Source organism: Arthrobacter sp. P4_F10, assembly GCF_056401435.1.
In genome coordinates, this window is record NZ_JBFUJJ010000007.1 from 1 (window position 1) to 57,671 (window position 57,671).

General features: G+C 66.9%; 41 protein-coding genes (1 of these 41 running past the window's edge). 27 read left to right on the top strand and 14 right to left on the bottom strand.

Going from position 1 to position 57,671, the window contains the following annotated elements; all coding sequences use genetic code 11:
- Window positions 1-74 precede the first annotated feature (74 nt).
- The gene (locus AC1DR1_RS09980) at window positions 75-890 is read right to left on the bottom strand and encodes a COG1470 family protein (RefSeq protein ID WP_229992152.1); all 816 of its coding nucleotides are present in this window, start codon (window positions 888-890) and stop codon (window positions 75-77) included.
- Window positions 891-1,139: 249 nt separating this feature from the next.
- Between AC1DR1_RS09980 and AC1DR1_RS09985 the strand changes: the two genes are divergently transcribed.
- The 17 genes from AC1DR1_RS09985 to AC1DR1_RS10065 all read left to right on the top strand — a co-directional run bounded on the left by AC1DR1_RS09985 (window position 1,140) and on the right by AC1DR1_RS10065 (window position 23,209).
- Complete coding sequence (locus AC1DR1_RS09985; protein ID WP_229992151.1) at window positions 1,140-1,763, top strand: response regulator transcription factor; 624 nt, start codon at window positions 1,140-1,142, stop codon at window positions 1,761-1,763.
- A gap of 178 nt (window positions 1,764-1,941) precedes the next feature.
- The gene (locus AC1DR1_RS09990; RefSeq protein ID WP_229992150.1) at window positions 1,942-2,595 is read left to right on the top strand and encodes a Pvc16 family protein; all 654 of its coding nucleotides are present in this window, start codon (window positions 1,942-1,944) and stop codon (window positions 2,593-2,595) included.
- Between the two features lie 19 nt (window positions 2,596-2,614).
- On the top strand, window positions 2,615-4,702 hold the full coding sequence (locus AC1DR1_RS09995; RefSeq protein ID WP_229992149.1) for an ATP-binding protein: 2,088 nt from the start codon (window positions 2,615-2,617) through the stop codon (window positions 4,700-4,702).
- A gap of 117 nt (window positions 4,703-4,819) precedes the next feature.
- Window positions 4,820-5,617 (top strand): eCIS core domain-containing protein, encoded by a 798-nt coding sequence (locus tag AC1DR1_RS10000; protein ID WP_229992148.1) that lies wholly within the window; start codon window positions 4,820-4,822, stop codon window positions 5,615-5,617.
- 18 nt (window positions 5,618-5,635) lie between these two features.
- Window positions 5,636-9,898 (top strand): phage tail protein, encoded by a 4,263-nt coding sequence (locus AC1DR1_RS10005; RefSeq protein ID WP_476992543.1) that lies wholly within the window; start codon window positions 5,636-5,638, stop codon window positions 9,896-9,898.
- 578 nt (window positions 9,899-10,476) lie between these two features.
- On the top strand, window positions 10,477-11,898 hold the full coding sequence (locus AC1DR1_RS10010) for a phage tail sheath family protein (RefSeq protein ID WP_229992146.1): 1,422 nt from the start codon (window positions 10,477-10,479) through the stop codon (window positions 11,896-11,898).
- A gap of 24 nt (window positions 11,899-11,922) precedes the next feature.
- Window positions 11,923-12,366, top strand: a complete 444-nt coding sequence (locus AC1DR1_RS10015) for a phage tail protein (protein ID WP_223986860.1) — start codon at window positions 11,923-11,925, stop codon at window positions 12,364-12,366.
- A complete protein-coding gene (locus AC1DR1_RS10020; protein WP_229992145.1) occupies window positions 12,366-12,830 on the top strand; it encodes a hypothetical protein in 465 nt (154 codons plus the stop codon). Before AC1DR1_RS10015 ends, AC1DR1_RS10020 begins: the two co-directional genes overlap by 1 nt.
- The gene (locus tag AC1DR1_RS10025; protein ID WP_229992144.1) at window positions 12,827-12,985 is read left to right on the top strand and encodes a DUF6760 family protein; all 159 of its coding nucleotides are present in this window, start codon (window positions 12,827-12,829) and stop codon (window positions 12,983-12,985) included. Before AC1DR1_RS10020 ends, AC1DR1_RS10025 begins: the two co-directional genes overlap by 4 nt.
- 2,778 nt (window positions 12,986-15,763) lie before the next feature.
- The gene (locus AC1DR1_RS10030) at window positions 15,764-15,919 is read left to right on the top strand and encodes a hypothetical protein (RefSeq protein WP_229992143.1); all 156 of its coding nucleotides are present in this window, start codon (window positions 15,764-15,766) and stop codon (window positions 15,917-15,919) included.
- Between the two features lie 8 nt (window positions 15,920-15,927).
- On the top strand, window positions 15,928-16,362 hold the full coding sequence (locus AC1DR1_RS10035; RefSeq protein WP_223986869.1) for a phage tail protein: 435 nt from the start codon (window positions 15,928-15,930) through the stop codon (window positions 16,360-16,362).
- A 15-nt stretch (window positions 16,363-16,377) separates the two neighbouring features.
- Window positions 16,378-17,223: a CIS tube protein gene (locus AC1DR1_RS10040; RefSeq protein WP_476992544.1), complete on the top strand. Its 846-nt coding sequence runs from the start codon at window positions 16,378-16,380 to the stop codon at window positions 17,221-17,223.
- Complete coding sequence (locus tag AC1DR1_RS10045) at window positions 17,210-19,030, top strand: VgrG-related protein (RefSeq protein WP_229992141.1); 1,821 nt, start codon at window positions 17,210-17,212, stop codon at window positions 19,028-19,030. Before AC1DR1_RS10040 ends, AC1DR1_RS10045 begins: the two co-directional genes overlap by 14 nt.
- A 47-nt stretch (window positions 19,031-19,077) precedes the next feature.
- A complete protein-coding gene (locus tag AC1DR1_RS10050) occupies window positions 19,078-19,491 on the top strand; it encodes a GPW/gp25 family protein (protein WP_229992140.1) in 414 nt (137 codons plus the stop codon).
- The gene (locus tag AC1DR1_RS10055; protein WP_229992139.1) at window positions 19,491-21,440 is read left to right on the top strand and encodes a putative baseplate assembly protein; all 1,950 of its coding nucleotides are present in this window, start codon (window positions 19,491-19,493) and stop codon (window positions 21,438-21,440) included. Before AC1DR1_RS10050 ends, AC1DR1_RS10055 begins: the two co-directional genes overlap by 1 nt.
- A 1-nt stretch (window position 21,441) precedes the next feature.
- On the top strand, window positions 21,442-22,011 hold the full coding sequence (locus tag AC1DR1_RS10060; protein WP_476992545.1) for a phage tail protein I: 570 nt from the start codon (window positions 21,442-21,444) through the stop codon (window positions 22,009-22,011).
- A 667-nt stretch (window positions 22,012-22,678) separates the two neighbouring features.
- The gene (locus AC1DR1_RS10065) at window positions 22,679-23,209 is read left to right on the top strand and encodes a hypothetical protein (protein ID WP_364743780.1); all 531 of its coding nucleotides are present in this window, start codon (window positions 22,679-22,681) and stop codon (window positions 23,207-23,209) included.
- Here the strand turns inward: AC1DR1_RS10065 and AC1DR1_RS10070 are convergent.
- From AC1DR1_RS10070 to AC1DR1_RS10115, 10 genes are all read right to left on the bottom strand, one after another.
- The gene (locus AC1DR1_RS10070) at window positions 23,133-26,192 is read right to left on the bottom strand and encodes an AfsR/SARP family transcriptional regulator (protein WP_229992136.1); all 3,060 of its coding nucleotides are present in this window, start codon (window positions 26,190-26,192) and stop codon (window positions 23,133-23,135) included. The genes AC1DR1_RS10065 and AC1DR1_RS10070 overlap by 77 nt on opposite strands.
- Before the next feature lie 389 nt (window positions 26,193-26,581).
- Window positions 26,582-27,709, bottom strand: coding sequence for an XdhC family protein (locus AC1DR1_RS10075; protein WP_476992546.1), 1,128 nt, complete (start codon window positions 27,707-27,709; stop codon window positions 26,582-26,584).
- A gap of 9 nt (window positions 27,710-27,718) precedes the next feature.
- Window positions 27,719-28,432, bottom strand: coding sequence for an SRPBCC family protein (locus AC1DR1_RS10080; RefSeq protein WP_229992134.1), 714 nt, complete (start codon window positions 28,430-28,432; stop codon window positions 27,719-27,721).
- Entirely contained in the window at window positions 28,422-29,708 is a 1,287-nt protein-coding gene (locus AC1DR1_RS10085) for a vWA domain-containing protein (protein ID WP_229992133.1), read from the bottom strand. Before AC1DR1_RS10085 ends, AC1DR1_RS10080 begins: the two co-directional genes overlap by 11 nt.
- Entirely contained in the window at window positions 29,701-30,624 is a 924-nt protein-coding gene (locus tag AC1DR1_RS10090; protein ID WP_229992132.1) for an AAA family ATPase, read from the bottom strand. The genes AC1DR1_RS10085 and AC1DR1_RS10090 overlap by 8 nt, the downstream gene beginning before the upstream one ends.
- Window positions 30,621-31,352, bottom strand: coding sequence for a nucleotidyltransferase family protein (locus AC1DR1_RS10095; protein WP_229992131.1), 732 nt, complete (start codon window positions 31,350-31,352; stop codon window positions 30,621-30,623). The genes AC1DR1_RS10090 and AC1DR1_RS10095 overlap by 4 nt, the downstream gene beginning before the upstream one ends.
- Window positions 31,336-32,289 carry an XdhC family protein gene (locus AC1DR1_RS10100; protein ID WP_476966815.1) on the bottom strand — a complete coding sequence of 318 codons (954 nt, stop codon included), beginning with the start codon at window positions 32,287-32,289 and terminating at the stop codon, window positions 31,336-31,338. The genes AC1DR1_RS10095 and AC1DR1_RS10100 overlap by 17 nt, the downstream gene beginning before the upstream one ends.
- A complete protein-coding gene (locus AC1DR1_RS10105) occupies window positions 32,289-34,682 on the bottom strand; it encodes an aerobic carbon-monoxide dehydrogenase large subunit (protein ID WP_229992129.1) in 2,394 nt (797 codons plus the stop codon). The genes AC1DR1_RS10100 and AC1DR1_RS10105 overlap by 1 nt, the downstream gene beginning before the upstream one ends.
- Window positions 34,679-35,251 carry a (2Fe-2S)-binding protein gene (locus tag AC1DR1_RS10110; RefSeq protein WP_229992128.1) on the bottom strand — a complete coding sequence of 191 codons (573 nt, stop codon included), beginning with the start codon at window positions 35,249-35,251 and terminating at the stop codon, window positions 34,679-34,681. Before AC1DR1_RS10110 ends, AC1DR1_RS10105 begins: the two co-directional genes overlap by 4 nt.
- A 5-nt stretch (window positions 35,252-35,256) precedes the next feature.
- Window positions 35,257-36,135: an FAD binding domain-containing protein gene (locus tag AC1DR1_RS10115; RefSeq protein ID WP_229992127.1), complete on the bottom strand. Its 879-nt coding sequence runs from the start codon at window positions 36,133-36,135 to the stop codon at window positions 35,257-35,259.
- A gap of 131 nt (window positions 36,136-36,266) precedes the next feature.
- On the opposite strand from AC1DR1_RS10115, the gene AC1DR1_RS10120 reads away from it, so the two are divergent.
- Window positions 36,267-37,256 carry a LysR family transcriptional regulator gene (locus AC1DR1_RS10120; RefSeq protein ID WP_229992204.1) on the top strand — a complete coding sequence of 330 codons (990 nt, stop codon included), beginning with the start codon at window positions 36,267-36,269 and terminating at the stop codon, window positions 37,254-37,256.
- 94 nt (window positions 37,257-37,350) lie between these two features.
- Window positions 37,351-37,668, top strand: a complete 318-nt coding sequence (locus AC1DR1_RS10125; RefSeq protein WP_229992126.1) for a DUF6457 domain-containing protein — start codon at window positions 37,351-37,353, stop codon at window positions 37,666-37,668.
- 215 nt (window positions 37,669-37,883) lie between these two features.
- Here the strand turns inward: AC1DR1_RS10125 and AC1DR1_RS10130 are convergent, their stop codons facing one another.
- Window positions 37,884-40,232 carry an FdhF/YdeP family oxidoreductase gene (locus tag AC1DR1_RS10130; RefSeq protein ID WP_229992125.1) on the bottom strand — a complete coding sequence of 783 codons (2,349 nt, stop codon included), beginning with the start codon at window positions 40,230-40,232 and terminating at the stop codon, window positions 37,884-37,886.
- A 582-nt stretch (window positions 40,233-40,814) separates the two neighbouring features.
- Between AC1DR1_RS10130 and AC1DR1_RS10135 the strand changes: the two genes are divergently transcribed.
- The 3 genes from AC1DR1_RS10135 (at window position 40,815) to AC1DR1_RS10145 (ending at window position 49,038) form a co-directional block, all read left to right on the top strand.
- Window positions 40,815-46,301 (top strand): peroxidase family protein, encoded by a 5,487-nt coding sequence (locus AC1DR1_RS10135; RefSeq protein ID WP_476992547.1) that lies wholly within the window; start codon window positions 40,815-40,817, stop codon window positions 46,299-46,301.
- 135 nt (window positions 46,302-46,436) lie between these two features.
- The gene (locus tag AC1DR1_RS10140) at window positions 46,437-48,137 is read left to right on the top strand and encodes a multicopper oxidase family protein (RefSeq protein ID WP_229992123.1); all 1,701 of its coding nucleotides are present in this window, start codon (window positions 46,437-46,439) and stop codon (window positions 48,135-48,137) included.
- A gap of 1 nt (window position 48,138) precedes the next feature.
- Window positions 48,139-49,038 carry a hypothetical protein gene (locus tag AC1DR1_RS10145; protein ID WP_229992122.1) on the top strand — a complete coding sequence of 300 codons (900 nt, stop codon included), beginning with the start codon at window positions 48,139-48,141 and terminating at the stop codon, window positions 49,036-49,038.
- Window positions 49,039-49,071: 33 nt separating this feature from the next.
- Here the strand turns inward: AC1DR1_RS10145 and AC1DR1_RS10150 are convergent, their stop codons facing one another.
- Window positions 49,072-50,811, bottom strand: coding sequence for a long-chain-fatty-acid--CoA ligase (locus AC1DR1_RS10150; protein ID WP_476992548.1), 1,740 nt, complete (start codon window positions 50,809-50,811; stop codon window positions 49,072-49,074).
- 269 nt (window positions 50,812-51,080) lie between these two features.
- On the opposite strand from AC1DR1_RS10150, the gene AC1DR1_RS10155 reads away from it, so the two are divergent.
- Together AC1DR1_RS10155 and AC1DR1_RS10160 are read left to right on the top strand one after the other, a co-directional pair.
- Window positions 51,081-52,463 carry an MBL fold metallo-hydrolase RNA specificity domain-containing protein gene (locus AC1DR1_RS10155; RefSeq protein ID WP_229992120.1) on the top strand — a complete coding sequence of 461 codons (1,383 nt, stop codon included), beginning with the start codon at window positions 51,081-51,083 and terminating at the stop codon, window positions 52,461-52,463.
- The gene (locus AC1DR1_RS10160; protein WP_229992119.1) at window positions 52,460-53,776 is read left to right on the top strand and encodes an erythromycin esterase family protein; all 1,317 of its coding nucleotides are present in this window, start codon (window positions 52,460-52,462) and stop codon (window positions 53,774-53,776) included. Before AC1DR1_RS10155 ends, AC1DR1_RS10160 begins: the two co-directional genes overlap by 4 nt.
- Here AC1DR1_RS10160 and AC1DR1_RS10165 read toward each other — a convergent pair.
- On the bottom strand, window positions 53,773-54,573 hold the full coding sequence (locus AC1DR1_RS10165; protein WP_229992118.1) for a hypothetical protein: 801 nt from the start codon (window positions 54,571-54,573) through the stop codon (window positions 53,773-53,775). The two genes, AC1DR1_RS10160 and AC1DR1_RS10165, sit on opposite strands and share 4 nt — an antisense overlap.
- A 179-nt stretch (window positions 54,574-54,752) precedes the next feature.
- On the opposite strand from AC1DR1_RS10165, the gene AC1DR1_RS10170 reads away from it, so the two are divergent.
- The 3 genes from AC1DR1_RS10170 to AC1DR1_RS10180 form a co-directional block, all read left to right on the top strand.
- Window positions 54,753-55,622 (top strand): universal stress protein, encoded by an 870-nt coding sequence (locus AC1DR1_RS10170; RefSeq protein ID WP_229992117.1) that lies wholly within the window; start codon window positions 54,753-54,755, stop codon window positions 55,620-55,622.
- Window positions 55,623-55,727: 105 nt separating this feature from the next.
- The gene (locus AC1DR1_RS10175; protein WP_229992116.1) at window positions 55,728-56,414 is read left to right on the top strand and encodes a hypothetical protein; all 687 of its coding nucleotides are present in this window, start codon (window positions 55,728-55,730) and stop codon (window positions 56,412-56,414) included.
- A 271-nt stretch (window positions 56,415-56,685) separates the two neighbouring features.
- Window positions 56,686-57,671: the 5' portion of an inorganic phosphate transporter gene (locus AC1DR1_RS10180; protein ID WP_290369305.1), read on the top strand. Its footprint extends 241 nt past the window's final position; the window shows 986 of its 1,227 coding nt (coding positions 1-986); it begins with the start codon at window positions 56,686-56,688; its stop codon lies beyond the right edge, outside the window.

A 57,671-nucleotide genomic window follows, 5' to 3' on the forward strand; every position in this document is an offset into this window, starting at 1 on the left:
GTTTGGGGCCGTCGAACAAAGGGCAGAGCGCGGTGTCTCCTGCGCGGAGAGCTGGCCCAGTAGGCATAGGGCGCCTACAGCCGAACCGGCGCAGCGGATGTCTGGCTGGCCGATGCTACGGGGTCGTTCACCCCGGCAGCCCGGGTTACCCCGGGAGGATCGCGGAGCACAAACGACAGGGCCACCAGGATCAAGACGAAAAGCATAAGGATGAGCACGGCTTTGACGATCCACCGCGGCAGGACAGGCTCCTGCAAGTGGGTTCCATCCAGCACAACAGGGGGGCCGTCCGCCGGTTTGGCAGCCACCGTGAAAGAGTGCACGGCAGGCATCCCGCGCCAGATCGTTCTTCGCGCGCGCACTCGAACACGGGGGAATTCGACAGTTCCGGCAGCAATGGTCAGAGTCGGCTCACGCATGGAAATATGTAGCAAATCGCCTGGATCGGAACCGGTGAGGGTGACGGTGATGGGCACATTTCCATAGTTGTCTACGGCGACCCGGTGCCGGGCGCCGAAACACCCCCGGGACTGCCGGGGCAGCAGTTCAGCCGCCGTCTCGTGGAACGGAAGAAGCTGGAAAATGCCCTCAGGAGAAACCGCGTCCTCCGGATGCTCGGTCGGCAGCACCTGCACCGCGTAGGGGAATTCCCCGGCCGGGACTTCGGAGGACCGCGGCGGCCGGAACTCCACGGAGGCGGTGGCGTCTTGGCCCGGGTAGAGGGACACGATTCCGGGCACCACTTCCGTCCAGGAGCCGCTCGGCCCCACAACTTGGAGCCTGTACTCCTCGACGATTTCGCCGTCGTTGCGGATGTGAAGCGGAACAGTCGCCCTGGCACCGGGCTCAAGGCTGACCAGCGGCGAATCCAGTGTTGCAGTGGTGCTCATGGCTCCTCCTTGCGGACCTACTCTGCGTCCAACGGCGAAAGGTCCTCATCCGTACTCTGAGGTTATGGGGGACGCGCGGGGGCACAGCACCACCGTCGGCCGGACTTGCGGGCATTGCTGCTGCCCGTTGAGCCTGTGTTGACTGCACGAAGAGCACCGCCCGCTATGGTCGATCTAGCGGGATGGAACAGGCAAGTACGGCAGACCGTGCCCCACCCAGTCAGCCCCGCATTCTCGATGGGAGGATTCATGGAACCAATAACTGTCCGGGTCCACGCGCGTGACCCGATCTCCGAGGCGGGCGTGGCCAGCGAGCTGCGGGCGCGCCCCGAAGTGCGGGTGGTCAGGGCGAACGACGCTGAGCCGGCGCAGGTGGTCGTCGTCGTAACGGACTCGGTGGACGACGACGCACTGACGCTGCTCCGCATTGTGCAGCGGCGCGGTTTGTCCCGCGCCGTCCTCGTGGCGGGCCACCTCGACGACGGCGACCTCGTCAAGGCAGTTGAAACCGGGGTGGTTGGCCTGGTCCGTCGCAGCGAAGCGACACCGGACCGCCTGGTGGCAGTGATCACGGCCGCCGCTGCCGGTGAAGGCAGCGTACCTCCGGATCTGCTCGGCCGTCTCCTGGACCAGGTCGGCAAACTGCAGCGGCACGTCCTGGGGCCGCGCGGAATCATGTTTACCGGCTTGGCACCCAGAGAAGTAGAAGTATTGCGGCTGCTGGCGGATGGGCTGGACACGTCCGAGATCGCAAACCAGCTGTCCTACTCGGAGCGGACGGTGAAGAACGTCGTTCATGACGTTACGACGCGTCTCCAGCTTCGCAACCGGTCCCATGCCGTCGCATATGCACTGCGGGAGGGCTTGATTTAGGCCCTGCCCCTAGCACCCGGATCTGTTGCCCGTAGGTGTGCCCGGACCCGGGTCCCGGACGGTGGTGTAGGCGGCCACGGTGGACTGTACGGTGCCGTGATGCCTGCCACGGGCTCCATAGGCAGGGAGACCGCTGCAACGTACGGGCTGGGCCGGAGCTCATTGGGAGGGATACACCGTGATTGCGCAGATTGACGATGCCTTGCGCACGTTGGTAAGGAACGAGGCCTTGGGCGGCTCTGAGGTGGACGTGGTGTTCGACGCGCCTACCAAGGACTGGGCCGCCCGGCGCAACGCTCCCACCGTCAACCTGTACCTCTATGACATCCGTGAGGACGTCCGGCGCAGGGAACGCGGCCTGTCCGAGCAGAGAGGAGATGACGGATACGTCCGGACGCGCCGGCCCGCTCCCCGCTATTTCAAGCTGTCCTACTTGGTCACGGCGTGGACACAGCGCCCGGAAGACGAGCACCGCCTGCTTGACCAGTTGCTGCGCTGCTTCCTCAAGTACGACGCGCTCCCCGACGATCTCGTGGTCGGCCCGCTCGCGGAGACCGGGTTGGTGGTGCCCGTAACGGTAGGGCTTCCCCCGCCCGAGGACCGTGCGTTCGCCGATGTGTGGTCCGCCCTGGGGGGAGAGCTCAAGCCGTCCCTCGACATCGTGGTCATCGCCCCGGTGGACACCGGCATTGTCTACCAGGCAGGGCCGCCGGCATCCCAGGGGACTCAGCTGGATATGGCCGACCTGACAGGTGGCGCCGCCGACGTGGGCCGCCGCCAGCACACCCCTCCGCCTGCCGCGATCCGCGGCCCCCGCCGGACGGCCGGGTGATTGATCGGTGACGGCAAAGATGACAGCGAATCCCAGTCTCGCCCACGTGCTCGGCCGCGTCGGAGTGGTGGAGGAACGCATCCGCCTGCTCGTGGCGGCCCGCCGCGCCGAAGACCCGCAGCCGGATGACCCTTTCCGCGGGCTCTATCTCAGCGATGAGGCCGTGGACCGCCTGCTCGGGGAAGTTCCCCGGTCCGTGGACGGGGACGGACCCGAAGAGGGACCAGGCCGTGTCTCATCCCGGCAGCTGCACTGCGAACAACTAGCGGACGAGGCCCAGCAAGCAGGGCACCGGCTGCGGCTCCGGGAGCTCGGCGCCACCTTCGGCCTCTTGCCCCTGGACATCGATTTGCTTCTTGTCGCGCTCGCCGCCGATCTGGATCCGCGCTTCGAGCAGCTATTCGGCTACCTGAACGACGACGTCACCCGCCGCCGCCCCTCCGTGGCCGTCGCTCTGGCGCTCTGCGGCACACCCCTGTCCGCAGCCGACGGCAGGGCCCGGCTGCTTTCCGGCCCGCTCATTAGGGGCGGGCTGCTTGTCGTCGAGGACGCCGAGCGCCCGCTGCCCGGACGGGCACTGCGGGTGCCGGACCGCGTCGTCGGGCATCTGCTGGGTGATGACACCGCCGAACCGGCTCTCGAGGCTGTGCTGACCGAACGTCCGGCCGTGAGCTGGGGTGATGCTTCGCCGCTTTCCCGGGCACTGGGAGCCGGGGTCCTCCTCGCCTATCTTCGGGAGCCTGCCACTGGTTCCGGCCGCGTGCTGGCAGCCGAGGCGCTGCGGTCCAGGGGATGCGACGGCGTGTATGTGGACTTGGTGCGGCTGGCTGCCGAACGGGATCCGCTCCAGCTGGTGGAACTCGCCGTACGGGAAGCGAGGCTCCGGGGCACCGGACTGGTGGCAGGGCCCCTTGCTGCCGTGGCGGACCGACCCGCCGTGTTGGAGGCCCTGCATGCCGAACCGCAGCCTGTGCTGCTCACCGGGGACGGCGCGTGGGACCCGGCGTGGACCAGGCATCCGCCGCTGCTGGTGGAGGTCCCGGTCAGCACGTCGGCCGAGAGATCGGATCTGTGGCGGGCCGCGCTAGGCCCGCTCGATGGGGTGGACGTGGCGGCAGCCACCTCGGCGTTCCGCTTGCGCCCGGAGCAGGTTGCCCGGGCCGCCGGATCCGCTCAGGTGCAGGCCACCCTGACCGCCAACGGCCGCATCACCGCTTCACATCTCAGTGCCGGGGCACGCGCCGAAAACGGATCGGCCCTTGACCGGCTGGCCCGCCGGGTGGAGCCGGTGGTGGGCTGGGATGACCTGGTCCTTCCCGATGCCGTGCTGCTGGCCCTCAAGGAGGTGGCGCTGCGGGCCAAGCACCGGGAAAAGGTCCTCGGTGACTGGGCCATGCGGCCGGGAGCCGGACGCGGGCACGGAGTGGCTGCCCTGTTTGCCGGAGATTCCGGGACCGGGAAGACGATGTCCGCCGAAGTGGTCGCCCGGGCGCTGGGACTGGACTTGTATGTCGTGGACCTGGCCACCGTCGTCGACAAATACGTGGGGGAGACGGAGAAGAACCTCGAGCGGATCTTCACGGCTGCGGCGGGCGTCAATGGGGTGCTGCTCTTCGACGAGGCTGATGCCGTCTTCGGGCGTCGATCCGAGGTCAAGGACGCCCATGACCGCTACGCAAATATCGAAAGCGCCTACCTGCTGCAGCGGATGGAGACGTTCGACGGCCTGGCCATCCTGGCAACGAACCTGCGGGCGAACATCGACGAGGCGTTCACCCGCCGGCTCGACGTCGTCGTGGACTTCCCGCTGCCTGATGCGGCGCACCGCAGCGTGCTCTGGGACCGGTGCCTCGGACGGACGATCGGCCGGGCAGCGGACATTGACCTCGTCTTCCTGGGGCAGGCCTTCGAACTGGCCGGCGGGGCGATCCGGTCCGCGGCCGTCACCGGCGCGTACCTGGCAGCCGACGACGGCGGGACGGTGACCATGGCGCATCTGGTCACCGCCGTGCAACGCGAATACCGCAAGCTGGGGCGGCTAACGCTGGAGAGCGAGTTCGGCCCGTATTGGGGGCTGCTTTCCACTGCGAAGAGATCCGGCGCCTAAGGTCGCACCGCTGCCCTTTCGGGCAGGAGCGCCTGCCCTTTCCGGCGCCGTGGCGGCGCTTGCGGGCCGTCCTTGCCGGGCGCATCGTCGGTGTAGGTCTGATGAAAGGGGTGCGCCATGCACAGCCACGACCATGACCAGTCCGACGTCGACGTCCCGGGGGCCAAGCCGGCGCGGGCGGAAGCAGCGGAGCCTGCGGTGCTGTATCGGGCGGCGGCCGCCGCCCGGACCGACGTCGTCGGGTCCCGCGGCTTACTGGCGCTTCAGCGCGCCGTCGGCAACAGCGGTGTGCGCGGCCTCGCGGAGGAGGAAGGGTCACCTGTGCTCGACGTCGTCTCGTCCGGAGCCGGTCAGCCGTTGGAGGAGCCCGTGCGCGCTGACATGGAGGGCCGCCTGGGCCACAACTTCTCCGACGTCCGCGTCCATACAGGGGAGGCCGCCCACAATTCCGCGGCATCGGTGAACGCCCACGCCTACACGGTGGGTTCCAATATCGTGTTCCAGCGGGACAATTACGATCCCGGCTCCGACGCCGGCCGTACGATGATCGCCCACGAACTGACACATGTGGTCCAGCAGCGGAGCGGCCCGGTGGACGGGACCGCCACGGGAACCGGGGTGCGCGTGAGTGATCCGTCCGACAGGTTTGAACGTGAGGCGACCGCCACCGCCGAGCGGGCTATGTCCGCACCCGTCCCGGCCGCTCCGGCGGCACAGCGCTTCGCGGCGGGCGCCGCCGTCGTCCAGCGCGATGCTGACCAGGACACAGCCCAAGGGAGCTTTGCCGAAGGCGCCGCGCTACAGCGAGAGGAATCATTGCAGCGAGAAGAGGAAGAGGAGGAGACCGCCCAAGGGTCCTTCGTTGACGGGCGGGCCGTGCAGCGCGACGAGGCGGAAGAGGAAGAGCCGGGCTGATCCCGGCGGGAGCGGTCCATGACGACGACCTTTCACGGCGGACCCGGCAAGGTTCCGGCGCAACGCGTTGGGCCCACAGTCGCGCGCCAGGCCACCGGTACGGCGAGAACCGAGGCTACTCAGGCGCTCGCCGACGGCCGCGAAAGGGTCGGCAGGCCAGCAAGCGCCGCCGTCGGGCCATACGCCGTGCTGGCGCTCCAGCGACTGGCCGGCAACGCCGCTGTCGGTGCGCTCATGGCGGCAAAGCTGAAATCCCCCGGGGAGCAGGCAGCCACAGAGATCGACGCAGCCCTGAAGGAGATCCGAAGGGACGAGCCCGCGATCGCCACAGTAGAGAAGGGGCTTAAGGCCGCAAAAGCGGCAGGCGTACCTGTTGAACTTGAGGGCCCCAAGCCTTCGGCTTCAGCGCTCGCGGTAACGAAGACGGGCTTCGGCCCCGGGTCTGTTCCCGCCAAGAAACCGGTGCCGCCACCCAAGCCGATCCCTGCGGTCAGCCCGCTCGGGAAAGCTGCAGCCGCTAAGGTGGGCGGACCGGGGAAGGGCTCGGCCGGAGGAAAGGCGCCCCCTTCAGGGGGAGGGGCCGCACCGGCCATCTTGGCGCCCGTTGCACTGCCTGCCGACAAGCTTTTCCAGCCTCCCGTGGCACCGGTCCCTGTCCGCCCTGAGGAAGATCCGGCCTTCACTCAGGTCACGGGCAGCATCAAGGGCTTCGCGGGGGCTAAGAAGGCCCACCCTCCGGCCGCGTCCAAGGCCAAGGAGGCCCAAGGGGCCGCGCTGCCGCCGACCGACGACGTCGCAGGGCAGGCCAAGGCGGCCAAAGTCGATGCCATGGACGCCCAGCAGCCCGGTACCTTCGACAAACAGGCATTCATCGCAGCGGTCAAGGCGGCGATTGAGGCGAAGTCGCCCAAGACCCTTGAGGAAGCTGACGAATACAAGAAGTCCGGCAAAGCCGGTGAGGCGAAGGGGCAAGTCAAGGGCCTGGTCGGCCAGGGCAAAGCCGGGCAGTCCAAGGACATCGAGGCGGCCACTGCGGCCCCTCCGGATCAGTCCAAGGCTGTTCCGAAGCCTGTCACCCCGATGGCCCAGGAGCAGCCGGGCCAGGCCGTGCCCATCCCGGCCGCGGGGGCGGTGCCCAAGCCGGYACCGGCAGAGCAGCTCAACCTCGCCGCCGGCCCGCACCAGGCAAACCAGGAGATGGCCGACGCCGAGGTCAGCGAGCAGCAACTGGCGCAGTCGAACGAGCCTGAATTCCAGCAAGGCCTCGCCGACAAGAAGGCCGCAGCCGAGCATGCCCAGGCCGCGCCAGCAGAGTTCCGCCAGCAGGAACAGCAGGTCCTCCAACAGGGCAAGGCGGAGGCCGGTGCGCAGACCGCGGCGGGCGTTACTGGAATGCAAACTGCCAAGGCGACGGCCCTGGCGAACCTGATGGCCGATAAAGGCAAGACTAAGTCGAAGGACGAGTCGAAGCGCGCAGAGATCACGGCCAAGATCCAGGGCATCTTCGCGGCCACCGAAGCCGACGTGAAGAAGACCCTCGACGGGATCGATCCCAAGGTGGACGCTGCCTTCGAGAAGGGTGAGGCCGGGGCCCGTTCGGCGTTCGAGGCCTACGTCGAGGCGAAGATGTCTGCGTACAAGAAGGACCGGTACGGCGGCTGGCTCGGCGGGTACCGCTGGCTCCGGGACAAGATCGCCGGCATGCCGCCGAAGGTCAACGAGTTTTACGAGGCCGGCCGGGAGTTGTACCTCACGAAGATGAACGCAGTGATCTCCAACGTGGCGGACATCGTCGGCAACGACCTGACTGCGGCCAAGCAGCGGATCGCCAGGGGCAAGTCTGAGATCGCTGCCTACGTCAAGAGCCTCCCTGCCAACCTGCAGAAGCTCGGGTCCGAGGCGACGAAGGAAATCGGCGACAAGTTCGAGGCGCTTGAGAGCGACGTTAATGCCAAGCAGGAGTCGGTGGTTGATGCATTGGCGACCAAGTACGTCGAGGCGCGAAAGGGGCTTGACGAGCGGATCGAGACCCTGCAAGCAGAGAACAAGGGCTTGGTAGACAAGGCGATCGGCGCGATCAAGGCGATCATCAACACCATCCGTGAGCTCGCCGGGATGCTCAAGAACGTGCTCTCACGCGCGGCCGGCGTCGTCGGGGACATCATCAAGAATCCGGTGGCCTTCCTGGGCAACCTGATCGAGGGCGTGAAGGGCGGCATCCTCAAGTTCAAGGACAACATCCTTGGCCACCTCAAGAAGGGCCTGATGGGCTGGCTGTTCGGCGCACTTGCCGAGGGGGGCGTCGAGCTTCCGGACACCTTCGACATCAAAGGCATCATCAAGCTGCTCGCCTCGATCTTTGGGCTGGCGTGGACCAACATCCGCAACCGAATCGTCAAGCAGATCGGCGAGCCGGCGATGGCCGCCGTGGAGAAGGGCGTGGAGATCTTCCAGGTCATCGCCAGCCAGGGCGTCGCGGGCCTGTGGCAGATGCTCCTGGAGAAACTCGGCAACATCAAGGACATGATCCTGGATCAGGTGAAGGACTTCGTGATCACGAAGATCATCACCGCCGGCATCACGTGGCTGATCGGTCTGCTGAACCCTGCCGCGGCCTTCATCAAGGCCTGCAAACTGATCTACGACGTCGTGATGTTCTTCGTGAGCAACGCCGAACGGATCATGAAGTTCGTCAACACCATCATCGACTCGGTCGCCGACATCGTGCGCGGCAACGTTAGCAGCGTGGTGAACAAGATCGAAGATGTCCTGGGCCAGATGGTCCCGATCCTCATCGGCTTCCTCGCCAGTGTGATCGGCCTCGGCGGCATCGGCCAGAAGATCCGCCAGATCATCGAGACGCTGCAGAAGCCGGTGAACAAGGCCCTCGACTTCGTGATCAAGGCCGGCCTCAAGCTCGCTGGACCGATCATCCGCGGGATCAAGGGCTTCGCCGGGAAGGTGAAGGCTGGGGCGAAGAAGCTCGGCCAGAAGGCGCTCGCGAAGGTCCGCGGAGGTGACGATACGCCGGAGGGTAAGCAGAAACGGCTGGCCAAAGCCATGGCCGCCGGGGAATCCGCGCTCCGTCGATTCGCTGGCCGGAAGGTCGCCGAACGCCTCTTGATGCCTCTCTTGTCCGCAATCAAGCTCAGGTATGGCCTGACTGAGCTCAAGCCGATCAAACAGGGAACGCGGTGGGCCATATCGGGTGCGATTAACCCAACTTCGGTCCGACTCACAGACGTAATTGCCTACATGGACGAGTCGGTTGCGGCCGCAGAATTTGCCCGAACGGCGGCCGAGGTGGAACGTCAGTTCTTCGCGACGGGCTTGGAGGGATCATCGGCGTTGGCAGTGCGGGGGCCGCACGAACAGGCGTATGCGGGTTCAGTTGCGAGGCGCGGGGCCCCTGCCATGGGAGCGACAACTCACGCCCCAGCGCCAGTCGAAGGCGTTTCAAGTGCGGAACAGATCGCGGCGAGACGAGGTGCCTTGGAGGCCCACCGCCAGTCCGGCTCGAGCAATGTCCCTCGATTCGCCATTGCGACGTCCTCCTCGGAGGGCGGGCAGTTGACGGAGATGCTGAATCCGAATCGAAGCCAACCGCACAACGTAAAGCTCAACGAAGTTGGCGCGTACGGAACGCCGTCGGCGACGGCTGCCACGGGCGATGTCATGGGAGTGGTCAGGACCCTCCGGGAGAACGGGATGTCCGACGCTCAGATCAGCCGTGTTATGCAGTTGATTTCCCGAGAAGGTCGCACGCCAACAGCAGCGATGTTGGCAGCACATGGGTTCCGCGGCGATCCGAACGAACCGGTGCGAACAGGTCGGGCTTCTCTGCCACCCGCCGCAGCTCTTCGGGCAGTGACTCAACTAACGCACGTGATCGAGCCCCTTCGATTCTTGGACCGAGGGTTTGGACTGGTGCAGCAACCTGTCGCAACCACAACGGCAATGTCACATACCTTGGTTCAATCCGGCGCCGCGAATCTAGGGGAGGTGATGGCGAGTGGATCGGCGCTGGGGCCGGCAACCCATCTTCCGCTCGGAGAGTCGGGACGGCTGAAGTCAGAGTCGATCGCACGCAGCCAAGTGAGAGTCACAATGCTCGTCGAACAGGTGAGGCAACGTTGGTCCGCCTGGGTCCTCCAGACTCRGACACACATCGTAGGCGAGTTGCGGGCGAAGGGCATCGTGAATGCACATCTTGTTCCCACCAAGGAATCGATGCTCAAGTTGTTGCGCCACTTCTACGGCCAGGCACGCAGAGGCCCTTAGAGTCCGCCTCGACCGTCCTAGTAGTGGAATCATTCCAGTGCGCGGCCCTCGATCCCGCTGTCAGTTGCGTAGAAGGCGGGCGCCACCCTGCGATCAGTAAACACGAGGACGGCACAACCGTCAGTGTCTGATCGGCACGAATAGCTTCCGCACTAGGCATACAGCCGGACGTATCGGCTCCCTCAACTCCGGATCAGGCTGGGACCCAACGTCGGGGTCTTCGAGAATGCAACATGCCGAGTGCTTCGTCGTCCGGATCGGGGCCGAGGGCAAGAGATGAAATCAGAGCACGGCAAGCCATCGTCCTTGCTACCAACCGAGCGGCCCCGATTCTGCCCCTTCGTGCACTCCACCCTTCCCATGAGCGCATCCAGATAGCCGTACCGCCGCACACGCCTCCGCGGGACCCTTGAACCACGTTTTGGGTTCACTGAGGAGACAAAATGCCGAACTATCTTTCGCCAGGTGTGTATGTAAACGAGGTCGGAGCGGGCACTCGTCCAATCGAGGGAGTAGGCACGGCAGTCGCTGCATTCGTCGGGCTTGCCGCCAAGGGTCCGGACAATGAACCAACCCTAGTGTCCAACTGGACCCAGTTCTCCGACACCTTTGGGGACTTCGTCCCAGGCTCGTACCTTGCCCATGCCGTCTACGGCTACTTCCTCAACGGCGGAGGGAATTGCTACGTGGTGCGCATCGGCGCCGACGGAGCGCGGGAGGACAAACCGAAGCAACAGCCAAAGGCAGTGACGGCGTCCCCGACGGCCGAATTCGCCGGATACCGCGTGACCGCCAAGTCCACGGCAGCCAACCCCAAGCCTGTAACGGTCGAAATTGCCGACCCAGGGGGTGAAAATCCGTCCGAGGACCAGTTCAAGATCGTCATAACGGTGGAGGGCAAGCCGCCCGAGGTCTGGGACAACGTCACCACCAAACGTGGCAACAATAACGTCGCCACCAAGATCAGCGCCGAATCGAAGATCGTCACCATTGAGGAGATTGCCACAGGCGGTGCCCTCGTCAAACCGGACAAGGGGACCATCCAGCTGGTCGCACCGGAGCCTGAGCCTGAACCGCCAACAACTGACAAGCTGAACGTGGACGACTACGTCGGCGATGCCGCCGACCGCACCGGATTCAGCGGCCTCGAGGCCGTCGACGAAGTGACCATGGTGGCCGTGCCGGACCTCCTGGCCGCCTACGAGCAAGGCGCCATCGATCTGGAAACCGTCAAAGCCGTGCAGCTCGCCGCCATTGCCCACTGCGAGCTGATGGGGGACCGCATCGCCATCATCGACCCGCCGCCCAACCTCAACGCCCAGCAGATCAAGAACTGGCGCATGGACGGCGGCGGCTATGACTCCAAGTTCGCGGCACTCTACTGGCCGTGGGTGAAGGCGTTCGACCCCAGCACCGGAACGAACCGGTTCATTCCGCCGTCGGGCCACATGGCCGGCGTCTGGGCCCGCAACGATGACACCCGCGGCGTCCACAAGGCGCCCGCGAACGAGGTGATCCGCGGCGTCACCAGCCTGCAGACCCAGATCACCAAGACGGAACAGGAACTGCTGAACCCCATCGGCGTCAACTGCATCCGCACTTTTCCTGGCCGCGGCATCCGCGTCTGGGGAGCACGCACCATGTCCAGCGACGCCGAATGGCGGTACCTGAACGTCCGCCGCCTCTTCAACTACCTGGAGGAGTCCATCCTGCAGGGCACCCAATGGGCAGTCTTCGAGCCGAACGACCCTGCCCTGTGGGCGCGCATCCGCCGCACCATCAGCGCCTTCCTGACCAACGAATGGCGCAAGGGCGCCCTCTTCGGGCTCACACCCGAACAGGCGTTCTTCGTCAAGTGCGACGAAGAGACCAACCCGGCCGAGGGCATCGACGCTGGACAGGTGGTCTGCCAGATAGGCGTGGCCCCGGTCAAGCCGGCCGAGTTCGTCATTTTCCAGCTGTCCCAGTTCTCCGGCGGCACCAGCCTCGTGAGCGAGTAATCCCAGTTCAAAAGGAGCAAGACCATGGCCCTCGGCGATTTTGACAACTCATCAGCGAACGGATTCACCGTCACGATTGACGGCATCGAAGTGCCGAGGGTGATCGAGGTGAGCGGCCTCAAGACCGAGGTCGACAAGATCGAACTGAAGCAGCAGACGAAGGACGGCAAATACGTCGTCCGCCAGCTCATCGGCCGGCCGAAAGCGGGCGAGCTGACGGTCACCAGGGGACTGACCGAAAGCAAAACCGTGACCGACTGGCTCAAGAAAGTCATGGAGGGCGACGTCGCCGGGGCTCGCAAGACTGCCGCCGTCTCACTCCTGGACTACAAAGGGGAGACGCTGAAAACCTATAACTTCGTCAACTGCTGGGTGAAGAGCGTCGAACTGAATTCCCTGAAGGCTGGCGCCACGGAGCAGGCCACAGAGAAGTTCGTCATCTGCTACGACGAATCCACTATCTCGTGATGCAGCGGACACATGGTGCGGTGGTGATGCCGGACCCGGAGGCCGATGCCCCCGGCGTCCCGGCTGACAGGAGGCCGGACAAGGGACGTCAGCCGCTCCGTACCGAGTTCAGCTTCGAGCTTCCCCGCGGCTACGTGGACCAGGACGGGACCGTCCACAAATCCGGCGTCATGCGGCTGGCGACCGCACGGGACGAACTGCTGCCGCTCTATGACGCCCGCGTCCAGGAGAATGCGGCGTATACGACCGTGGTCCTTCTGGGCAGGGTGATCACCTCCCTGGGCACGCTGGGGGCTGTGACCTCTGCCGTCGTGGAAAACATGTTCGCCTCCGACGTCGCATTCCTTCAGGACTTCTATCGGCGGATCAATGCCGAGGGCCATACCCGGATCGCTGTTACGTGCCCGGAATGCTCCCACCGTTTTACCGCCGACCTCGCCGGTGGCCGCCTGGGGGAATCATGACGTACACGCCGGACCGGATCTACGAGGAGGTGTCGTACGTGGCCTATCACTTCCACTGGCCCCTGGATGACATTCTGGATCTGGAACACGGCCAACGGCTTCGCTATGTCCGGGAGATAGCGGCAATCAACACGCGCCTGACCCAGGAACGGTGAACCATGCGGTGGCCTTGGCAACGGGAGCGGCCCGAGCCCCCGCCCGGCCAGGAACCGCGCGAAGCGGCAGCACCCGCGGCTGCTGAGCCCCGGATTGCGCCCGCCGGCTGGGCTTTCCTGCCGCCGCTGCAGCGCAGTGCCGGCAGCATTCAGCTGACGTCGGACCCGGACCATTTCACCGGCTCCCTCGCCTCATGGGGCGATCCGTCCTTCACCGGACCCATGACCCACCTGGTCAGCACACAGGCGCCGGCAGGCGTTATCGACGTCGACGGCGGCGGTCCCGATCCGGGCTCCGGCGGCTACACTGCGCCCTCAGTGGAGATGACACTGTTGCCGCCTCCGGCGCCACACGTCCGGCCGGTGCCGGGCAGGCTTGGCGGCATGCCGACGATCCAGCGCGCCGGGACCGACGGCGGCACACAGGGCGGCAACCAGCTGGGCGGCGATTGGCAGGATGGCGGTTGGCCGGACGGCGACCCCCAGGCCAGTGGAACCCTGGATGGCCTTTCCCTTACCGCGGCGGCACCGGACGCCTTTCCTGTGCTGCATGTCGATGCGGCGCCACTGCAGTCTCCGGGTTCATCCCCGGGCCCATCGGTGTCCGCACCGGTTTCGCGCGGGGAGCCCTCCGGCCCGTCCCGCACCAGGTCCACCGACGGCAGCACCTCTGACGGAAGTGCGACGTACGTTCCACTGCCGTCGGCACCGGCTGTGCAGCGGGCTTCGACCCCGGCGGACTCTTCGCCGTCATTCCGGCAAGCGCCTCACCCGCCAAGGCTGGGGCTCGGCATGCCACTGTCGTTTTCGGAGCTGGCCGCGACACCGGAGTTTTGCCCCGGGACCGCTCCCGATGTCTTCCCCGATTCTCGTCCCGGTTCCTTCCCCTTGCCGGTCCAGCGGACGTCAACCCCCGAAACCGCTGGTGCGCCCGTGGTTCCACCGGCGGCTGACGCCAGCATTCGGGGCGCCAGTGCTCCTGACGCCGTTGACGCGACCCTTCCGGGTAATGGAGGAGGAACGGCCCCCGGACCCGCGACCACGTCCGCAGTACCTTCAGATCCGCCGAGCCTCGATTCCACCGGGGCGCCGGACCCCGGGATTGGCGAGCCAGCCCCGTGGGCTGACGCCGGGACAACAACAGCGACTGTCTCCCCGCCGGCGGACGATGCCCCGGCTCCGGACGACGGGTCCGCGCCGCCGCTCTCGGCCACTGGGTCTGCCGGAGCAATTGACCGGGCAGGGGACAGTCATCCCGGTGCGAATGATCCGGCACCCCGCACCACTGAAGGAAACCCGGCAAGCATGCCGGTCGTCTCCCGTTCCGGGCACGCCGTCGACCTCCTGTCCAATGTCACTGACGCCGGTCACGGTTCGGATTCCCTGGAGACTTTCGGCGCGGTGTCTTTCCCGGCTCTGTCTTCCCCAGCGGTGTCCTCCTCCGCGGTGCGTGAAGCAGCCCGGCCTGTGAACGGGCCTCCCGAGCCCGCCCTGACAATTCATCCCGACATACCGCGGGTCGATGAGCGGCCCGCAGCCGCCCCGCTTCCACTTGTACTTGGTCCTGCCACGGGCCAACAGGCCATGCCAGCCGGCAGCCCCTCAGTTCAACGCAGTCTCTCGGACGATTCCTCAGCCGAAACGGCCCCGCACGCGGAGGAACTGACCGCGGAGGAACTGGCCGCCCCCGCCGCCGCCCTTGCTCCGGTCCAGGGTCAGAGCGCGGAATGGTCCTCCGACGAGCCACGAGCCAGCGGCCAAACCGGAGCCGTGAAACCGACAACTGACCCGTCATCCTCTCCGCATGGCTCCCTCGGGATCCAGCGCACCGCCAAGCCGGCAGCCGAGCTGCAGACCCGGGCAATCCCCACCTCAGTCGGACCGGTTGTCCTACGGATTGTCCCCGCTGCCGGCCCGGGACCGGCCACGGATACCTGGCAACGGCTGACTGCCCTGCCCGTAGCGGCGCCCGCGCCGCGCGCCCAGGCTCGGGCCTTGACGCTGCCAGCGGCAACTAGGCCAGCACACTCACCGGCGAACACTGCCTGGCCCGATGAGGGCCAACAGGGTGTCGCCGCCGCGGCAACGGCATTCGCTCCAACGGCCGACATGCCATCTGAATCCGACAATGGCCTCGGCATCGAGGGGGACTCCGGCCCCCGGACGGAATCTGGCTTTCTGGCCGATGCTGCCCCCGGCGCAGAACCGGACGCCCCACCCGGACTGAGCGCCGCCGTCGGAAGAGTCATTCAGCGGACGATTTCAGTGGAGCGATATTCAGCAGAGGGAACGCGCCCATTGGACGCGGCAGCAACCGGCTTCCCGGCCGGGTCGGCGCCTCCGACGCAAGTGCTCACCGTCCCGCCTACGCCACCACATGGCGGAGAACAGCCGGCCCGCCTGCAACGCTTGAGCGCCTCCGCGGGCCCGGTTCCCGGAACCGTCGGTTCGACGCCGGAACGTACGGCGACATTGGGATATTTTTCGAACACATCGTTCACGGCGATCCCGACGGGCCCGGGAGCCCACGCGGCCTTCGAATCCGGATCGGACAGGCCACAAGATGCAATCCTGAGTCTCGCCTCTCCGTCGCCGCAGCGGGACGAGGGCGGTGAAGCCGTTCAGCGGGAGACCGGGCTCCCGGGGAGTGATTCTGCGGCGGCTGCGCCGGTCGTTCCGGCACGGGCCGCCAGCGGGCCGGGGGAGGCCGATGGCGGCGTAGCGGTCCAGGGCGGCACGGACGCCGGTCCGGCCGGATCGGCGGAGCAAGGACCGGCAGTGAGGGGAGCAACGGCGTCGGGCATCCCGGCCGGGGCGACGCCTGAACAGCTTGAGGATCTCGCCAAGCGGCTTGCCGGACCGCTGATCCGGCGCATCAAGGCCGAAATGCTGCTGGACCGCGAGCGCCGCGGTCTGCGGACAGACACGAACTGAGGAAGATCATGTTGGAGGATGTGGATACGGCGGTCAGCGTCCGCTACACCGTGGCACTGGACAATCTGGATCTCGGAACGTTCACCACGTGCGAAGGACTGGGCTGTGAGGTAGTGATCGAGTCCCGGGAGGAAGGCGGAAACAACTCCTTCATCTGGCAATTGCCCACGCGGCTCAAATATCCCAACATCACATTGAGCCGGCCGCTCGGACGGGACACCGAAAAGATTGCCAAATGGTTCGCGGACATGGCCTCCGGCTACACCCGGTGCACGGGAATCATCGAGGCGATGACCGGCAATGGCCGGAAGATCGCCGGCTGGGAGCTTTACGACGTCGTCCCCGTGCGGTGGAAGGGCCCGTCGCTGAACCCGGACCAGCCGAAGGTCGTCATGGAGACGCTGGAGATCGCCCACCATGGCTTTGTTTCAAAGACGCGCTAGCCGAAGGAGCCAGACATGACCACGAGTGCGGTAGCGGGCAGGGCGCCAAGTACCGCTGCCGCTCCTGCAGCCGTTGCCAGCGCAGGCGGCCCTGCAGGCGCCGGCGGAGAGGCGGCACTAAAGCTCTCCCACGCGTACCTGGAACTGTTCGAACCGTCAAAGGACGGCTCGCTGGACAAGGCCGGACCCCAGCTGGGGAGGATTGAATTTCAGTTCAACCCGAATGAGCTGACGCTGGGCAAGGCGGCCTCCTGGACCCGGCAGACCGCCAAGGGCAACAAGAAAGCGGGGCCGCCGCAGTACAACGGGCCGATGCCCTCCAAGCTCTCCTTGGAGATGTTTTTTGACGCGTCCGCGAAGCAGGACGACGCCGTGGTCAAGCGGGTGGAAAAGTTGTTTTCCTGCTGCACTCCCACCCCGGCGTCCCTGAAGCAGAACAAGGGGTCACCGCCGTGGGTGCTGTTCCGCTGGGGGCAGCTGACGGGGTCGCTGTCCTATATCGCCAGCGTGCAAGTCAAATACACCCTCTTCACGGCTGCAGGGGTTCCCGTGCGCGCCACTTGCACCGTGGCGCTTGAAGAGATAGCGGGTGATCCGCCAAAGCAGAACCCGACGTCCGGCGGCCTGGTGCCGCGACGAGTGCATGTCCTGATTGAGGGTGAGACTCTCGCCGGCATCGCCTACAACGAATACGGAAACGCATCTCTATGGCGGGCGGTTGCGGCAGCCAACCGCATTGATGATCCGATGCGGCTGCGGTCCGGCACCTCTGTGCTGCTGCCCGCCGTGAATGAGCTGCCGTCCGTGGCACTGCGGGATGGCCCGGCCGAGGGACGGGAGGTGATCCGTGGCGCACGGTGAAGAATTCAGCAACATGCTGCTGGTGGAAGTCGCCGGGCAGCCGCTTCCCCCGGATATTGCCGCACGTCTGGTTTCGGGCTACGTCGACGACAGCAGTAACGTTCCGGACCTGTTCCTGCTCCGCTTCAGTGATGAGTACTCCACAGTGCTGGACAAGGCAGGGATCAGCATCGGGGCGCCYGTCAAGCTGCTCGTCCAACAAAGCGGCCCCGGAGGCCCGGTGCCCCTGCTCTCCGGTGAGGTCACTGCCCTCGAAACGGAAATGGACCACGACGGCCTGTACACAATCGTCCGAGGCCTGGACCATTCCCACCGGCTGTTCCGGGGACGCCGCGTTGAGGCCTACCTGCAGAGCACCGCCGCGGACATCGTCCGCAAGGTGGCCCAGCGCGCCGGAATCAAGGCGGGCACGATCGACGCCAAAGGCCCCGTGCTGCAGCATGTGGCACAGGACGGCATCAGCGACTGGGACTTCCTGCACAGGCTGGCCGTCGAGTCTGGTGTGGTCCTTTCCGTGTCCGGCGGCGCGATGCACTTCACCGCGTCGACGGATGCGGCAACAGCCCCGCCGGATGCCGGCGGGGCGAGGAACGAGCCCCTGGTGCTCCAACGGGGAGTGAACCTTGTGTCCCTGCGGGGCACGGTCACCTCCGCCGACCAGGTCCCCGATGTGGAGGTCAGGGGCTGGGACGTTGCTGCGAAACGGGCCATCGTTTCCGTCGCCCCGGCAACGACCCGCAGCGCCAAGCTCCCCGAGGTGACCCCGGTTGCCCTCGCCAAGAAGTTCGATAGCCCGCGGTACGTGGCTCCGGCTACAGCGTTCGAGCAGGCGGCACAGTGCGACGCCACCGCAGCGGCCCTCGCCTCCCGACTGAGCGGCGCGTTCGCTGAACTGGAAGGTGTGGCCCGCGGAAACCCCCAGCTGCGGGCCGGTGCTGCAGTCACCCTGAATGGGGCCGGGAAGCCCTTCGACGGGAGCTACACGCTGAGCTCCTCCCGGCACGATTTCAGCCCCGACACCGGATACCTCACGACGTTCGCCGTGAGCCATGAGTCCGAGCGTTCCCTCTACGGAGTCGCGGCCGGTGGGAACGGCAGGGCTGCAGTTCCCGGCGTCGTCAACGCCGTGGTGACCGCCGCGAAGGACCCGGAGAACCAAGGCCGGGTCAAGGTGAAGTTTCCGGTCCTCTCCGACACCTACGAGAGTTGGTGGGCGCGCACCGTCCAGGCGGGGGCCGGCGCCTCGCGCGGCGCCGTCGTCCTCCCTGAGGTCGGCGACGAGGTCCTTGTTGCCTTCGGCCACGGGAGCTTCCAGCAGCCGTTTGTCCTGGGTGGCCTGTTCAATGGCAAGGACAAGCCGGACAAACCTTGGGCGGACCATGTGGGTTCCACTGACGGCGCCGTCCAACGGCGCGCATTTGTCTCCCGCACGGGGATGCTGGTGGAGTTCCTGGAATCGCCCGACGGCGAACAGCTCACCGTGAGCACCAACGGCGGCAAGCAAAAGGTCTCGCTCGTGCAGAAACCTGACGCTGGGATCCAAATCCTGTCCGAGGGCCCCGTGACCATCACGGCCAGGAAGGATGTCTCGGTCACTACGTCCACGGGAGATGTGGTCATCAAGGGCAAGAACGTGACCGTGGAAGCGACTTCGGGCCTGGACCTGAAGGGAGCGTCGGTGAAGATCACGGGCAGCGGGTCGGCCGAAGTGAAGGCCCCGAGCGTCAAGGTGGCTGGCGACGCGACGGCCGAGCTGTCCGGCGGTGCCACGACCACGGTCAAGGGCGGCCTGGTCCGCATCAACTGAACCCCAACGCAACAGACAAGTCCGCTGGGGGAATAGGAGGCAGCAAGGTGGGACAGGAATTCATTGGTGCCGGCTGGGCCTTCCCGCTGCGCACCGACCGGACCGGCAGCATCGCGCTCGTTCATGACCAGCGCGAGATCGAGGAGAGCATCCACCTCATCCTGGCGACCTCTCCGGGCGAGCGGCCGATGCGCCCGGAATTCGGCTGCGCGATCCATGATTATGTTTTTGCACCGGCAGACGCGGCAACAGCCGGCGACATCGCCTACGCGATCCGGGTGGCGCTGGACCGCTGGGAACCCAGGATCGACGTCGAGAAGGTGCTGGTCCATTTTGACGGGGCCGACGACGGAGTGCTGCTGATCGATGTGCAGTACACCGTCCGGGGAACCAACGACCCCCGGAACCTTGTCTTTCCCTTCTACGTCATTCCGCGCACCGGTCAGGAGGCTGCTTCCTAATGCTCCCGTCACCCAACCTTGATGACCGCCGGTTCCAGGACCTTGTGGATGACGCCAAACGCATGGTCGCGCAGTATTGTCCGGAGTGGACCGACCACAATGTCTCCGATCCCGGCGTCACCCTGATCGAAACATTCGCGTTTATGGTGGATCAACTCTTCTACCGGCTCAACCGCGTACCTGACCGCCTCTACATCGCATTTCTGGAACTGCTCGGTGTCACGCTGCATCCGCCGACCGCCGCCTCCGTTGAGCTCCTGATGTGGTTGTCAGCACCGCAGCCGGACACTGTCGTCATTCCGCAGGGAACAGAGGTGTCGACCCGGCGCACCGAAGAGGACGAGGCGGTGGTCTTCACGACGACAAGGGACCTGACCGTGCCGCCCAGACGGCTGGGCCACGTCATGACGCAGGGCCGCGGGGGAGTTCCTGTGCCCCATTCCGAGGCTTTGCACGGGGACGGGGACTTCGCCTGCTTCGGTACGCCACCGCTGCCGGGGGACGTGCTGCTACTCGGCTTGAACGATCAGGCGCCTTCCTGTGCGGTGGCCCTGCGGTTCGCGTGCGAGGTCCGGGGTGTGGGCGTAAACCCCCGCAACCCGCCGCTTGTCTGGGAGGCCTGGGATGGCGCCGACTGGGCATCATGCGAGCTGGACAGCGACGGGACCGGCGGGCTCAACCGGCCCGGCGACGTGATCATCCATGTGCCACACACGCACACGGCCTCACTGATGGGGGGAGTCCGAGCGGGCTGGCTGCGATGCCGCGTGGTGGACCCGAAGGACGGCTACCCGCCCTACAGCGCTTCCCCCACTGTGCGTTTCGTGAACGCTTTCACTATCGGCGGGTCTGTTCCGGGCGTCCATGCAGAGACGATTGCCGGTGAGGTTATCGGGATGTCCGAAGGTGTTCCGGGACAGTCGTTTGAATTGGGGCGTCACCCCGTAGTTCCCGGCGGCGAGCCGTTCGTGGTGGAGATCGCCTCCGGTTCCGGCTGGGATACCTGGACCGAGGTGGACTCGTTCGCAGGATGCGGTCCTGAGGACCGGGTCGTTGCCTTCGACCGCACGGCCGGCCTCGTCCATTTCCCCCCTGCTGTGCGCGAGCCCGACGGCTCGCTGCGCCATTACGGTGCCGTCCCGCCTGCCGGTAGCCCCGTAAGGGTTCCGCTGTACCGCACGGGCGGGGGACCCACGGGTAACGTTGCTGCCCGGGCACTGTCAGTGCTTCGGTCCAGCATTCCCTTTGTCAACAGCGTCGAGAACCGCCGTGCCGCCCACGGCGGAGTGGCTCCGGAAACCATCGAACAGGCCAAGCTCCGTGGGGCCCTTGCATTGCGGACCCGCGACCGGGCCATCACAGCCGAAGACTACGAGCAACTGGCGAAGCGCGCCGCCCCGGACATTGCCAGGGTCCGGTGCATCCCGGCCAACGGTCCTGACGAGGCTGGCGGAGTCAGGGTGCTGGTGGTTCCGGCGGCTGTCCCGGACAAAGATCAGAGGCTGACATTCGAGGATTTGGTGCCGGACGAAGAGACGCTCTCTGTGGTCGCATCGTATCTGGACGCACGCCGTCCGGTGGGCACAAGGGTCGTGGTAGAACCGCCCTACTACCGTGGGGTGACCGTCGTCGCCCAACTCACAACGCGGCCCAGAGTGTCGCGCGAGGCGCTGAAGCGCAACGCGCTCCGGGCGCTCTACGAGTATTTTGATCCAATCCGGGGCGGTCCGGACGGAGAAGGATGGCCGTTCGGCCGTCCCGTGCAGGCAGGCGAAGTCCATGCGGTGCTTCAACGGCTGGCCGGAACCGAAATCGTCGACGAAGTGCTGGTGTTCGCGGCCGACCCCATCACGGGCCAGCGTGGTGAGCCACAGCAACGCGTTGAACTGGAACGGAATGCGTTGGTGTTCTCCTTTGACCATCGTGTTCGGGTGACGGAAGGGGTCTGAGATGCGGGGCATGGTAGAGGGTCTGCCCAGCGCGGTGCCGCTGGCCGCCGGGCTGCCGGCCGTGCTGCAGGAAGACGCCTTCCTCCAACGGTTCCTGCTCGCCTTCGACGACGCCCTGGCCCCGGTATTCACGACGCTGGACGGCCTCGACTCCTACCTCAATCCCAGCTTGGCCCCTGAAGACTTCCTGAATTGGCTGGCCGACTGGGTGGGCGTACGCCTGGACGAGTCATGGTCCACGGCACGGCGCCGCGACGTTGTGGCGCACGCCGCAGCGATCCACCGCCGCCGAGGCACCGTCCCGGGGGTCGCCGACGCTGTCAGGCTCGCCGTCGGAGGTGTGGTGGACGTCGAAGTTGAAGACAGCGGTGGCACCACCTGGTCCTCGACGCCGGGCACGGAATTGCCGGGCAGGCCCGCCGCGATGCTGCACATACGGGTCTACGCTGCTGCCCGGGAGGACGTGAATATCCGGCGACTGGAGGGCATTGTCAATGCCGTGAAACCGGCGCATGTTCCCCATACCCTGGAGATAGTGCCCRCAGTTGCCCCCTACGCTGACGATTCCTGAGGAGCCCGCGGTGCTGATCTGTGGAGACTGCAGCGCCCGCAACAATGACGGCGAGCGATTCTGCAGCAATTGCGGAGCCTACCTTGTCTGGCAGCGGACGCCCGCCGAGGCGGAGGAACCACGCCCGATGCCGACAGGCTCGAGCACAAACCTGGATCCAGACGTGACGACGGCACAGCTTCCGATAGTTCCCGGACCGTCGGACACCCGGCACGCTGCATCACCGGTTACTGCGTCCAGGGACCTGCGGAACTCCGTCCCGTCCGGCGGAGCGAAGTCGGGGGCGCACGTGGCGGGCAACGCCCGTGTGGGTGCTCCCGAGAGCATCGGCGGCACGGCGACAGGGGATGCCGCGACACATGGCGCCGGACTGCAAGAGCGCCAACCCGGAAAGGAGGGAGACCACGCTCCATACAAGGCCACACCACAGGCACCGCACGACGAACCTCCGCAGTTTCCGGGCGGCCTCATCTGCCGCCGGTGCGGGGCGGGCAACAAGCCGGACGTGCACTTCTGCCGACAATGCGGGGCCGGTCTCGAGGAAACAGCGCCTGCACCGCCCCTTCCGCCGTGGTGGCAGCAGATCCTGGGCCGCACGAAGCCTCCCGCGCTGCCAGCAGGAACCCGGCCCAGATGGCGGATACAGCGCCGCTTCCCCGTGGGTGCCGTGTCCCTCCTCACGGTGTTGGGACTATTTTGCGGCGTCGCCTACCTTGGCCGGGGCGTGATTGCCGCAGCCATGACGCGCGTGGTGGACGAAATCTCGGAGGAAAAAATTACTGTCCAGGATAAAGATGCGTCGAGCTCCAAACCGGGACGCGGTGCGGACCTGGCCTTCGACGGCTCTGAACGCTCGTGGGCGTCGAGGGGCCCCGCGCAGGCCGGCGTCGACTACCTCAAGGCCGGTTTCGGCCCCCCGTTTCGCTTGACGTACGTAGTCATTTTCTGTGCTGCGTCCGGTGTGGATCAGGACCCCGGCAAGGAACAGAAGCCGGTCAAGGCCGAGATCGTCGCCGTTCGCGGCGATGGAGCTCGAGCGTCCCTCACTGTTGACCTCAGCGGCTGCGAGTCAGGTCCCAAGAACTTTTACTTTGGGGCGGACCAGACCTCGACCGTGATGCTTAGGATCCTGGATTCGGCAGGTCCGACGGACGGACCCGTGTCCGTCGAGGAAGTCCAGTTCTTCGGCCGGCGGTGACTTCTGTGCTGGTACGTGCAGATTCCGCCGGCACGCCCAGAGAATTCAAAATGAGGTCGTATCGCCGTTGCGCGCGTTCCGCCGCAGCCGGATCCCCGAGGCGCCGGAAGGTCTCGACCAGGGTCCGCCATGATTCGTCCCGCCACGGATCGATTTCAACACTCCGGGTGGCGGCCGCGGCGGCATCGGCCGGGTTGCCCAGATGGAGCTCCAAGCCCGCCAGCGACGCCGCAGCCTCGGCGGCCCGCAGGCGGTACCGTTCGCGGGTGGCGCTCACCCACTCCGCGGGGCCATCTTCCGGGAGCACCTCACCGGTGTACAGCTGGACGGCACGGCGGAGCCCTTCAGCGGCGGCAGCGTTGTCTCCCGCTGACCGTGCCAGCGATGCATCATGGATTGTCCGGTCGAAGTCCGCGAGGTCGAACACCGATCCTTTACCGAGCACCAAGGCGTAGGCCTCGCCCTGCCGAATGAGGAGGTGCTGGGCCTCGGCTTGTCCCTCAGGCTGGAGTGCACCCCGCAAACTGGACACACTCACCTGTAACGCATGCTGTGCCGCGGCAGTGTCCAAGTCTGCCCACAGGATGCCCGCAAGCCGTTCGCGGTGAACCGGGCGGCCGGCGTTCAGAGAAAGAATCCGGAGCACCGTCCGTGCCTGGGGCCGCACCCTGGACAAGTTCACGCCAACTCCGTCACTGAGGAGCGCAAATCCGCCGAAACAACCTATCTGCAGGGCCGGCAGGGCTGAGCAGTCCGCTACCTCAACTGCAGGAACGCCGACGTCCCGGTCCGCGAGTTCCGCACGGCCGGCCGCCGGCCCCGGATTGGGCAGGGCGAACCGCGCCGCGAGCGCCGGCGGCGCAGGCAACATCCACGTCCACGGGCGGCACACCAATCCGGCCGACCTGCCGGTCTCGCGTGCCACATTCATCAGTTCGTCGTAGTGCTCCGGCCACTGCGCCGCCACGGCCGCGTAAGCGACCGCCAGCGCGCCGGGAACACCCGCCGCCCGGGCAAATGCCTCCGCGGAACGCGACTCCTCGGCGGCTCCCGGCAGATCCATCGTGGCACTAACGAGGGCCTGCGCCGACTGCGCCCAGGCTTCCAGGGCCCCAGCATCGAGACCTCGGAAACGCCCGGCCAGCGCGTCGAACGCCCGGGTATCCGGGCGTCCCGCCCGCCACTGCATCAGGGCTGCAGAAGCGGCCACCAATGCCGCACCCCACTCGTCACCCCTCTGCTCACAGCTGTCAATGATCGACCGGACGGCGTCCTGAGAACTTGAGGATCCCGGCAGACCGGCTTGGACACCCTGCGCGACGCGGGCAAGCCAGGTGAAACCGCGGCGTTGGGCCTGCCGCTGGACGGCGTCCAGCTCGGCGGCAGGGCCGCTAAGGTCCGCATCAGTGGATTCCGGCCCAAAAACTGCCAGCGCAAGCTGGGCAGCAAGTGCGGCCACCGGTTCGTCGTCGAGCAGTCCGGCACACCGCCGCAGCGGTGGAAGGGCAGAGCATTGATCACCGGCCAGAAGGCAGGCCAGCCCCTTGGCAAGAAATTCCTGGGGCCGGCGGGCGTCGCCCATCGATCGGGCCACGCCGCCAGGATTCCCTCGAGTCGCGTCCCGCAAGCCGCGCGCCGGGCCGGGGCCCGTGGTGGGCGCGCCTCCGGCCCACGATGCGGCCATCAGCTGAAGCTTCCGGGCCAGCGCAAGCCACTCGGGAACGCTGGTCAACGCAGGGACCTGCGCGGCGGTTCTGTAGGCGGCCGCCATGCAGCCGTCGTCGACGAGCCGCCGTGACGTGGCCACCGCAAACGCGGCATCATCTCGCACGGCAGGCCGTGGAACCAGGGCTGCCCATTCGCAAGTGCCAGGCTGTACAGCGGTGCTTCGCGCCCTGTGCAGAAGGCTCCCCACCTTGGCCCAGTCCTGGCCTTCTGCCAGCACCCGCAGTGCCGCGCCGACGTCGCCCTCCTGTTCCAGGATTTTCGCTGTGCGCTCACGCGTACTTTGCGGCAAGCTGTGCTCTGACTCGATCAACGCTGCAACGAAGTATTGACGAAGCACCTCGGGGGCCCGCACCTTTGCACCGCCGTCCTCGCTCGAGATGACACCGAGCTGCTCCAGGCGCCGCAGCAGTTGCCGGCTGTCACGGCGTTCAAGGAGCGCGTCGCAGCGGGACGGAGTGAGTACGTCGAACAGGCAAGTCTGGCGAAGCAGCAGTTCCATGTCCTCCGACACCCCGGCAAGGAAATGGTGTGTCAGGTAGCTCGTGACGTACTGCGGCGCCGGGCCGAGGGACTCGGCCGCTCGCCTTCGTTCGACTTCGGAACGGTTCTTGGTTGCCAGGTGAAAGAGGTGCAACGCAGCGGCCCAGCCATCGGTCCTCTGCACCAGGTTCAGCGTCCCCGCCGAACTCAGGGGCTGTTTGTACATATTCCGGAAAAGTTGGTCCACTTCATTGGCGCGAAAGCGCAAGTCATCACCGGAAACCGTCACGGCAGCGGGGAGCTCGGACCTGGCCAGATTGAACGGTGGCGGGCGGCGGCTGCCCACGAGGAAATGAACCTGTGGTGAGTTCAGTGCGAGTAGCCGCTCAAGTTCCGACTCCGCGGAAGTATGCGCCAGCGCATGCAGGTCATCGACGACGAAGACGAGCGGCTTTTCAAGCCGGCCGGCCAAGAGCTCCAACTCGGCGAAGGACCGGGGGGATTCCTCGTCTGCAGCCATGGCGAGCGCGGCGGCGAATCGGGTGAGCATCCGGCCCGGCTTCGCGTCACGCGGACTCGGCCGGAACCATGCCACCGTGGAGGAGCGATGCGCCGCCCATTGCGCCAGGAGAGTCGTTTTGCCCGTTCCGGGAGGAGCGATCACGAGTCCAAGCCGTGCGCTTGTGGCGCCCTCAATGCACGGGATCAGGCGGGGGCGCAGAAGGCCTTTGACGTCCGGGCCCTTCAGGCAATATCCATGCTGTGTGGCTGCCATACCGTCCTGCTTCCCCCGGAAGGATTGCGTCCCAGCGTGTCTTATAGTCTAGGGCTCATGCGTCCATCGAATCGAGCATCCGGCGGCTTTCCCCGACAAATCGACAGTCCATCCGGGCTGCTGACGAGTCCCGGGGGTCGACGTGCATGAGTGAATCTGCGGGTTCTTCTAATTACGCAGCGAGGGCCGCAGCCACTGGAATCCGGGGGGCGAGCATAGCGTCATAGCCGTCATCATCGCGACGTGGAGGCCAAACCCACCCGGGTGGCCGGTGGCGACTGTCGAATGGCACGGAACGCCGTGTACAGCGTTGCCGCCAGCAGCAGCGCAGCCATCGTTCAGCGCAGGGCGTCGTCCGCAATCATGGCCGGCTGTTCATGGCGGCACGCTCACAACTGCTCGTCGTGATGGATCCGTTCGCCGAGTTCCCGCAAAGGCTCCCCGCTGCCGCTCCACTGCCGGGCGATGAACTCTGCAGCGATGGACACGGCCGTTTCCTCCGGCGTGCGGGCGCCGAGATCAAGGCCCACGGGACTGTGGAGCCTGGACAATTCTGCCTCGCTCAGTCCTGTCTCGCGCAGCCGTGCCATCCTGTCCTCGTGCGTGCGCCTGGATCCCATAGCGCCGATAAACGCGACGGGGCTGCCGCGCAGGGCCACCACCAGGACAGGGATATCGAACTTCGGATCGTGGGTCAGGACGCACAGCACGGCCCGGGAATCCAGCAGTCCTTGGGCGAACTGGTCGCTCAAATACCGGTGTGGCCACGCGTTGACCACCTCGGCGGCGTCGGGGAACCTCGCTGGCGTGGCGAAAACGGACCGCGCATCACAGACGGTTACCCGGTACCCCAGGAAAGCGCCCAGCCGGGCCAGCGCCGCGGCGAAGTCAATGGCGCCGAAGACGACCATGCGTGGCGGCGGCGCGTAGCTGGCGAAGAAGACGCGCATGCCGGTGTCGAGCCGCTCGCCGTCAACGCCGTAGTTCAAGATACCCGTCCGGCCGGCGGCGAGAAGGCCCTGGGTGTCGTCGCCGACGGCGCGGTTGGTCCGGTCAGAGCCCAAGTCGCCTTCCCATCCCCCCGGCCTGACGATGAGGTGCCGCCCCACGCGGTCGGCATCCGGGTGTTCGATGACCGTGGCGACCCCCACGCGGCGCCCGGCGGTAATGTCCTGCGCGAYGGCGTCGAGCTCGGCAAAGCGGCGCTGGGAGACAGGTTCAACAAAAATGTCGATGATGCCACCGCAGGTCAGGCCCACGGCGTAGGCGTCGTCGTCGCTGATCCCGTAGCGCACCAGGGCCGGCTCGCCGTCGTCCTTGACCTGGGTGGCCAGTTCGTACACGGCACCCTCCACGCAGCCGCCGGAGACGGAGCCCACGGCCTGGCCGTCGGCCGTCACCAGCATGGCGGCCCCGGGGAGCCGTGGCGCCGATTTGAAAGTGCTCACGACGGTGGCCAAGCCTGCTGTGGCACCCCTTCGCCAGTCGGGCAACATGGCCGCCAGGACATCGCGCATCGCCGCTCCTCAGAGCCTGCCGCAGAGCCGGAGCAGCCGGAACGCTGAACGCCGGCCGGCCCAGTAGGCGACGCACGCCACGACCGCGACAACGCCGAGGACTTTCACCGGGCTGGACAGCTGCTCCGCCGCCATTCCCCTGGCCAGGCTCAGCGCATCCAGGCTGCCGCCCGGCGCGGCCGACGCCGGGACTGGTACCGGGACAGCGGCCGGGGCAGGCTCGGGTGCGGCCGACGCCGGGACCGGCTCCGCGGGTGCTTCGGGGACCGGCGGTAGGCCCTCTGCGAGCATGGCCTGCAGGTTGTTCGCGAAGAGGGTCATCATCTGCTCAGTGACGCTCCCGATTACGCCTTTGCCCATGGCCGCGGCCTTGCCGGACAGCGCGAGATCTGCGCTGACGGACCCCCGTGTGGCCGAGCCGTCTTCGGCCAGCGTGAGGGTGACGGTGGCCTCGGCGGTGCCCTGTCCGCGGGTCTCCTGGGCTTTGCCGCCAAGGACGGCGCGGCGTTCCGAGGCGTTTCTTTCAATGACGTTCAGCAGGCCCTTGTATTGCATCGTCACCGGGCCGAGCTTTACCGTCATGCCCACCTGATACGCCTCATCCGAGAGCTTGTTCAGGATCTTGGCCCCGGGAAGGCAACCGGCCACCCTTTCAAAGTCCATCAGTGTGTCCCACACCTGGCTTATCGGTGCGACCACCGAGAACGTGCTGTTAATTTGCATGAGCTGGTTCCTTGCCTTTCGCTTGTCCGTGCCGGTGGCCTGGTTGCGGGCCGTTACCCCGAATTGCGGCCGCCAGCTCTGCCAAAGCCCGGTAGCTGTGGCCGCTGACGAATGCGTCGCAGTAGGGCAGAGCTGCTGCCATCCCGCCGACGAGGGGCTGGTACTGGGGCGCCGCCTTGCGCGGATTTACCCAGATGATCCTGTGGGCAAGCCGGCGCAGGCGGGCCATCTGCGCCGCGACCTGTTCCGGATCCTCGTAGGCCCAGCCGTCCGAAAACACCACCACCACGGCGCCGCGCGCCAGTCCGCGGCGGCCGTGCTCGTCGACGAAACGCCGGAGGCACTCGGCGATCCGGGTTCCGCTGGCCCAGTCGGGCGCGGAGACGGCGGCGCGGGCCAGGGCCTGGTCCGGATCGCGCAGGGCCAGTTGCCGCGTAAGCCTGGTCAGCCTCGTGGAGAAGACAAAAGCTTCGGCCCCGGCCCCGGTCACAGCACCCTGCAGCAGGGATACAAAGACGCGGGCGTACGGTTCCATCGATCCGGAAACATCGCACAGCAGCACCAGTTTGCGGCGCTGCTCACGGCGGCGGGCATAGAGCAACAGTGGAGCGTCTGTACCGGAGCGACGGGCAGCACGCACTGTCGCCCGGACGTCCAGGCTCGCTGTGCTGTGTGCCGACGTGCGCGTGCGGCGGCTCAGGCGCGGCGGTGTCGCCAGCTGCAGCGCCGCGGCCAGCCGCCGCACCTCGTGTACTTCATCGGCAGAAAGCTCGGCAAAGGAGGTCTCATGGAGGTGTTCGTCCGCGGAAACCATGGCAAGGACGGCCTCCCTGTCGGCGCGGCGGTCCTCCGCGGAGCTGTCCCGGCCGGGGGAGGCCACGCGCGGATCCTGGTCCTTGCCGGCGGCCGTGCCCGCCTCCCGGGTGCCTGCTGTCGCGGGCCTGGTCCGCGGCTCCGCTGCGGGCGGTGCCGGCACTGCCGGGCGGGCCGCCCGGCCCGGTTGTGCGGTGCCGGCATTCGGGCGGAACACGGCTGCGAAGACGGCATCAAACAGGGGCACCTGTTCGCGCGCGGATACGAGCACCACGCGGCAGGTCCAGTAGAGCTGCTCAAGCTGGGTCGGTGGGATCAGGTGGAGCGCCTCGGCCAGCCGTGCCGCCCGGTCCGGCGACGTGGCAAGACCGGCCCTCCGGATTGCCGTAACGAACGCGGCGGACAAGGCTGCTGCCTCGACCCGTGGCGGCGGTGCGGGGGTGGGGTTGTTGTCCTCAGCCATCGGTGCCGTCCACAAGCCAGGCCGCGCCGCGGGAGCCGACGAGTTCAAGGTCATCGCGGTTCTTGACGATTGAGCCCCACGTTTGCTCGGTGATTCCGGGGTCGATCCGTTCCACGCCGAGCACGGCCAGGGCCGAGACCCAGTCGATTGCCTCGGATATCCCCGGGGGTTTGGCGAGGTCCAGCATCCGCAGCCGGGTTATGACGGCCGCTGCCTGGAGCGCCAACGGGCCGCTGCTGGCGGGAACCCGGCGGCGCACGATCTCGGCGATCCGGGCCGGTCCGGGGTAGTCGATCCAGTGGTACAGGCAGCGGCGGGTCAAGGCGTCATGAAGGTCCCGCGTCCGGTTGGAAGTGAGGATCACGATGGGGGGATGGGTGGCGCGGATTGTGCCGAGCTCCGGGATGGTGACGGCGGATTCCGCCAGCAGTTCAAACGTGAAGGCCTCGAATTCGGCGTCGGCGCGGTCGATCTCGTCCAGAAGCAGCACGGCGGGCCGCGGGCCGGGATGTTCCAGCGCCTGCAGCAGCGGCCGCCGCAAAAGGTACTGGGGGGCGAAGAGGTCCGTTTCCGTGACCTCGGTGTCGCGGACTTCGGCCAGCCGGATGCCGAGGAGCTGGCGTTGATGGTTCCATTCGTACAGGGCCTCGCCGGCGTCGATCCCCTCGTAGCATTGCAGCCGGTACAGCGGCGTGTCGAGGAGTTCGGCCAACGCCTTCGCGGCCTCCGTTTTCCCGACTCCCGCCTCGCCTTCGAGCAGGATGGGCTGCGGCAGGCGGACGGCCAGGAACAGGGCCGTTGCGAGTCCGACGTCGGCCAGGTAGTTGGTGCGGTCCAGCGCGGCCATCAGCGACGCCACATCCGGGACCCGGCGCCGCACGTCCTCCTCCGCGCCGGCCCGCGCCGCCGTCGTCATACGGCCCCCTGCAGGCTGTCAAGGACGCGCCTGTAGTCTTCCTCGGTGTCCACGTCCAGCGGGACGGGACCGGGCGTGCGGACCTCGATGACGTCGTCCGTGCGCTGTTCGAGGAGCTTCCAGACTGCCTTGTCCCCGTGCAGGGCAGCCAGGTCCGGCAGCAGGCGCCGGGCAAACGCCAGCGGGTGGCCCACGCCGTCGTCGTAGCGGCACACCGCGATGCCGGGCGAACCGGCACCGGCACCGGCACGGCCAGCACCGGCACGGCCAGCACCGGCAGAGCCAGGACTGGCGGCGGCGGCGGAAGGGGCGGCGGAACCCGTCTGCTCGAGGGCGCCGAGCACGGCCCGGACGCTCGCGGCCCGGACACCGGGCTGATCACCGAGCAGCAGGACCACGGCGTCAGTGTCCGGATGCAGGGCCGCGAGCGCGGAGGCGATGGAGGACGCGCACCCTTCGCCGAAGTCCGGGTTGAGCACCACATCGCAGCCGCTGGTGTCGACGGTTCGCTCTATCTCGGCCGCCGCGCCGCCCAGGGCCAGCACCGTCTGGCTGAAGGAACAGTCCCGGGCAGTTTCCAGGACGGCATCGAGCAGGACTCCGCTGCCGTAGGGCAGCAGCTGTTTGGGCCGGCCCAGGCGCCGGGAGGCACCCGCGGCCAGGATGATTCCCGCGGACCGGCGTCCGGGGCACCCGGCTGTCAGCGGCGGTTCAGGTCGTGAGGGCATAGCGCTCCGGATCTTTGCGGAAGGCGGCCCGGCAGCCGGGCGAGCAGAAGTAGACGGTCATCCCGTTGTGTACCAGGTGCAGCGACGACTCGAGGGCTGGGACGGACATGCCGCACACCGGGTCGACCGCGCTCGTCGGCCCTGACTCCGTGGGCGCCTCCATGCCTGTGGGCGCGGCCGCAGCGGCCGCCGCGAGGGGCGGGGCAGCGCGCCGCGCCTTGGACCGTTCCCCGACCAGCTGGGCCAGGATTGAAAGCGCGATCTCCCCGGGGGTCCGGGCGCCGAGCTGCAGCCCGGCCGGCGTGAAAACCCGCCGCCGCAGGGCGTCGTCGACGTCGAGGGATTCCAGGACGGCGGCGCCGCGGGTTTCGCTGGCCACGAGGGCCACGTAAGGGACATCCGCGCGCAGGGCCGCCTCCAGCGCACCCTCCTCGGCTCTTCCGTGGGAGGCGACGATCAATGCCGCATCATCGCGGCGGGGATCGGCGGATTCGCCATCCGTGAGTTCGACTTCGAGGCCGACGCCGGAGCCGAGCGTCGCCAGGGCCTGCGCCACCGGCGTCGTGCCCACCACCAGGACCCGGGGCGCCGGAATCCGCGGCTGGAGGAAGATCTCGATCGCCCCGCCGCTGAGGCAGGGGTTGGAGACCTCGACGGCGCCTTCCTCCGCGGTGCGGGACGGTTCCCCGGGCAGCACCCGCAACAGGAGCGGTTCCTGGGAGGCCAGAACCTGCAGGCTGTACTCGCGCACCGATGCCTCCACACAGTTCCCGCCCACAAAGCCCTGGATCTCTCCGGTAGGCAGCACCAGGGCCGTGTCCCCGGCGTGGGCGCTCGTGGGACGCTGGGCGCGGACCACCGTGGCGTGGACGAACGGCTCGCGGCGGCTGGCGAGTTCATCGGCCCTGGCAGCCAGGGATCCTGCGGAGCCGGCCATCAGATCGGCGGCCTGGCCCGGCCCTGCATGGCGGCCCAGACGCGGGCCGGGGTGCAGGGCATGTCCACATGGGTGACGCCGAACGGCGCCAAGGCGTCGACGACGGCGTTGACGATCGCCGGCGGGGAGCCGACTGTGGCGGACTCGCCGATGCCCTTCGCCCCGATCGGGTGGTGCGGGGACGGGGTGACGGTGAACCCGGTTTCCCAGTCCGGCACCTCCATGGCCGTGGGGATCAGGTAGTCCATGAAGGACCCGGCGAGGCAGTTGCCGGCCTCGTCGAACTCGATGATCTCCATCAGGGCCATGCCGACACCGTCCGTCAGTCCGCCGTGCACCTGGCCTTCGATGATCATCGGGTTGATCCTGGTGCCGCAGTCATCCACCGCGATGAACCGCCGCACCTTGACCTGCCCCGTGCCGGGGTCGATGTCCACGACGCAGATGTAGGCGCCGAACGGAAAGGTGAGGTTCGGCGGGTCGTAGGTGACCTCGGCGTCGAGGTTCCCGTCCACTCCCTCGGGCAAGGCAACGGTGCCGTGGGCGCCCATGGCGATCTCGGCGATGGTCTTGCCGACGCTCGGGTCGCCCTTGACGAACCAGCGTCCCTTTTCCCACTCGAGGTCCTCGGGGCGGGTCTCGAGCATGGCCCCGGCGATCAGTTTCGCCTTCTCGCGCACCTTCCGGGCGACGAGGGCCACGGCGCCGCCGCTGACCGGCGTCGAACGGCTGCCGTACGTGCCCAATCCGAACGGGGTCTGGTCCGTGTCCCCGTGCACCACCTCGATGTCCTCCGGCGGGATGCCGAGTTCCTCGGCCACGATCTGGGCGAACGTGGTCTCGTGGCCCTGGCCCTGGCTCTGCACCGAGATGCGCACCACGGCCTTGCCGGTGGGGTGCACGCGCAGCTCGGCGCCGTCGGCCATGCCGAGGCCCACGATGTCGAAGTGCTTCCGGGGGCCGGCTCCCACGACTTCCGTAAAGAAGGACACCCCGATGCCCATGAGTTCGCCGCGCTCGCGTTTTTCGGCCTGTTCGCGGCGGAGGTCCTCGTACCCGGCGAGCTGCATCGAGAGCCGCATGGCAGCCTCGTAGTTGCCCGAGTCGTAGACCCAGCCGGTCTTGTTAGCATAGGGGAACTGCTCCGGCTTGATGAAGTTCTTGAGCCGCAGCTCGGCGGGGTCCATGTTCAGCTTGCGGGCCAGGATGTCCACCATCCGCTCCACCAGATAGACGGCCTCGGTGACGCGGAACGAGCAAGCGTAGGCGACGCCGCCGGGCGCCTTGTTGGTGTAGACGCCAGTGACGGAGCAGTGGGCAGCCATCAGGTCGTAGCTGCCGGTGAAGATGGAGAAGAATCCGGCCGGGTTCTTGGTGGGCTGGGCGGTGGCGTTGAACGCGCCGTGGTCGGCCAGCACGTGGGTGCGCAGGGCCAGGATCTTGCCGTCCTTGGTCGCCGCGATTTCGCCCTGCATGATGTAGTCCCGGGCGAACGAGGTCGACATCAGGTTCTCCGAACGGTCCTCCACCCATTTGACCGGGCGGCCGGAGACGATCGAGCCGACGACGGCGAGGATATAGCCGGGGTAGATCCCGACCTTGTTGCCGAAGCCGCCGCCGATATCGGGGGAGACAATCCTGATCTTGTGTTCGGGGATGCCGGCGACGATCGCGAACAAGGTCCGGTGCGCGTGCGGGGCCTGCGTGGTCTCGTAGAGCGTCAGCTTGCCGTTGACGGCGTCGAAGTCGGCGACGGCACCGCACGTCTCCATCGGCGCGGGGTGGACGCGCGGGTACACCACCTCCTGGCTGACCACCACATCGGCGGAGGCGAACACCGCATCGGTTTCGGCTTTGTCGCCCATCTCCCAGTCGAAGATCCGATTGTCTGTCCGGCCCTCGATCTCGTCGCGGATCACCGGCGCGTCCGGGTCGAGCGCCTTGCGGGCGTCCACCAGCGGCGGCAGCACATCGTATTCGACGTCGATCAGCTCCAGGGCGTCCCGGGCGGCGTAGCGGTCCTCTGCCACGACGAACGCGACTTCCTGGCCCTGGAACCGGACTTTGTCGGTCACCAGCACGGCCTGGACATCCGCGGAGAGCGTCGGTGCCCATGCGAGATTCAGGCCCAGGAGGTCCTTGCCGGTGATGACTGCAACGACTTTCGGGTGTGCCAGGGCATTGGTGGTGTCGATGGACACGAGCCGGGCGTGCGCCACCGGAGCCCGCAGGATGGCCCCGTGCAGCATACCCGGCAGCACGATGTCATCCAGGTAGTGGCCCTTGCCGCGCACGAAGCGCGGGTCTTCCTTCCGCTGGATCCGGCCGTAGCCGATCGGGCGGTCCTCGTCGCCGGCGGCCGGGTTCGACGGCCGGTCATGGATGACGGTCATGCCTTCACCTCCGTGGCTGTGTTCGCTGTCTCTGCGGCGACATCCGGGACGGCAGTGTCCGTGCCGTCCAGGACTTCGTCAGCGGCCGCTGCGTCCTCCACTCCAGTGCCGGCAGGATGGGCGGCGGCCCACTGCACCGAGCGGACGATCGTTGCGTAGCCCGTGCACCGGCAGATCTGCCCGGAAATGGCCCGCCGGATCTCGGCGTCGTCCGGGTGCGGATTCTTATCAAGGAGCGCGCGGGCCGTGAGCATCATCCCCGGGGTGCAGAAGCCGCACTGCAGCCCGTGCTCCTCCATGAAGCCCTGCTGGACGGGGTCGAGGGTGCCGCCGGTGGCCAGTCCCTCCACGGTGCGGATGTCGTGCCCCGCGGCCATGGCGGCCAGGACGGTGCAGGACTTCACGGGCTGACCGTCCATCAGGACCACACACGTCCCGCAGTTGCTCGTGTCGCATCCCCAGTGCGTACCGGTGAGGCCCAGGACCTCGCGGATGTAGTGGACCAGGAGCACCCGGGGTTCAATCTCGCTCGTGACGTCGGTGCCGTTAACGGTCATGCTGATCTGCATCGGTTTCAGCCTTCCTGCATCTGGGCGGCGCGGGCACAGGCCCGCCGCAGTACCCGCCGGGTGAGCTCATCGGCGAGATGCCGTTTGTAGTCGACCGGGCCGCGCTGGTCCGCTACCGGATCGCAGGCCGCCGCTGCCAGCCTGCCGGCCTCGGCGAACAGCTCCTCGTCCGGATGCCTGCCGCGGAGCGCCGCGGCGGCCTCGGCCAGCGGGTGGTCAAGGCCCAGCGCAGTGAGTCCGACGGCGGCGTCGTCGACGGTCCCGTCCGCGGCGAGGGTGACTGCGGCGCCGGCGGCACCGACTGCCCAGTCGCCGACCCGGCGTTCGACCTTTTCATAGGCGCTGCCCGAGCGGGGGCGGATGCCGAACCTGAGTTCGCAGAGCAGCTCATCCTGTCCGACCGCGGTTTCATAAGGTCCGCGGTGGAACTCGGACATGGACAGGATGCGCTCGCCGCGTGGCCCGCGGATGACTGCCTCGGCGGCCAGGACATCACAAACGGTGGAGAGGTCCTCGGCGGGATCGGCCTGGCAGAGGGAGCCGCCGATCGTGCCGCGGTTGCGCACCACGGGGTCGGCGATCACCAATTCGGCGTCCCGCACAATGGGGAACAGCGCGGCGACCTCGTCCGACTCCAGCAAGGTGGTGTGGCGCGTCATGGCGCCCACCCTTAGCTTGTTGCCGTCACGGAGGATGAAATCCAGCTCGTAGAGGTCATTGATGTCGATCAGCCATTCGGGCCGGGAAAGGCGAAGCTTCATCATCGGCAGGAGGCTGTGGCCGCCGGCCACCACCCGGGATTCGGGGCCGTACCGGGCGAGAAGTTCCAGGGCGTTGTCCACGGTGGTGGCGCGCACGTAGTCAAATGGAGCCGGAATCTGCATAGTCCCTACCTCACTCCGAATGGCCGGCGGCATGGTGCAGCGGCTGCTTAGCGCCGGATTGAGGTCAGTCTTGCCCCGGCCTGAGTGGGCTGTCAATATCGTCATAAGCGAAAGGTTATGAAGCCGTGGCGATGACATTGGGACAGTTGCGGACGTTCGCCCTGGTGGCCAAGCTGGGCTCTCTTCACGCCGCAGCAGTCCACCTCGGAGTCAGCGAACCGGCCGTTTCGACGGCGCTTGCCGCACTCAGGCAGGATCTGGGCGACCCGCTCTTCGTGCGCGCCCACGGCGGGATTGCGCTGACTCCCGGCGGCCGGGCCCTCGCCGAACACGCCCAGGACATCGTGGGACTGGCGGATCAGGCCCGGTGGGAGGTGGCGCATGCCCAGACCGAGACCGGACGCCTGAATATCGTGGCGACGGCGCCCTTTGCCGAACACGCGGCCGGGCGCCTGCTGGACCTTTTCACCCGCCGGGTTCCCGGCGCCTCCGTCGACGTGGTGGTGGAGGAGGCCGAGGACATTGCCTCGCTGATGCGCGAACGCGTCTATGACATCGCCTTGGGAGCCCGGCCCGCCGTCCGCAACGGCGGCCTTCCCAACAGTACTGGCGACCTCGGCATCGACTCCGCCCCGTTCCTGCGGTACCAGCGGATTGTTGTGGCGGCCGCCGGGCATCCGCTCGCCGCCCTCCACGGACCGGTAGCGCTGGCTGAACTGCTGCGCAGGCCCTGGTTTGCCGGTCCCGCCGGCGTCCAGGCGGCCAGCGAGGAGGGCCGCTGGCTGGCGTCCCAGGCAGTGGCGCCGGAGATCGTCCGGTTGAGCAGCGAGACAGAGGCGCTCGCCGCCGTCAGGGCGGGCGAGGGAACCATGCTGGCGCTGGGCCATATTGTGCGGGCTGAAATTCGCAGCGGCGCCCTGGTCCGCGTGCCGGTGGCCGGAACGCCGGTCTCCGGACTTTGGTGGGCCAGTACCCTGGACCGCCGCCGGGCCACCACCATGGCGCGGACCCTGCAAAGGTTTGCCGGCACCGCCGACGCCACCGCGGCCATGGTCGCTCCCGGCGGTTCGCGGGGGCTGGAGAGGCGGGGGTCCAAGTTCCACGTGGCGCTCTGGAGCTGAGGCGCCTGCCGCTGTGTCGCGTTGCACAACGCCCGGGCGGGTGCTACCCCTTGAGGGGTTAGACGATCCATTCACCCTGCGAGAAGGAGGAGCAATGACGTTGTCCCGAGACGAAGACAGCTCGCTGCGGCATTGGAGCAGCCGGCTGATTCAGGCGCTGCAGATCCTTGACCTGGAAGTCGACCACGAAAAGATCGTCCAGGTCGCGGACGAATCCGTTAAAGCCGTCGGGCCGCATGCGGACGCCATCAGCGCGTTCATTGTGGGCTACGCGGCCGGTACCGCGTCCACCAACGGCCGCAAGGGCACGCAGGAGGCCGTGCACGCCGCGTCGAACAAAGTCATTGAGCTCTGCGAGCACGGCGAGTCCGGCGGCCCGGACGAGGAAGGCTGGGCCAAGAGGGCCCAGTAAGGCAGTAGCGCAGTAGCGCAGTAGCGCAGTAGCGCAGTAGCTGAGTCGCGCAGTAACTGAGTAACGGAGTAGCGCCCGCGCCGGCAGCACGGGACATGCTCCACGGTGGGGCTCAGGGATGGGCATGCTGGTGTCATGTCCAGTCGCCGGGGCCGGGGTGGGGCAGGTCCCGTGGCCCCGGCCCCGGCGACTGGCGTGTGCCTAGCGGCGTGTGCCTAGGGTGAGGCCACCCCGGCAGGGAGTGTTGCCGCGCCGTCGGGCGTCTGGTCCAGGCTCGGCTCGAGCCGGATAATGACCGCCTTCGAAACCGGAGTGTTGCTGCCCTCGGCCGTGTGGTTCAGCGGCACCAGCACGTTGGCCTCGGGGTAGTAGGCGGCCGCGCAGCCGCGTGCCGTGGGATACGACACCACGCGGAACTTGCGCACTATGCGTTCCTCGCCGTCGTCGTGCACGCCGCGGATGTCCACGTACTGCCCGTCCGCAAGGCCGAGTTCGGCGATGTCGTCAGGGTTCACGAACACCACATGGCGGCCCTTCTTGATGCCCCGGTAGCGGTCGTTGTGCGAGTAGATGGTGGTGTTGAACTGGTCGTGGGAGCGCATGCTCTGCAGGATCAGGGTTCCCTCCGGCCGCTGGACCAGTTCGAGATCATTGGCAGTCAGCACGGCCTTGCCGGTGGGCGTGGGGAAGGTGCGGGAGTCGCGGGGACCGTGGGCGAGGACAAATCCGCCTTCCTGCCGGATCCGTTCGTTGTAGTCCTTGCAGCCGCCCACCACCCGCGAAATGTGATCGCGGATGAGGTCGTAGTTCTTCTCAAACCCGTCCCAGTCGGCCTTGATCTTCTCGCCCACCAGGAGTTTGCCCAGCCGGCTCACGATGGCCGGCTCCGAGAGCAGATGATGGGACACCGGCTCGACGCTGCCCCATGACGGGTGCACGGCGCAGACAGTGTCCTCCACGGAAACGAACTGGGGTCCGGATTCCTGGATGTCGATCTCGGTCCTGCCCATCGTGGGGAGGATCAGCGCCTCGCGGCCCGTCACAGTGTGCGAGCGGTTCAGCTTGGTCGAGATCTGGACTGTCATCTCCGTGTTTCCCATGGCAGCCACGGCGGCATTCGTGTCCGAGATGGCACCCACAAGGTTGCCGCCCAGGGCGACGAAAACCTTGATCTCGCCCGCGCGCATCTTGTTGATGGTCTCGACGGAGTCCGTGCCGTGTTCGCGGGGCGGTTCGAAGTCGAACTCCTTGCCGAGGGCTTCCATAAAGGACTGCGGCATCTGCTCCCAGATGCCCATCGTGCGGTCGCCCTGCACATTGCTGTGCCCGCGGATGGGAGAGGCGCCGGCGCCCGGCTTACCGATGTTGCCGCGCAGCAGCAGGAGGTTGATGATCTCCTTGATGGTGGCGACAGCCTTCTTCTGCTGCGTGATGCCCATGGCCCAGGTGATGATGACTTTGTCGGCCTTGAGGTAGCGGGCGGCGAGCTCATCGATGTCCTCGCTGCGCAGGCCCGTGGCTTCGAGCACCGTGCGCTCATCCAGCCGGGCCAAGTGCTCCTTAAGCTCCTCGAGTCCCTCGCAGTGTTCGGCCAGGAAGGCGTGGTCCAGAACCGTGCCGGGGTTCTTGGCCTCGGCCTCGAGCACGCGCTTGGACACGGCCTGCAGCAGTGCCATGTCGCCGCCGATCCGGATCTGGAGGAACTGGTCCGCGATCTGCGTGCCGTGGCCGATCACGCCCTTGACCTCCTGCGGGTTCTTATAGCGGCGCAGGCCGGCCTCGGGAAGGGGATTGACGGCCACGATCTCACCGCCGCGGTTCTTGCACGCCTCGAGTTCGGTCATCATCCGGGGGTGGTTAGTGCCCGGGTTCTGGCCCATGACAATGATCAGGTCGGCTTGGGCGTAGTCGTCGAAGCTGACGGTCGCCTTGCCGATGCCGATGGTCTGGCCCATTGCCCAGCCCGAAGATTCATGGCACATATTGGAGCAGTCCGGCAGGTTGTTGGTGCCATAGCCGCGGACCATCAGCTGGTAGAGGAAGGCGGCCTCGTTCGACGTCCTGCCGCTCGTGTAGAACGCCGCCTGGTCGGGGGAGTCCAGCCCCTTGAGCTTGTCGGTCACAAGCCGGAGCGCCTCATCCCAGCTGACCGCCTTGTAGTGGTCCTCGCCGGCGGGTTTGTATACCGGTTCCGTGAGCCGGCCCTGCATGCCAAGCCAGTACTCGGACCGGCCGCGCAGTTCGCTGACGGAATTCTGGGCCCAGAAAGTTTCGGGAACCACCACCGGGGTCGCCTCCCAAGTCACCGCCTTGGCCCCGTTCTCGCAGAACTCGAACGCCTTGCGGTGGTGCGGGTCCGGCCACGCGCAGCTCGGGCAGTCGAAGCCTTCCTTCTGGTTCATGGCCATGACGGTCTTACGGGTCCGGTTCAGCCCCATCTGCTCGATGGCCGGCTTCATGGAGTGGTACACGCCCGGGACACCGGCGGCCCAGCTCTTCGGCCCGTCCCCGACTACGAGATCCTGCTCCGACGGTTCCTCGATGTGAGGAGTCTTGCGAGTCACGTGAACTTCCCTTCCTCAACCACCGTCCGGAGGGGGCGGCGTGCTGATCTGCCACTATGCACCATACCTTCAGGCCTATCAGCTTGATCGGAGCGCCGCAAGCAATTGGCCGGGGCCCTGTCCCGAGTGCCGCCCGGCACCGTGCGCACCCCTTATACCACCGCCGTCTTGGCGCGTGCTGGGGACCTGCTGTGCGCCGGCCTCAGGTAGCAGAGGCCAAATATTCGGGTCCTGCAGGGGTAGCCGTTACCCGGCTGTTATTCGCCGACAGCACGCCCGCGCCGTAGTTCCCGCGTAGGCTACGTTGCCGCCGTCGACCTCGGGGCGAGTAGCCCAAAGCGTCGGTGCGCGTATTTCAAACCCGCGATCCCGGTGGCCGGAGGCCCCGAAAAACGCCGGACCGTGGTCCGGATCCTAAGTTACCCACCCGTCCCAGTTTTCCCCAAGGAATCACCAAGCACTGTTGCACCATCACTCACTCTAAGAGGCAGGTGTGCAATGAATTTGTTCGCATGCAGGAAGGTTGGCGGCCAAAGACGTGTCTTTAGCCGGTCAACCCGGGCAGTAGCGGCAGGGACAGCGATGACCCTGCTCAGTTTTGTCGGACTCACCGCAACGGCGCCTGGCGCCAGCGCCGTGCAGGCGCCGGTCGGCGCAGGCTTCACCATCACCCCGTCCGATCTGGCCTTTATTCTCAAGCAAATCAAGATCGCCGAGGCCCACGTCGCCAACACGACGTCGGCAACCGGCCCGTGCGGTGCCCTGATTGGCACCGGCCCCAACCAAATCCCCAGCCCTCTCGTCTCCCAGGGCCTGCGGACAGTGGACGGCTCGTGCAACAACCTCCAGCCAGGCCAGGAAACGTTCGGCGCTGCTGACCAGACGTTCCCGCGCCTGGCCACGCCCGTGTTCAAGGCCGCCGAGGCTGTACCCCCTGGCTTCGGCCCGGCAGGCTCGACGAGCTACGCGCAGAAGAAGGGCAACGTTTTCGACTCCGAGCCCCGCACCATCAGCAATCTGATTGTGGACCAGACCTCCACCAACCCCGCCGCCGTCGCAGCGGCCGGCAACCCGGTCAGGACGCAGGGGAATACGGGCGTCGTGCCGTGCACGACGGATCCCCAGCCTAACGCCACACCTCCGGTCATTGAAGTTCCTGCGGGCTGCGTGCCGTCGCATCAGACCCTGTTCATCCCGAACGTCACCACGGACGTCGGGCTTTCCCCGCCCTACAACTCGCTTTTCACGCTGTTCGGGCAGTTTTTCGACCACGGCGTAGACCAGACGGTCAAGTCCGGCGGCACTGTCTTCGTTCCGCTGAAGGCCGATGATCCGCTCATCGCCGGCCCGGACCACATCCTCGGCAACGCCGACGACCTGGCCCCGCAGCTGCGGTTCATGGTGCTGACCCGGGGCCAGAACCAGCCCGGTCCGGACGGTGTCACAGGCGACAACCCCGCCACCGCTGCCGACGAGAGTGCTGACGATATCCAGAATGCGACCAACACGGACTCGCCCTGGGTTGACCAGTCCCAGACCTACACGTCCCACTCATCCCACCAAGTGTTCCTGCGGGAGTACATCAACAACGCCGCCGGCAGGCCGGTCTCCACTGGCAAGCTGCTCGGTGGCGCAGCCGGCCCGACGGCGAACGGCATGGCCACGTGGGCCACGACCAAGTCCCAGGCGGCGATCTTCCTCGGTCTCAAGCTCGAGGACAAGGACGTCACCAACATCCCGATGATCGCAGCGGACGCGTATGGCAAGTTCATCCCCGGACCCCTGCGCGGGCTGCCGCAGTACGTCACCCAGACCGGCCTCGTAGAGGGAAACACGGTCACGCCCGTGCCGGTGCCGGCAAACGTGCGGTACTTCGACACGCCGTTCCTGACGGACATCGCGCACAACGCCGACCCGTCACCGCGGGACGCTGACAACAACCCGGCCACGCCTCCCGTAGCGCCCACCCCGGACGCTGACAACACGGCCTCGGCAGATTTTGCCAACCAGCCGGCCGGGACCTACGACGACGAGATGCTCAATGCGCACTTCATCGCCGGTGACGGGCGGGTCAACGAGAACATCGGTCTCACCACCATCCACCAGATCTTCCACTCTGAGCACGACCGTCTCGTCGGCAATATCAAGACCGTGCTGACGAACGATACTTCCGCCAGCGGCACGGCGGCTCTGGCCCAATGGCAGTTGGCGGCCGGTGCAGACGGCTGGAACGGTGAGCGCCTCTTCCAGGCGGCACGGTTCATCACCGAAATGGAATACCAGCACCTGGTCTTCGAGGAATTCGCCCGCAAGATCCAGCCTGCGATCAACCCCTTCGAGCCGTTTGCGTTCACTCAGACGGAGCTCAACCCGGCCATCAAGGCCGAGTTTGCCCACGCCGTGTACCGCTTCGGTCACTCTATGCTCACCGAGACGATCTCGCGCAGGAACGAGGACCGCCCCGGTCCGGACAACCAGTTCGGCACCTCCGATGACATCTTGGGGAGTCAGAACGACATCTCCTTGCTCAACGGGTTCCTCAACCCTCCGGAGTACACCAATGGCGGCCCTGCCGGTTCGCTCACCTCCGAGGAGGCTGCGGGCAGCGTCATCATGGGTATGTCGGATCAGGTCGGCAACGAGCTCGATGAGTTCGTGACCGACACGCTTCGCAACAACCTGCTGGGCCTGCCACTGGACCTGCCGACGATCAACATGACGCGGGCCCGGTCCGAGGGTATCCCGCGGCTGAACCAGCTTCGCCGGGAGATCTTCAACTCGACGAACGACGCCCAGTTGAAGCCCTACACCAACTGGATCGACTTCGGGGAGGGCCTCAAGCACCCTGAGTCGCTGACTAACTTCGTGGCTGCCTACGGTCAGCACCCGTCCATCACCGGCGCGACGACGCTGGCGGGCAAGCGCGAGGCTGCACGGTTGATCGTCAACCCCAACCCCATTGCTGGTGATGTCGCCCCTGCTGACGCCGCGGCGTTCATGAACAGCACGGACGCCTGGGCCAACAACGGCACCCAGTCGATCACCGGCCTCGACAACGTCGACCTCTGGGTCGGCGGACTCGCGGAGCAAACGGTTGTGTTCGGTGGCCTGCTGGGCAGCACCTTCAACTACGTGTTCGAGAACCAGCTGACCGAGCTGCAGAACGGCGACCGCCTCTACTACCTGGCCCGCACCCCGGGCATGAACCTGAGGACGCAGCTCGAAGGCAACTCGTTCTCCGAACTGATGATGCGCAACACGAACGTTCGCAGTTTGAAGGCCGATGCATTCGCCACGGCGGACTGCAAGTTCGAGCTGAAGAACCTTGCCGGCACCGCTGCCGGCTTTGCGTCCTTCGGAAACACCGTAGCGGACGACCTGCAGTCGGAGTGCAGCGAGCCGGCTTTGCTGATCCGCATGTCCGACGGCACCATCAAGTACCGTGCGCGGAACACCGTCGATCCCTCCGGGATCAACGGCCAGAGCGTCTACAACGGCACTGCCGGCGTGGACCGCATCTTCGGTGGTAACGACAGCGACACCTTCTGGGGTGGACTCGGCAACGACATCATCGAAGGTGGTGACGGAGCCGACGTCGCGCTCGGTGGTGAAGGCAACGACATCATCACCGACGTTGCCGGCGACGATGTCTTGAAGGGCGGTCCCGGTAACGACGCAATCGACACCGGACCGGGCCTGGACATCATCATGGGCGGTGATGGCAAGGACTTCACGAACGGTGGTGCCAACGCCAACGAGACCTTCGGTGGTGAGGGTGACGACTTCATCATGCTCGGTCAAAGCCTTGACGCCGCCTTCGGCGACAGCGGCAATGACTGGGAAGAGGGTGGTGATCAGCCGGACCTCATGCAAGGGGACAGCGGCAACCTGTTCTTCCTGGACGACTCCCAAAAGCCCGGACACGACATCCTGATCGGACAGGGCGGTGACGACGACTACGACATGGAAGGCGGCGATGACGTCGGTGTCGCAGGTCCGGGCATCGAGAAGGTCGCTGGCGCTTCAGGTTATGACTGGGAAATCGGCGTCGGTGATCCACAGCCGCAGGACCTTGACTTGGCTCTCCCGATCCCGCCGCTGGATATCCTCCAGGTCGGCGTCAGGGACAAGTTCAACGAGGTCGAGGCGTTGTCCGGCGCGGAACTCAACGACACCATCCGTGGTGACAGCGTGGTTCCCAGTGCCGTGGGTGGCGCCGGGTTCATCGGGTGCGACGTGCTGGACCAGGCGGGCCTTGACCGTATTGCCGGTCTTGATGCGCTGGTGCCGGCGTTGAACACCCCGTTGGCTACCGTCGTGGCCCAGTCGGCATCGGGCGACTGCCCGCTTCTGAGCGGCGCGAACGTCTGGGGCGATGGCAACATCCTCCTTGGCGGCGGCGGCAGCGACCTGATCGAGGGACGTGGCGGAGACGACATCATCGACGGTGACGCCTACTTCAACGTCCGCCTGAGCGTCAGGACGAACGCAGCTGACCCGTCGACGGAAATCGGCAGTGCAGCGGTGACCGGATCCGGCCAAAGCGCCATGGCCAGCCGGTATCTTCGTGACGGCGCCGGTGCGCTTACCGGACCGACACTTCAGGAAGCCGTCTTTGCCGGCACCGTCGACCCCGGAAACATCGTGGCCGTCCGTGAGATCCTGACCGGCTCCGGCGGATCCGACAGGGCCGTCTTCACCGGCCCGCAGGCCGACTACACCGTCACGACCACCCCTGCCGGCGCCACCCTGGGCTCGGCAGGCTCGACCACTACGGTGGTTGACAAYGTCGGCGCCGATGGCACGGACACTGTCCGCAACATCGAGCTCCTGCAGTTCTCTGACACCGTTGCGCCCAACGCTCCGGTCATCGGCACGGCAACCGCCGCCGCCGGCCAGGCCACGGTTAACTGGACGGCTCCGACCGTCGGAACGGCCAGCGCCTTCTCCGTGAAGGTGCTCGACGTGACGACGAATCCGGCCGGCGTCCAGGTCGGTGCCCTGCGCACCGCCCCGGCAGGCGCCACCAGCCTGGTGGTGACCGGCCTGACCAACGGATCGCAGTACAGGTTCCAGGTTCTGGCCAACAGCGCCCTCGGTGACAGCCCGTTCTCGGCGCTGTCCAACACGGTGAGCCCGACGGCTACCACCGCACCGGGAGCGCCGACCATCGGGACGGCCACGGCCGGGAACGCTTCGGCGTCCGTGACCTGGACCCCGGGGTCCACCGGCGGATCCCCCATCACGGGTTACAGAGTGAGGGCCTTCGCCGGAACTGCCTTGATAAGTACGACGGTCACCGGAAACGTCGGAAACGTCGTCGTCACCGGCCTCACCAATGGGACGGCGTACACGTTCGACGTCGCCGCCGTCAACGTGGCCGGTACGGGCGGATTCTCGGCCCGCACGGCAGCGGTGACACCACGGACGGAATTCGTGGCTCCCACCGTGACAGCGCGGACACCGGCATCCGGTGCACTCTCCGTCAGCCAGACGGCGAACCTGACGGCAACGTTCAGCGAGGCGGTGACGGGAGTCAGCGGAACCACGTTCCAGCTGCGGCTCGGCACCACGGTGATCCCCACCGTCGTGTCTTACAACACGCTCACCCGGGTTGCGACTCTGAACCCGGTCGGCACGCTGTTGGCGGACCGCGTGTACACGGTGAACCTCGTGGGGATCCGTGACCTCGCGGGCAACACGATGGCGACCAGCACGTGGTCGTTCACCACGGGCCCCAACCCGACCATCACCGCCACGACTCCCGTCGCGGGAGCCACAGGGGTGCTGCGCAACAGCAACGTGACCGCCACGTTCAGTGAGGTCATTACCGGCTTCGCAGTTGCCGGCAAGGTCCGGATTGAACGGGTCTCCACCGGGGCGGCGGTCGCTTCGGCGATCACGTTCAACAGCACCACCAGGGTGCTGACGATCAACCCCGGAACCAGCCTCCTCGCGAACACCCAGTACCGGGTCACCGTCACCGGTGGCACCACTGGCGTCCGCGACCTGGCCGGTAACCCGATGACAACCCGTATCTGGACGTTCACCACGGGCGCAGGGCTGTAACAGCAAGCAGCACTGCAACAGCACGACGAGATCGCCGGCTGGCGGACCCACAGCGGCCCGCCAGCCGGCTTCCTCAATTCTTCGAAATTCACTTTTCGACACTGTATTCAGCTCTATTGCCCACTTGGAGGGGCCATGACTACACGACGAGAGATCTTCAAACTGGGCGCTGTCGGCGCCCTCGGCCTTGCCGGGTTCAAAGGCGGCGACGACGACATTCCCACTACTGGTCCGAGCACACCGCTCCTCACCGCCAGCCAACTTGCGCCTCAGAACAAGCCTGTTCCCTACGCGGGCGTCTTTCGCCGCCCGCCCGAGCTCGTCCCCTTCGCGACGGGCTTCGACGGCGGCGACCCGGCCCGGCCGTTCGCCCGGTACGCCCTCACCCAGAAGCTCGGCCAGGCCCAGCTCGTGCCCGGGCTGAACACCACCGTGGCCGGCTACAACGGCATCTTTCCAGGCCCCACCATCCGGGCCATCCAGGGCACCCGGATCGAGGTGCGGATCCGCAACGCCCTGCCGGCCGCCGGGCTCGTGCAGCCCGCCCGCTTTGATACAGTCACCCACCTGCACGGCTCGGCGTCGCTGCCCCAATATGACGGGTACGCCAACGACATCACCATCCCCGGGAACGTGAAGAACTACCGTTACCCCAACTTTCAGCCGTCCCGGACGCTCTGGTACCACGACCACAAGCACCACATCACGGCCCAGAACGTGTACTCAGGACTCGCCGGCTTCTATCCGCTCTCTGACAAGTTCGAGCGTGCCCAGCTGCCGCAGGGCGAGTTCGACGTGCCCCTGATGATCTCGGACGCCATGTTCAATGCCGACGGTTCCCTCGCCTACAACGACAACGACCAGAAGGGCCTGTGGGGGGACATCATCCTGGTCAACGGCGTGCCCTGGCCCACCATGAAGGTCAAGCCGCGGATCTACCGCTTCCGGGTGCTCGATGCGTCCATCTCGCGCTCCTACCGGCCCACGCTCTCCACCGGTGACCCCGTCTACGTGGTTGGCACCGACGGCGGCATGACGCCGAAAGTGCAGGCCGTCAAATCCTGGCGGCAGGGCACGGCGGAACGCTACGAGGTGCTGATCGACTTCCGTAAATACCGGACCGGGCAGCTGATCGAACTGCGCAACCTCAGCAACAAAAACAACATCGACTTCGCCAACACGAACAAAATCATGCGATTCCAGGTGGTGGCGGACTCCGGGTCGGGGGCCGGCTCCATTTCCAGCATCCCGGCCACCCTGGACGACGGCGGGGCCGTCAACGCGTCTCTGGGCGCCATTCCCACCATGAGCCTGACGCCGGCGATGGTCAAAGCCAAACGCGAGCTGAAATTTTTCCGGGATCACGGACAATGGACCGTCAACGGCGTCACCTGGGCCGACGTGGAGAAGTCCGGGTTCACCAAGCTGTTCGGCAATCCCCAGCCGTTCGACGTCGAGCAATGGACCATCATCAATGCGTCCGGCGGCTGGTTCCATCCGGTGCACATCCACCTCATTGACGCCAAAATCATCGGGAGGAACACCAACGGCGGCCAGCCGTTCGCCTGGGAAAAGGGCCCCAAGGACGTCTTCTACGCCGGCGAGAACGAGTCCATCACAGCGCTCATGCAATTCGACCCAGGCGCGAACGGAGGTGGCCGTTACATGATCCACTGCCACAACCTGGTCCACGAGGACCACGACATGATGGTGCAGTTCTCCGTGGGCGATCTGAGGACCAACGACCCCGTCACCACGGATCCGCCAGTCCTGGACACTACTCCTCTGGACGCGTTCCAGCCGGTGTACCGGCCCGGATTCCCGGCGGGGACCTGACGTGCGGCGCCTGGGCCAACTGGGGGCCGCGACCCTGCTCGTGCTGGCGCTGAGCGCCTGTACCGGCGGAACGCCGTCACCGGCACCTTCCTCTCCGACCGCCTTGGCCGTGCAGAGCGCCGCGCCTGTCTCGCTGGAGACCGGGACAGACGTAGGCAACGGCCGCCCGGCCGTGAGCCACGACGGGCTGATGGTGCGGCGGCGCGCCGTCATTGCCGTCCACCCCGCCGCAGGCGCCGAGCCGGGCCCGCCACGCGTACGGCTCGAGCAGACAGCGGCTGCGAGCGGCATCGTCCTATCCGACATCCCCCCGAACGTGCTCGAACCAGCGATCCTGGAGCACCTCGCGCCGGAACTGATCCTGGTGCTTCCGGCCGGAAGCACGGGCGAGGACGCGGAGAAGCTGGCCGAACTCGCCTTCGGCCCGGAGGGCACTTACCCGGGAGTGGAGCATGTCCACGTCACCTCAGTCCTGGTCCACGACCTCCAGTTCAGCGTCGCTGCCACCGATCCGGCAGCCCTGGCGGCTTCCATCGCCGAGGAAGGCATTCTCACGGACGCGCTCGGGAACTACGGCACCACCTTGGACAGCGGAGCCCTGAAGGTCACCTATACGGGACCTCTGCTCAGCGACTTGCTGGTGGAATCCGTGCGGATCGGCATGGCCCGCGGCGCCGGCGTCGAGCCCGCGGACGTGGCGCTGGCTCCCCGTTCGGCCACGGGCGAGGGAGTGGACATGTCCCTCGAGCCGGAACCGGCACCCGAGCCTGAGCCGTCTCCGGGGACGCACTCGCACGACGCCGCCGACGAGGACGCGGGCAGCCACGACGCCGCCCACGAGGACGCCGGCAGCCACGACACAACAACAACGACGCCGGGCACTGAGGAGACCGGGCACTGACCGCACCAGTGGCCGGCCGGAGCAAGGGGAACGCTACCGGCCGGCCACAAGTGTGTCCCGGATCTCGCGGCGCAGGACCTTACCGATCAGCGAACGCGGCAACTCGTCCACCACTGCAACGCGGCGCGGGACCTTGTACGCGGCAAGGGTCTCCCGCGCGAACGCCAGCAGCGCCTCCGGGTCGATGCCGGCCCCCGCGGATGCCACGACGGCGGCCACCACGTCTTCGCCGCCGCCCGGGCGGGGAAGTCCCACCACGCACACGTCCCTGACGCCAGGGTATTCGGACAGGACGTCTTCGACCTCCGTGGGGGAGACGTTGAAGCCGCCCGTGATGATGAGTTCCTTGATCCGGTCCCGAACGGTCACGAAATCATCCTTGTCCACCGAGACAATGTCACCCGTGCGGAACCAGCCGCCTTCCAGCAGTGCTTCCTCTGTCTCCTTTGGCCGGTTCCAGTAGCCGGCAAAAACCTGCGGACCCCGGATCAAGAGCTCGCCCTCCGCGCCTGGGGGACGGTCCAGGAGAACGTTCCGCGGGTCCACTACGCGAATGTCGGTCAGCGGAAACGGCACCCCCACTGTTCCCGGTTTCCGGCTGGGCCCGAACGGGTTGCCCAGGGCGATTGGCGAGGTTTCCGTCAGCCCGTAGCCCTCGATCAGGTAGCCCCCGGTCGCCTTTTCCCACGTCTCCACGGTCGCCGTCGGCAGGTTCATCGCCCCCGAGATTGAAAACCGGATGCTGTCCAGCGCGATACCGCGCTCGGCGGCTGCTGCGGCGATCCGGTCGTAGATCGGCGGCACCGCGGCCAGGAACGTGGCGGGCGATTTCTTGTGCGCCTTCAGCACAAGGTCGACGTCGAACTTGGGGAACAGCACCAGCCTCGCACCGATGCTCAGGGCAAACGTCATGCACAGCGTCAGCCCGTAGGCGTGGAACATGGGCAGCACCGCGTACACGGTTTCCCGGCCGTCCTTGAGCCCGGGCACCCAGGCGCGGCCCTGCGCGGCATTGGCCTGCAGATTGGCATGGGTTAGCATGGCGCCTTTGGGCCGGCCCGTAGTGCCGCTGGTGTATTGGATGACAGCCAGGTCACCGGCGGCCGGGCGCGGATGCCTCTTCTTCAGCCCGCCGGCGGCAAGGAGCTCTTTCCACGCCAGCACGGTCCGCGGTGCCGGCTGCGCCTTTGGCCGGGGCGGGTGCTTGCCGGCTGCCAAGGCGGCCCGGGCAGCGCGGGCTGCCGGCACGGGGAGCCGCAGCGCCATCCGCTGCAGCAACGGCATCGCCGGAATCAGTTCAACGGAGACGATGCTTTGCAGCCCGACGTCGGCCGGCAGCTGACGGACCTTGTCAACGGCCTTGTCCCAGACGATGGCGACGGTGGCGCCGTGGTCCTCGAACTGATGGCGAAGCTCGCGGTCTGTATATAAGGGATTGTGTTCGACGACGACGGCGCCCAGGCGCAGCGCCGCGTGGAACGCGATGATGTGCTGCGGGCAGTTCGGCAGGACGAGCGCCACCCGGTCACCGGCCCGGACGCCTAGCGCCTTCAGGCCCGCGGCCGCCCTGCTGATGGAAGCGCCAAGTTCGCGGTAACTGGTGCGCGCGCCGAAGAATTCCAGCGCGGTCTTGTTGCCGTAGCGCCGGACGGACGAGTCCATGAGGTCGACAAGGGACCCTTCGGGGAGCTTGAGATCGGCGGGAACTCCGGGGCTGTAGTGGCGGGTCCACGGGCGTTCGGGACGCAGGGGCCCCGCGGATCTGGTGCTCATGGTTTGTCCTTGCCACTGGGCTGCGCCGGGTTGCCGGCTCCAGGCCCGGCAGGGCCCGTCAAGAAATCCTACCGGGGCGGCCCGCACGGATCCGCCTCACGGGAGCACCGCAGTGGCGGTAGGCGGTGCGTGCCCGGAGGTGACTTTTGGCCCTTGGCACCCGGCAGGCCCGGGCGGAGGCTGGGGCGTACACCGCGAGCCGCAGGTCCGCGCATTTCACTGGGCCGGGCAATGCAAAGATCTACGGGGTAGAGGTCCACGGGAGCGCCATGAAACACCAGCAGCCGAGCCTGAAGTTCCTGGGTGCCACCGACACAGTCACCGGTTCCCGCTACCTGATCGACGCCGGCGGCAGGCGCGTGCTGGTGGACTGCGGGCTCTTCCAGGGCTACAAGCGCAGCCGCGAGCGCAACCGGGCGCCGTTCCCGGTGCCGCCCCGGTCCATTGATGCAGTGGTGCTGACACATGCGCACCTGGACCACACGGGCTACGTCCCGGCCCTGGTCAGGGACGGGTTCGGCGGCCCCGTCTACGCCACCGACGGCACCACAGATCTCTGCAAACTCCTCCTGCCCGACAGCGGCCACCTGCAGGAGGAGGAAGCCCGCTATGCCTCACAGCGGGGATCGTCCGCGCATGAACCTGCGCTGCCGCTCTACACGGCCGCCGACGCCGTCAGGTCCCTCAACAGTTTCAAGGTGTGCGGGTTTGACGATCCCCTTGACCTCGGCGGGGGCGTGGAAGTGACGCTCGTACCCGCCGGGCATATCCTCGGGGCGGCCCAGGTCCACGTCCGGCTCGGCTCGCATTCCGCGCACTTCACCGGGGACCTGGGCCGCGCCGATGACCCGTTCATGTACCCGCCCCGGCCGCTCGGCGAAACGGGCGTCCTGGTGACCGAGTCCACGTACGGCAACCGGAAACACTCCACCGAGGATCCGGAGAAGCAACTGGGGGAGATCATCAACCGTGTCGCGAAACGCGGCGGGGTCATCATGTTCGCCGCGTTCGCCGTCGGCCGGGCGGAAACGCTCATGCTGTACCTGTCCCGGCTCCTCCGAAATGACGCGATTCCCCCCATCCCGGTATACCTGAACAGCCCCATGGCGATCGATGCCTCGGAAATGTACCAGCGTCATCCCGAGGAACACCGGCTCAAGCCGGAGGAATACAGGCAAATGTACAAGCTGGCCAAGCTCACCCGCACGGTGGACGAGTCCAAGCTGCTGAACCTGCGCGGGGGACCCATGATCATCATTTCGGCCAGCGGCATGCTGACCGGCGGACGGATCCTGCACCACGTCGCGGCCTACGGCCCCGATCCGAAAAACGCCATCATCCTCAGCGGCTACCAGGCCGGCGGGACCCGGGGGGCCACCTTGGCCGCCGGCGAACGCGAGCTGCGCATCTACGGGGAAGACATCAAGGTGCGGGCGGAAGTCATCCAGATGGAAAGCCTGTCCGCGCATGCCGACGCCGACGGCATCATCGCGTGGATGAAAGCGGCAGCAAAGGAGCCCCGCATGACCTACATCACGCACGGTGACCCTGACGCGTCCGATGCCCTGCGCAGCCGGATCAAACGCGAACTCGGCTGGCGGGCCCGGGTGCCCGAGCACTTGGAGACGATCGACATCGAGGAACCGCGATGAACTCCAACGGTGTCACCCGGACCACCGTGCTGAAGGAGATCCACGATCTCGCCCGGCCGCTGAAAACCGATCGCGATCTCAACGGCCTCGTACGGCGCGCAGCCGGCTGCCGCTTCGTGGCCATCGGCGAAGCGTCGCACGGCACGCACGAGTTCTATACCTGGCGCGACACCCTCAGCAGGCGGCTCATCACGGAGGAAGGCTACAACTGGATAGGGGTGGAAGGAGACTGGCCCGACTGCTGGCGCATCAACCGCTGGGTCCGCGGCCAGGAGGGGAAGGACCAGGGCGTCCACGCACTGCTGGCCGGCTTCGAACGCTGGCCGACCTGGATGTGGGCCAACGAGGAAGTCGCGGCGTTCCTGGACTGGCTGCGCGGCTGGAACGCAGGCCGGCCCCTGGATAAGCGGGTCGGCTTCTACGGCCTGGATGTCTACTCGCTCTGGGATTCGCTGCGCGAAATCATCGGCTGGCTGCAGGAGAACGTTCCCGACGCCGTGCCCGCGGCCGAGCGCGCCTGGCAGTGCTTCCTGCCCCACCACGAGGACCCGCACCAGTACGCCTGGAGCACGCGGCTGGTGCCGCAGTCCTGCGAGCCCGACGTCGTGGCCCTCCTGACCGAGGTCAGGAACCGGGTCTTCAGCCCTGGCCCCCATGAGGAGGACGCCTTCGACGCCGTCCAGAACGCCGAAGTCGCGGCAAACGCGGAGCACTACTACCGCATCATGGTCCGCGGCGACCGGCAGTCCTGGAACGTCCGCGACCACCACATGGCGGACACCATCGACCGGGTCAGCAGGCACCTCGGGCCGGCGTCGAAGGGCCTGATCTGGGAACACAACACACACATCGGGGATGCCCGCGCCACCGACATGGCGCAGGACGGCCTGGTCAACGTCGGGCAGCTGCTGCGCGAACGCCACGCGGGCGAAGGGGTGCTGCTGGTCGGCTTCGCAGCCCACCGCGGCTCCGTGATCGCCTCCGACGGGTGGGGCCGCCCCGAGCGCATCCTTACAGTGCCGGAAGCCCGTCCGGGCAGCCACGAAGACTTCCTGCATCAGGCCCTCGGGGTGCCGTCAGTGCTGGAGTTCGGCGACGACCGGAGCGGGCCGTGGCTTTCGACACGGCTCGGGCACCGGGCTATCGGCGTCGTCTACCACCCGGAAAGGGAAGCCGGAAACTATGTCCCGACCAGGATGGGGGAGCGCTACGATGCCCTCATCTGGCTTGAACACACCGCCGCACTGCGTCCGGTGCACCATGAGGGACCGCCCCGGGAACCGGAGTTCGAGACCGAGCCCACCGGATTCTAGGCAGGTGTGGATTCCGGCGGCAGTCCGTCGGGCCCAATAGCGTCGGGACGGACGCTGCCCAGGCTGTCCCTTTCAGGCGGCATGCGGTGACGGCGCCGGCCCGTCTCGTACCGGATCATCACGACGGCGGCGGGGATGTACCAGAGCAGCGGCACGAGGCGCAGCGCCGTCGTCGCGGGCCCCAGCGGGGACAACGGCCCCTCCACCGGGATCAGGGACAGCGTCGAGACGAACGATGACAGGGCCGCCACGGCCGCTATCCAGCCAAGCCAGCGCGGGAAGGCCTGCAGCCGCAGGGACAACACTGCGATCGCCAGGAACATGACACCCGCCGGCAGGTTAGCGAGGTTCAGGGTGACGAGGCAGAGGTCGGCCACCGCCGCGGCCACTTCGGGAGGAATCCGGGACTGCGAGGGCAGCGTCAGAGTCAGCTGGGCGGCCTGTCCGAGGATGTTCATTCCCGCGGCCAGGACTCCGGCGGCGAAGGCGAGCCCGGACAGCGTGCCCGGCGCCTTCTCGGTGCGCAACAGATGCGCCCGGACATACGCCAGAAACCAGAGCAGCACGGCTGAACTGAAGACGAAAAGCATGCTTTGCGCGAGGATCAGGGTCCGGTTCTCAAGGAGGAAATCAGGGTAGCCCGGGTCCGCGGCACCCGGCCATGGGCCCGAAAGCGCGCCTTCGAGCATCCCTCCGGCCACGCCCAGGGCGGCGGACAGAAGGCCGCTGAGAGCCCCTGCCAGCCGGAGCCCTCCGGCGTCGGCGGCCGTATTCCCGGGCTGTGACAGGCTGTCCATGGCGGTTCCTCAGGATGTTCGGGGCTCCGGTGCGACGCTACGCGCGCCCAAGGATGGCAAGTGAGGGGCTTAAGGCCCTAAGTCGGCTTTTGGCAGGCGGAGCACACTGAAGTGTCAGGGGACTTGTCGGCTTATGCGGTGCCTAACCATCACTTCACTTCAGAAGAGCAGGATTCAGGATGAGCAATGCAATCGTCGTCGGCTTCAACGGCTCTGCGGGCAGCGAAGCCGCACTGACCTGGGCTCTTGAACGGGCCGCCCGGAACAAGCTGCCGGTCATCGTCGTCCACGCGGTGGACGACCGCTGGATGTCGCCGGATTTCCAATACCACGAGATCATCCGGGATGCGGGGATGGACCTGCTTCAACAAGCCCGGGCAAGCGCCAGCGTGCAGGCCCCGGACGTCGAGGTGGACATCCAGCTTCGTCATGGCAGCGGAGGCTCGGTGCTGCGGGAGGTGTCCAAGGAGGCAGCCATCGTGGTGGTCGGAGGACACGACAAGCGTTGGCTGGACGGCGGTCCCATAACTGACCGTGCCCTGCAGGTTGTCTCCGCCTCGGAATGCCCGGTAGCGGTCATACCCGCCAAAGCGGCAGCCGGGGCCAAGGGCGTGGTAGTCGGCGTGGACGGTTCGGAGGAGTCGCTGCAGGCCGTCGCCTTCGCGGCCAAGGAAGCGGACCTGGGCGGAGACGAGCTCACCGTGGTCCTCGCCTTCAAGAAGCCGGCCCGGTGGGTCGAGAAACAGCTGCCCTCCAGCGGCCTCGCCGAGAGCATGGTCGAAGAGGACCGGATAGTGCTCGCCGAATCGGTCGCGGGCCTCGGCGACAAGTATCCGGACATGACGGTTCGGCAGCGCCTGGAAACGAACACCGAACCGGCAAAGGCCCTTGTGGATATCGCCGCCGCAGCCAGGCTGCTGGTGATCGGCAGCCGCGGACGCGGCGGGTTCTCCCGGACGGTGCTCGGCTCCACGGCGCATGCCGTCCTGCTGCAGTTGCCGTGCCCCACCATCGTCACGCGGGTGCACCGGGTCAAGCACGGGGAGTGACGCCCCGCAGGGCATCCGCTGTTCAGGACCGGCCCGGGACTGGCAGGAAGCCCGGGTCCGAGGAGGGGGCTTTTCGCCGCCGCCAACGGATGGGAGGATGATCCAGTGGACCCCTTCTTCAATTTTGTCACCCACTTTTGGTGGCTCGTCTTTCCCCTGAGCGGGCTGGCCGGCGGGTGGGCGCGGTCCTGGTCTAAAGCCGCTGAACGCCGGCACCGCCGCCGGGTGGAGCTCTACACGCTCAAGAACCAGGCGGCGCAGGCAGAGCAGGCCAGCCAGGCCGATGTGCTGGGCCTCATGAAGGCGCACGACGCCGTCAACAGGCGCTGGCTGGACTACGAACTCGACGTGGGGAAGCTGATCGATTTTCCGGTCATGACGGATGTCCGCGAGCCCCTCACCGTGGCGTTCCTGCGGGCCAAGCGTGAGGCCGACGGGCTGCGGCCCGCCGCCCCCGGCGACGTCAGAACCGCCGCACGGCTTGCGGAGTACCGGGCGGCCGTGACCAGTTTTGAGCTCGCATTCGACGTGGCCGAACGGGAAGCCAAGCGGATCAGGGACAGCAAGTTCACCGGGCCGGAACGCCAGCGGCTGGAGACTGCCCGGAAGCTCCTGCGGATCGCCTCAGACGCGGCCGCGACTCCCGCCGAGCGCCAGACGGCGTACAGGCGCGCCCGCCACGAACTCGACGGGCTCATCGTGCTGCCGGAGGCCACGCTCGCCGCGCTTGAGGACAGGATAGCTTCGATGCTCGACGCCGGCCCGGCGCCGGACGTCCGCCGGACCGTCTAGCGGGCCGCCGCGGGCCGGGCGTATTCCGCCAAGCCCGCTGTGAGGCGCATCGCACCGCCACCATGAATGCCGCCCATCGGACCGGCGGCCGGAATTTAGGGTCTTCTGGCACGTTTTGCCCGGCCGTATTTCCCACGTACCATCGATAAGGTTTCAAGCTGCTTAAGTGACCACTGCGAGTCCATCGGGATAGACACCGTATGTGAGTGGTGGGCACGCGGCACCGGGGATGTGGAACTGCTGACCATGGACACTGCAGATTGGGCAACAGGTGGAAATCACCGTAATGGTGGCGCTAGTGATATCGCTGGCGCTGTTCTTCGACTTCACCAACGGATTTCATGACACCGCGAACGCCATGGCTACCCCCATCGCGACCGGTGCCATCAAACCGAAAACAGCAGTCGCCCTCGCGGCGGTGCTGAACCTTGTGGGAGCGTTCCTCTCCACGGAAGTCGCCAAGACAGTCTCGGGCGGCATCATCAAGGAAGGCGCGGACGGTGTCCAGATCACCCCGGACATTATCTTCGCCGGGCTGATGGGCGCCATCCTCTGGAACATGATCACCTGGCTCAAAGGCCTGCCGTCCAGTTCCTCGCACGCGCTCTTCGGTGGCCTGATCGGGGCTGCGATCGCGGGCATCGGCATCCATTCGATCAACTTCGAGTCGCTTCTGCAGAAGGTTATTCTTCCCGCGATTTTTGCGCCTATCATCGCAGGCGCTGTGGCGTACCTGTGCACGCGGCTGGCCTACGCGCTCACCTCCCGGCATGACCCGGAAACCGGGGACAAACTGACGCAGAAGCGCGGCGGATTCCGGACCGGTCAAATCTTCACGTCCAGCCTCGTGGCGCTGGCCCACGGTACCAACGATGCCCAGAAGACGATGGGCATCATCACGCTGGTCCTGATCTCGGCCGGGACCCAGCCCGCCGGCTCCGGGCCACAGCTCTGGGTCATCGCCTGCTGTGCCTTCGCCATCGCGATCGGCACCTACTCCGGCGGCTGGCGGATCATCCGCACCATGGGTTCCGGCCTCACCGAGGTGAAGCCTGCCCAGGGCTTCGCCGCGGAGTCCAGCACGGCCAGTGCCATCCTGGCCTCGTCGCACTTGGGCTTCGCCCTGTCCACCACGCAGGTGGCCTCCGGCTCAGTCATCGGCTCCGGGATGGGACGCCGTGGCACCACCGTGCGGTGGGGAACTGCAGGCCGGATTGCGATCGGCTGGCTATTTACGCTCCCCGCAGCCGGAATCGT

What these genes read in the sequence shown, in the direction of transcription:
- AC1DR1_RS10000 (WP_229992148.1), top strand. Translation starts at nt 4,820, where the DNA reads ATGCACAGCCACGACCATGACCAGTCCGACGTCGACGTCCCGGGGGCC.
- AC1DR1_RS10115 (WP_229992127.1), bottom strand. Translation starts at nt 36,135, where the DNA reads ATGCAGATTCCGGCTCCATTTGACTACGTGCGCGCCACCACCGTGGAC.
- AC1DR1_RS10105 (WP_229992129.1), bottom strand. Translation starts at nt 34,682, where the DNA reads ATGACCGTCATCCATGACCGGCCGTCGAACCCGGCCGCCGGCGACGAG.
- AC1DR1_RS10140 (WP_229992123.1), top strand. Translation starts at nt 46,437, where the DNA reads ATGACTACACGACGAGAGATCTTCAAACTGGGCGCTGTCGGCGCCCTC.
- AC1DR1_RS09995 (WP_229992149.1), top strand. Translation starts at nt 2,615, where the DNA reads ATGACAGCGAATCCCAGTCTCGCCCACGTGCTCGGCCGCGTCGGAGTG.
- AC1DR1_RS10095 (WP_229992131.1), bottom strand. Translation starts at nt 31,352, where the DNA reads ATGCCCTCACGACCTGAACCGCCGCTGACAGCCGGGTGCCCCGGACGC.
- AC1DR1_RS10015 (WP_223986860.1), top strand. Translation starts at nt 11,923, where the DNA reads ATGGCCCTCGGCGATTTTGACAACTCATCAGCGAACGGATTCACCGTC.
- AC1DR1_RS10090 (WP_229992132.1), bottom strand. Translation starts at nt 30,624, where the DNA reads ATGACGACGGCGGCGCGGGCCGGCGCGGAGGAGGACGTGCGGCGCCGG.
- AC1DR1_RS10110 (WP_229992128.1), bottom strand. Translation starts at nt 35,251, where the DNA reads ATGCAGATCAGCATGACCGTTAACGGCACCGACGTCACGAGCGAGATT.
- AC1DR1_RS10035 (WP_223986869.1), top strand. Translation starts at nt 15,928, where the DNA reads ATGTTGGAGGATGTGGATACGGCGGTCAGCGTCCGCTACACCGTGGCA.
- AC1DR1_RS09985 (WP_229992151.1), top strand. Translation starts at nt 1,140, where the DNA reads ATGGAACCAATAACTGTCCGGGTCCACGCGCGTGACCCGATCTCCGAG.
- AC1DR1_RS10165 (WP_229992118.1), bottom strand. Translation starts at nt 54,573, where the DNA reads ATGGACAGCCTGTCACAGCCCGGGAATACGGCCGCCGACGCCGGAGGG.
- AC1DR1_RS10080 (WP_229992134.1), bottom strand. Translation starts at nt 28,432, where the DNA reads ATGCAAATTAACAGCACGTTCTCGGTGGTCGCACCGATAAGCCAGGTG.
- AC1DR1_RS10040 (WP_476992544.1), top strand. Translation starts at nt 16,378, where the DNA reads ATGACCACGAGTGCGGTAGCGGGCAGGGCGCCAAGTACCGCTGCCGCT.
- AC1DR1_RS10020 (WP_229992145.1), top strand. Translation starts at nt 12,366, where the DNA reads ATGCAGCGGACACATGGTGCGGTGGTGATGCCGGACCCGGAGGCCGAT.
- AC1DR1_RS10125 (WP_229992126.1), top strand. Translation starts at nt 37,351, where the DNA reads ATGACGTTGTCCCGAGACGAAGACAGCTCGCTGCGGCATTGGAGCAGC.
- AC1DR1_RS10070 (WP_229992136.1), bottom strand. Translation starts at nt 26,192, where the DNA reads ATGGCAGCCACACAGCATGGATATTGCCTGAAGGGCCCGGACGTCAAA.
- AC1DR1_RS10160 (WP_229992119.1), top strand. Translation starts at nt 52,460, where the DNA reads ATGAACTCCAACGGTGTCACCCGGACCACCGTGCTGAAGGAGATCCAC.
- AC1DR1_RS10100 (WP_476966815.1), bottom strand. Translation starts at nt 32,289, where the DNA reads ATGGCCGGCTCCGCAGGATCCCTGGCTGCCAGGGCCGATGAACTCGCC.
- AC1DR1_RS10120 (WP_229992204.1), top strand. Translation starts at nt 36,267, where the DNA reads ATGACATTGGGACAGTTGCGGACGTTCGCCCTGGTGGCCAAGCTGGGC.
- AC1DR1_RS10150 (WP_476992548.1), bottom strand. Translation starts at nt 50,811, where the DNA reads ATGAGCACCAGATCCGCGGGGCCCCTGCGTCCCGAACGCCCGTGGACC.
- AC1DR1_RS09980 (WP_229992152.1), bottom strand. Translation starts at nt 890, where the DNA reads ATGAGCACCACTGCAACACTGGATTCGCCGCTGGTCAGCCTTGAGCCC.
- AC1DR1_RS10025 (WP_229992144.1), top strand. Translation starts at nt 12,827, where the DNA reads ATGACGTACACGCCGGACCGGATCTACGAGGAGGTGTCGTACGTGGCC.
- AC1DR1_RS10085 (WP_229992133.1), bottom strand. Translation starts at nt 29,708, where the DNA reads ATGGCTGAGGACAACAACCCCACCCCCGCACCGCCGCCACGGGTCGAG.
- AC1DR1_RS10170 (WP_229992117.1), top strand. Translation starts at nt 54,753, where the DNA reads ATGAGCAATGCAATCGTCGTCGGCTTCAACGGCTCTGCGGGCAGCGAA.
- AC1DR1_RS10055 (WP_229992139.1), top strand. Translation starts at nt 19,491, where the DNA reads ATGCTCCCGTCACCCAACCTTGATGACCGCCGGTTCCAGGACCTTGTG.
- AC1DR1_RS10155 (WP_229992120.1), top strand. Translation starts at nt 51,081, where the DNA reads ATGAAACACCAGCAGCCGAGCCTGAAGTTCCTGGGTGCCACCGACACA.